Here is a 48,410-nt window from a genome sequence, read left to right as displayed (position 1 = left end):
TACCTCGACGACGTGGCCGCGCTGATGAGCGCGCGCGGCGTCGTGGTGCCGCTGCGCTCGGGGGACTACCGCCTAAAGGCCACGCCGGCCGCGGCGAGCGAGCCGCGGCTGTGGCTACTGGGGTCGTCGATGTACTCCGCGCACCTGGCCGCGGCCAAGGGGCTGCCCTACGTCTTCGCGCATCACTTCTCCGGCCGGGGAACCGAAGAGGCGCTCGAGGTCTATCGCTCCCGCTTCAAGCCCAGCGCGCTGACCCGCGAGCCGCTGACCTTTTTGACGGTCAACGCCGCCGTGGCCGAAACCCGTTACGAGGCAACGGCTTTGATGCTGCCCAACCTGCAGATGATGGCGAAACTGAGGACCGGGCAGCCGCTCGGCCCGGTGCCGCTGGTTGAGGAGGCGGAAGTCGCCGAGGTCACCAAGGAACAGCAGCTCATCATCGACAGTGGACTCAAGCGTGCCGTCCTCGGCACGCCCGCCGAGGCCGCCGAGCAGGTGCGGGCCCTCGCCGAACGGTTCGGCGTCGACGAGGTGATGGTGCACCCGGTCGCGTCGGCCCACCGTGGCACCGATCCCGCCACCGCGCCCGCGCGGGTCGCGACACTCGAGCTGTTGGCCAAAGAGCTGTTCTGACGGTCAGTCGGTCACGCTCGCCTGCTGAGATCGGCTCCCCTCGGAATTGGGCGCATGGGTGGCGATCCAGTCGCGCAGGTCATTCGCCGGCAACGGCGGGCTGTGCACGAAGCCCTGGGTGATGGTGCAGCCATAACGCCGCAGGGCGCGTAGGGTGACCTCGTCTTCGACGCCCTCGGCCACCAGGTCGGCGCCCAGGCTGCGGGCCAGCGCCACCGTGGAGCGCACGATCGCAACCGATCGCGGATCATGGGCCAGCCGCGAGACGAACACTCTGTCGAGTTTCAGTTCGTCGACCGAGACGTCCTGCAGGCGCGCCAGCGATGACCATCCCGTGCCGTAGTCGTCGAGGGAGATGCGAACGCCGAGGCGCTGCAGCGCGGCGACGGTATTGCGGGAGCGCGCCGAGTCGACGAGGGCGCTTTCGGTGATCTCGACGATGAGGGAGTCTGCCGGTAGGCCATGGGTGCGCAGCAACTCCTCGATCGTGCTCACCAGGTCCAGGTCGAGCAGGTTCGTCGTCGAGAGGTTCACGGCGACGGCCAGCGGCATGCCCTGGTCGCGCCAGCGCCGGGCCTGCGCGAGGGCAACGTTGATGGCGCGGTTGGCCACCTGTCGCATCAGCCCGGCGCGTTCGGCGGCGGACAGGAATTCCTCCGGTAGCAGCAAGCCACGGCTGGGATGCCGCCAGCGCAGCAGCGCCTCGACGCTGTGGACGGTGCCGTCGCTCGCGTTGATCTTCGGCTGGTAGTGCACCGTCAGCTGGCCGTCATCCAACAGCGCGACGCGCAGTTGCTCGACGAGGTTGGGGTCGTTGTCGCGGTACAGCTCATAGGCCGAGTCGTACACCGCGATCTTGCTGGTGGCGGATTTCGCGTGCGGGATCGCCGCCTCGGCGCGATTCAACAGCTCCTGCGGACGGTCACAGTGGTCCGGGCACAGCGCGATCGCGATGCGGGCATCGACTTGCACGGTGATCGGATCGAGCGCGAACGGTTCGCTCAGGGCCTCGAGCAACCGGCCCGCCTGGGCGCGCGCGGCGATGAGATCGGACCCCTCGGCCAGAAGGATCGCGAATTCGTCGTCGCCCACCCGCGCAAGCAGATCGTCGCTGCGCACGCAGTGCGCGAGCCTGTTCGCGATGTGGCACAACAGCTCATCGCCGAAGTGCCGGCCGATCGAGTCGTTGATCTCGTCGAATTCATACAGGTGCAGCAGCAGCAGCGCCCGACGCGACGGTGCCCCCGGGACCAACAGGGGCCCCGTCGGCGCCGAGCCGGACAGCCCCGTCAGGGCGGTCGCCAGCGACCGCCGATTGGGCAGGCTGGTCAGCGCGTCGGTCATGGCCTCCTTGTGTCTTTCGGCCAGCATGCTGACGTCGCGGAAGGTCGCCGAGAATCGCGCCGCGACCACGATCAGGCTCAGCGCGGCGAGAGTCGTTGCCAGCCTTGAGTTGTGGCCCACGATCGCGACCGCGAGCGCCACGACGGTGCACGCCACCGGCACCGTGTAGGAGCCGAGTCCGCGTTTCGGTGCGCGCGCCGTCGACGACCCGGCTGACCGGGAAGGCGCCCAGCTGGCCATGGCCACCAGTAACGACGCAGCGGGCCACAGCGCGTCGAGTGTGGTGCCCGCCTGGTAGGTGCCTTCGGCCGTCTGGAAGAGGTACGCGGTGTCCGCGACCGCGAAGCCGATGAAGCCCGCGACGAGAAGGCCCCAGCGGACCTCATTGCGCCAGCCGAGGATTGGCAGCATGCCGGCGGTCACGGCCAACAGGATCAAATCGCCCCACGGGTAGACCAGCCCCACGAGCACGGTCGCGGGCGCGCGGACCGCGGCCGCGTGGATGGGCCCCGCCCGCAGCGCCACGCCCACCGCGGCCGCGGCCAACGCGCACACCAGGGAATCGAGCCGGATCGGAAGCGGCACCCGCTTCAGCCGTGACCGCATGAGCAGCAGGAGCCCGACATAGACGAACGGGTAAAACGCCAGGTATTCCGGGTCGGCCGCCGATGGGGACTGGCCCTCACGCACCCACAGGGCATAGACGATGTCTCCGATTGCCGACACCGCCATGCCGGCCGCGATCAAGGCCCAGGCGAGGCGGTCGGCGGTCACGCGGTAGGCGCGAACGGCGATCAGCGCCGCGGCCGACAGGTTCAGCACGGGGTACAGGAATTTGACGAAGAACGCGCTGCGCGCGGCGTCGGGGTCCACGACGCTGGTCACCGCGAAAGCGGCCACGCCGATCCCCAACGCGGCCAAGGCAATCCGGATTGCCGTCGGGGGCCAGCGAATGCCGTCCGGCGCGTCGTGGGTTCGCTCCCGTCGTGACGTCGCGGCCGCCGCGATCGGCTTGAGCGACCGCGCCAGCTTGGTCTGTCTACCGAAGGTGCCCGCCGGGACCGAGGTGGCAACAAGGTCCTCGCCCGCACGTCTTTCCGTAAAGCCCGACTCTGCCGATTCGGCGAATTGGGGGAATGCGTAGGGGAAGGGCAGATCGGACACGAAGCCCCGAATGCATTGACCGCCTTCGCGTTTGGCGGCATACATGGCCAAGTCGGCGTGCCGGAGCAGCTGGTCGACGGTCGCGTTCGAGGCGGCGGTGGCCACCGTGAAGCCGATGCTCGGCCTGACCTCGATGGGAATACCGTCGATCACGATCGCCGTGCCGAACGCGTCGAGAACCCGATGCGCCGCCGCGCGCGATTCCACGACCGAAGCCTCGATGAGGACGGCGAATTCGTCCCCACCCAGGCGCGCGATGGTGCCCGTTTCGCCCAGCGCCGCGGTGAGCCGACCGGCGACCCGGACGAGCAGCTCGTCACCGGCCGGATGGCCCAGGGCGTCGTTGACCGCTTTGAAGTTGTCGAGGTCGAGGCACAACACCGCGATGGGCACACCGTCGCGACGTTGCCGGGCGATCGCCTGTTCCAGGCGATGGAGGAAGTGGGACCGATTGGCCAGACCGGTCAGGCTGTCGCGAAACGCTTCCCGCGCCACCTCGGAGAGCAGGCCCTGGTTTTCGACCAGCACGATGAACTGCCGGGCGAGCACCGCGGCGACGAGGATTCCCAGCGCGGCGAGCATCGGTCCGTGCTCCATTCGCCCAACCGCCTGGCCCAAGCCGACCGCGGCGGCCAGCATGAGCGGCAGGTAGGGCAGCCACAGCAGGGCGGGCGACAGAACCTCGCTCCGCGACTCCGCCGTGGAGGTGGTCTCATGCACGCTCGTCAGGGCAGACAGCGCCATCAGGGCAAATCCGGCGACTCGCCCCAGGTCGGTCAGATCGCCCAGGTGATAGCTGCCCACGCCGGTCTGGAAAACCATCGCGAGGTCGGCGGCGGCGATCGCCGCGATTCCACCGGCTAACAGGCCCCGGCTCGGCAGGTCGTTGGAGCGAATCCGCGACAGCATCAGGATCGTCGTCGTCAGGAGGACGACATCGGCGAAGACCTCGATGAGCGTCGCCAACCGCGTGCCACTGTTAACGCGCACCTGCTCGTCGAGGACGAAAACCCAGGAGATGACGAACAGCGAGGTCGCCACGATGAGACCGTCCAGCACCAGCCGCCGGGGCCTGTGGCGGGACAGATGGGACAAGAGCGCCAACGACAGCATGGCGCCGATCGGATACACGCTGAATACGGCTTCGGCCGCCGCGGGGTGAGTGGCGTGCTCGATTTCCGGGCGCACGTCATACACCGACCAGAGGACCTCACCTACCGCCCAGCCCAGGAGGCCGATCACGAGCGCCAGCCATCCGCATCTGCGGCGACCGGTCGAGAAACGAGCCGCATAGCCGGCACATACCGCCGCCACAAACAGACACAGCGCGAACACAGCCTCGTCGACCGGGCGCGTGCCGTATCGGCCCTGCCAGCGAAACACCGACGAGGTCACAACCAGCAGCGCCGCGAGACCGTAAACCCCGACGAGGAACCAGCCCATCCGGGCGGGCAGCCCGAACCGCCGCCACGGATTTCCCCTCCAGCGTGTCATAGCCGCTCCAGCCGATCCCGCGCTTTGCGTGAGCGAATAGTAACTTCAACCGCAGGTTACGTGGGATTAAACCGCTGCATTGCTCTCAGGCTCGGGTACCTGCCGGTGGTATGCGGCGGGGGCCCTATTAGCGCGGAGTCAGTACGACGATCGGGATGGGCCGCTGCGTCCGGCTCTGGTAACCGTTATAGCGGTTGCCGTTGTTCTTGTTGACGATGTCCCACAGCCTCGCGTAGTCGGAATCGTCGGGGCCGAGCTGGCGGGCGGTCACCGCAATGCGCTTGGAGCCGACGTTGATCTCGCAGTCGGGACGCTTGCGCAGATTGTGGTACCAGCCGGGGTTGTGCTCGTCGCCGCCCTTGGAGGCGACGACCAGGTAGGACTCGCCGTCCTTCGCGTAGGTCAGGGTCGTGGTGCGCTCTCGACCGGTCTTCGCGCCGGTCGTATGCAGCAGCAGGCTGGGCGGCATTCCCGGTATGCGGTGCCCGATCCTGCCGTCGGTTTTGCGGTAGATCGTGTCGTGAACGCGAAGGACGGCAGGAGCACGAACTGTTCGAGCGGCGTCAGATTGCTCATGCGCTCAGTCTTGCTGACTTGCGTCGATGCGCGCCAGGGCCTCCCGCAGGATCTGCGCGGTGGCCTCCCGGTCGGGGTCGCGGCGCACCAGCATCCCCTTGGCCACCGACAGCTTGTCGCCGTTGCGCCGCGGCAGCACGTGCAGGTGGATGTGGAACACCGTCTGAAAGGCGGCGCGGCCGTCGTTGATCGCGATATTGGTCGCGTCGGCCAGCTCTGTCGCGCGGGCGGCCCGGGCGATCCGCTGCCCGATAACGACCATGTCGGCCAGCGTCTCGGGCGGCGTGTCGGTCAGGTCGACCGTATGGCGTTTGGGGATCACCAACGTGTGGCCCCGCGTGAACGGGCGGGTGTCAAGGATCGCGAGGTAGCCGTCGTCCTCGCAGATCTTCACGGCCGGGGCATCTCCCGCGACGATCGCACAGAACATGCAGGACATCTCGCCCACGGTACTGGGTGCTGCGAACCGCGGGATAGGCTGCCGCAGTGGACGCTCGCGACGTGGCCTTCGCCGGCGCGGCCGCGCAGGCGCGGATGCTGGCCGACGGTGAACTGACCGCGCCGGAGCTGCTCGAAATCTATGTGGAACGGATCGCGCGGCTCGATAGCGAGTTGCGCTGCTACCGCGTGGTGCGCTCGGACAGCGCGCGTTACGAGGCTGCCGTGGCGCAGGACCGCCTCGACGCGGGCGAGCGGCTGCCGCTGCTCGGCGTGCCGATCGCGATCAAGGACGACGTCGACGTCGCCGGCGAGGTGACTACGTACGGCAGTGGCGGGCACCGCCCCGCGGTGACCTCCGACGCGGAGGTGGTCCGCCGGCTGCGCGCCGCCGGCGCGGTGATCATCGGCAAGACCAATGTGCCCGAGCTGATGATGTTTCCCTACACCGAGTCGTTGACGTTCGGCGCCACCCGCAACCCGTGGAACCTCAAGCGCACGCCGGGCGGCAGCAGCGGCGGTAGCGCCGCCGCGGTGGCCGCCGGGCTGGCGCCGCTGGCGCTGGGGTCCGACGGCGGCGGCTCGATTCGCATCCCGGCGACCTGGTGCGGTGTGTTCGGCCTGAAACCGCAACGCGATCGGGTGTCGTTGGAGCCGCACGACAATGCGTGGTACGGGCTGAGCGTCAACGGTCCGCTGGCCCGGTCGGTGCAGGACGCGGCGCTGCTCCTCGACGCGACCTCGACCGTCCCTGGTCCCGAGGGCGAGTTCGTGGCCGCCGCGGCGCGCCACCCCGGACGGCTGCGAATCGCCTTGAGCACCAAGGGCCCGACGCCACTGCCGGTCAGGGTCGGCAAAGCGCAGCTGGCGGCGGTCCACGAGGCCGGCGCGTTGCTTCGCGACCTGGGCCATGACGTCATCATCCGTGACCCCGACTATCCGCCGTCGGCGATCATCACCAATTACCTGCCGCGTTACCTGCGCGGCATCAGCGACGACGCTGACTCCTTGGCCCACCCCGAACGCCTCGAAGGGCGCACCCGGAACCTGGCGCGCGCCGGTGCGCTGTTCTCGGACCGGCGGATGACCGCCCTTCGTGACGGCGAAGCGGCGGTGACCGCCCGGATTCAGTCGATCTTCGACGACGTCGACGTCGTCGTCACGCCGGGCAACGCCACGGGCCCGTCCCGCATCGGCGCCTACCAACGACGCGGCGCGGTGTGGACGCTGCTGGCGGTGGCGCAGCGGGTTCCCTACCAGCAGGTCTGGAATCTGACCGGACAGCCTGCCGCGTCCGTTCCGTGGGACTTCGACGGTGACGGCCTGCCACTCGGGGTGCAGCTCGTCGGCCGGCCGTACGACGAAGCGACACTGCTGTCGCTGTCGGCGCAGATCGAGACCGCCCGGCCCTGGGCCCACCGCCAACCGCCGGTGTCCTAACGGGACGGTGTCGCCCGGCGGCGCCGCGCTCGCGATCGGCGGTGTCTGCCGGCGCCGACCCGCTTCGCCCGGCGGCGCCGCGCTCGCGATCGGCGCCGTTGTACGTTGGCCGAGTGGAGGACGGGGCCGAGGACAACATCGACGATCTGCTCGAGGGACTCGAGGGCGCCGCGCGCACCGAGCGGGCCGAACTCGTCAAATGGTTGCGGGAGCAGGGCGTCACCGCCGACGAGATCCGGACCACCAACCCGCCGCTGCTGCTGGCCACCCGCCACCTCATCGGCGATGACGGCACCTACGTCTCAACCAGGGAGATCAGCGAGACCCACGGTATCGACCTCGCGCTGCTGCAGCGCGTCCAGCGCGCCATCGGCCTGGTCCGGGTGGAGGACCCGGATGCCGTCGTCCACATGCGCGCCGACGGTGAGGCCGCCGCCTACGCTCAGCGGTTTGTCGAGCTGGGCCTGGATCCCGATCAGGTGCTGCTCGTGGTCCGGGTGCTGTCCGAGGGGCTGTCGCACGCCGCCGAGGTGATGAGGTATACCGCGCTCTCGGCGATCATGCGCCCCGGCGCTACCGAAGTGGAAATCGCCAAGGCGTCGAAAGCGCTGGTGAGCCAGATCGCCCCGATCCTTGGCCCGATGATCCAGGACACCCTGTTCATGCACTTGCGGCACATGATGGAGACCGAAGCGGTCAACGCTGCGGAGCGGGCCGCCGGTAAGCCGCTTCCGGGGGCGCGCCAGATCACCGTCGCCTTCGCGGACCTCGTCGGGTTCACCCGGATCGGCGAAGTGGTGTCCGCCGAGGAGCTGGGCCACCTGGCCAACCGGCTGGCCCATCTCGCCCGGGACATGACCGTCCCGCCGGTGCGGTTCATCAAGACGATCGGCGACGCGGTGATGTTCGTGTGTCCCGAGCCGCAGCCCATCCTGGACGTGGTGCTGAAGCTCGTGGAGGCCGTCGACACCGACAACGACTTTCCGCGGTTGCGAGCCGGAGTGGCCTCGGGCATGGCGGTGAGCAGGGCCGGCGACTGGTTCGGCAGTCCGGTCAACGTGGCCAGCCGGGTCACCGGCGTGGCCCGTCCGGGCACCGTCCTGGCCGCCGATTCGGTCTGGGAAGCCCTGGACGAGACGGGGGAGTTCGACGGGTCGTTTGCCGGCGCGCGCCGCCTCAAGGGCATCAAAACCGAGGTGAAGCTTTTTCGGGTCCGCCGCGGGGATGGTCCTTCCGCATAGGCAGGCCCGGGCGACACTAGGGGGCGTCTGACACTTATGTCGTACGCGGCCGGTTTCCTACCCCATCTTCCGGCGCTTCGAATTGGTCGCTTCCGGGCCTGCTTCGCTACCAAAAATACAACTCTGGACGGCAGCGGACAAGCGTCGCCGAGCGTGGGCCCTACCCCCGGCCCCCGCCTTGGCACTCGTCCGTAGGCCCACGGTCGACGGTTCGAACCGTTCGCCCCGGGCGAAAGCATTTCCGTTACACCTGTAACGGTGTAATCATGTAATCATGAAATCTCACCACACACACGGGCGGCGGTACGGTCGCCCCGGGGGCTGGCAACAGGCCCAGCAGCCCGACGCGAGCGGCGCGGCGGAATGGTTCGCCGGACGCCTACCGGAAACCTGGTTCGACGGCGACCCGACGGTCATCGTCGACCGCGAAGAGATCACCGTCATCGGCAAGCTGGCCGATCCGGAGCACTCCGGCGAGGAGAGCGAGGCTCGCGCGGAGGGCCGAATCTCGCGATTCCGCGAGGAGACCCGTTCGGAGCGAATGCGCATCGCCGACGAAGCGCAGGATCGTTACGGCCGCAAGGTTTCCTGGGGCGTGGAATCCAGCGGCGAGCGAATCCTGTTCACCCACATCGCCGTACCGGTGATGACGCGCCTCAAGCAACCCGAGCGCCAGGTGCTCGACACGTTGGTCGACGCCGGCGTCGCCCGGTCCCGCGCCGACGCGCTGGCGTGGACGGTCAAGCTGGTCGGTGAGCACACCGAGGAATGGCTGGCCAAGCTGCGCGACGCCATGTCGGCGGTCGACGATCTGCGCGCCGAGGGGCCCGACCTCCAGTCGTAAGCCGCACGGTCCCTTGGGGATTCGGCGGCTGCGCCCGATTATTCAGCGTCGACCTTGGCGAGGATCTTGTCGACGACCTGCCCGCCCTGATCGCTGATGTGGTAACCGCACGCGTTGACGTCGGCGACCACGTTGTTCGCCGCGCCCATCGCGCGCTGGCACTCCCAGCCGTCGGCGCCTTCCTGGGTCTCCAGCATGGCGATCTTCGGTGGGCTGCCGGTGAGTTGAGCGAACGACCACCGATACGTCTTGTTGTTCTTGTTTGTCACGGTCACCGTCTTGCCGGCGCAGCCCTTCCAGTTGTCCGCCGAACTCTGCACGAACGCCTTGGCCTTGTCGGCGGACGGGAACGCCACGGCGGCCTGGTTGACCCAGTGGTCGTAGTCGTCGCCGGGTTCGGAGGACACCAGCCCGCTCACTCCCGTGTAGCCGGTGCCCGCGTACACGGGATCCTGGCTGGTATAGAGCGCCCCCTGGCAGTTCGGCAACGACAGCGTCACCGAAGTGGCGTCCATCGACGTGAGGGGCTTGCCGGGCGTCATGGCGGAAGAGCCCATGATGGTGTTGACGCCCGACGGATCCAGCAGCAGGGCGCCGAGCCGGCCGGCCGGGATCGGGTCCGGCGGCGGCGCCGGGGAGGGCCGGGTCGCCAGCCAGATCCCCACGCCGCCGGCCGCGAGGACAATCACGGCGGCGACCGCGGCGACGATGGGCCACGGGCTGCGTTTGGGTTTGGGGGGCGGCTGATTCCAGGGAGCCGGGCCGGTGAACTGGGGTGGCGGGCCGCCCCAGTTGCCGCTGCCGCCCTGGTAGGCCTGCGGCCCGGACTGGCCGGCGGTCGGCACGGGGCCACTGTCGGGTGCCCACGGCCGCGGGGTTTGGGCGGCCTGCGGCAGGGGGCCCGAACTGGGTGCCGGCGCGGCCGGGTAGGGCGCCGGCGAACCCTGAACCGGTGCGGGCGGTGGGGTGGTGGCCCGGGATGGCGGCGGGCCCATGGCGCTGGCGGCCAGGGTGGGCCCGCCGCTGTCCGCGGTGGCGGCCTCGGCGGTGGCGGGCAGGGTGGCTTCCTGGCTGCGACGCACGATGCTGGCGGCGTGGTCTTGATCGGGGTCGCTGAGGGCCTCGTGGGCGGCCAGCGCCAGATCGCCGGCGCTGGCGTAGCGGTCTTCGGGTTTCTTGGCCATGCCGCGCGCGATCACCGCGTCGAAGGCCTTGGGGACGCCCGGGCGCACGGCGCTGGGCTTCGGGATCGGGTCCATCAGGTGGGCGGTGACCAGGGTGCTCGCGCTGTCGGCGCGATAGGGCGGCGACCCGGTCAGGGCCTCGTGCAGCACGCAGGCCAGCGCGTAGATGTCGGCGCGGTAGGTGACCTCGTCGTTGGAAAACCGTTCGGGCGCCATGTATTTCCAGGTGCCCACCGCGGTGCCGAGCTGGGTGAGCTTCTCGTCGGTGGTGGCGCTGGCGATGCCGAAGTCGACCAGGTAGGCGAAGTCGTCGCGGGTGACCAGGATGTTGGGCGGCTTGACGTCGCGGTGCATGACCCCGGCGGCGTGGGCGGCGTCGAGCGCCGACGCGATCTGGGTGATGATGGCCACCGCCCGCGGCGGGGTCAGCGGGCCGAACCGTTTGAGCAACGTGTCCAGGTCGGTGCCCTCGATGAGGCGCATCTCCATGTACATCTGGCCGTCGATCTCGCCGTAGTCGTGGATGGGCACCACGTGGGGTTCCTGCAAACGACCGGCGATGCGGGCCTCGCGCTTCATCCGCTCGCGAAACACCGGGTCCTTGCTGAACGTGTCCGACATCAGCTTGAGCGCCACCGTCCACTCCTTGACGGTGTGTTCGGCCTCGTAGACCTCGCCCATCCCACCGCGGCCCAGCAGTCGTTTCAGGTGATAGGGCCCGAACATCGAGCCCACACGTGAGGTTTGCGCGTCGCTCATCCCTGACCCTCCAAACCGACCCCGGACCCGCCGACCATATCAACACCGCCCGACCTGAACGGCCGCCCGCGAGCCCCGACTCAGCAATCAAGACGGTAAGCCCCCGACGGCCCCGCCGCTGGACAATGCGGCATTCCGGGCGGCATCGCTACGCGGGCCGCCGCCACAACAGGAGGTAGCGCCAGAACAGCAGCCGGCGGATGCGGGCGCCCGGCAGGGTCGCGGCGGCGATTTCACGGGCCTGCCGGGTGGTCAGCGGCGGATCGAAAACTTCCGGCATCGCCTCGTTGGTCGGGTCCGGTCCGTACCAGTTGCCGCGGCCGGTCGCCCGCAGTGCGGCGAACGCGGCGCCGAGCATCCGATTCGCCGCCGCCGCAACGATTTCGGCGGGAGCCTCCCGGGGCAGGTCGATCCGCGGTAGTACGACTGCGGCCAGCACGCCGCCCGGTCGCAACGCCGGCGCCAGATGCCGCAGGGCCTCGCAGAGCGGCACGTGATGCAACGCGGTGATCGACACGATCGCGTCGTAATCCTCTGCGGGCAAAGGCGTTTCCAGCACGTCGGCGAGGGTGCAGGTGACGTTGGCCGGCGTGCGCCGCCGGGCCGCCTCGATCATCGCCGCCGACTTGTCGATCGCATCAACATGATCGGCGCGCTCGGCCAGTCGCGCCGCGAATCCCCCCGCGCCACAACCGACGTCGAGCACCCGTCCGCATCGCCGCGGCAGTTGCCGCAACAGCGTCCGCTGGTAGTGGGCGTTGTGATCCCAGTGCACCGTCATCGGTGGTTACGAGTGGGAAGCCCACCACTTGTACAGCTGGTCCATGTTCGGCCCCTGCGGATTTCCGCTGACGACCGCGAACACCAAGGTCTGCTGGTTCGTCCACAGGACCTGCGGCTCGTCACCGTTGTAGGTCCCGCATGCGATCTGACCGAGGATGGTGTTCGGATCCTTGTTGTGCCACCAGGTGCCCGGTGATGCCTTGTCCCCGGGGCACTTAACGATCGTGTCGCTTCCGGTGAAGCCGCTGAACGCGTCCTGCAGACCCTGCAGATCCGGGTATAGCCCATAGGCCGAGACCGCGGGACCGTTGGGATCGGTGTTCTGACCGCACATGACCGAGACGATCGCGCCGGGCATTTGGCCCTGTTGTTTGCACGTGCCGGGCGGATAGCCGGTCGGCAGCAGGCCCAGCAGCCGGTTCGCGGCGCCCGGGGGCGGGGTGGATGGCGGTTTCGGGGTCGTGTTGGTGGTCGTCGTCGTGGGGGTGGTGCTGGCCGCGGAGGGGGTCTCGCTGTCGTCGTGTCCGACGGCGATCGCGACGCCGACCGCGGCGACGACGAGGACGACCACGACGGCGGCGGCTGCGGCGACGATGGCCCAGGGGTTGCGTTTGCGCGGTGGCGCCGGGGGGTGCCCGGGTCCCCAGGGCAAGGGGGCGGCGAACTGCGGTGGCGGGCCGCCGAAGGGTGCTTGGTAGCGCGGAGGGTTCGGTGCGGGAGGCCCCGCGCCGTGCATCGGTTGCGGTATCCGCCCGGGACCGGCCCGGTCACCTGCGGGCGCGGGCGGGTGCGGGACGGGACCACCGGCGCCGTTCATCCCGGACGGGGCGGATTGCGCACTGTGGCGCAGGATGTTGACGGCCTGGGTCTGCTCCGGATCGGTGAGTGCGTCATGGGCGGCGCGCGCCAGGTCACCGGCGCTGGCGTAGCGGTCGTGCGGCTTCTTGGCCATGCCGCGGGCGATCACCGCGTCGAAAGCCCTGGGGATCCCCGACCGTTTGGCGCTGGGCCGGGGGATGGGGTTCATGAGGTGGGCGCTGACCAGCACCCCGGCGCTGTCGGACGCGTATGGCGGGGACCCGGTCAAGCATTCGTAGAGCACGCACGCCAAGGAATAGATGTCGGCGCGGTAGGTGACCTCGTCGTTGGAAAACCGTTCGGGCGCCATGTATTTCCAGGTGCCCACGGCGGTGCCGAGCTGGGTGAGCTTCTCGTCGGTGGTGGCGCTGGCGATGCCGAAGTCGACCAGGTAGGCGAAGTCGTCGCGGGTGACCAGGATGTTGGGCGGCTTGACGTCGCGGTGCGTCACCCCGGCGGCGTGGGCGGCGTCGAGCGCCGACGCGATCTGGGTGATGATGGCCACCGCGCGTGCCGGGCTCAGCGGCCCGAATCGCTTGAGCAACGTGTCCAGGTCGGTGCCCTCGATGAGGCGCATCTCCAGATACATCTGCCCATCGATTTCGCCGTAGTCGTGGATGGGCACCACGTGGGGTTCCTGCAGGCGACCTGTGATGCGGGCTTCGCGCCTCATCCGCTCGCGGAACACCGGATCGCTGCTGACGGATTCCGACATCAGCTTGAGCGCCACCGTCCAGCCCTTGCCGGTGTGTTCGGCTTCGTAGACCTCGCCCATCCCGCCGTGACCCAGGGCCCGTTTGAGCTCATAGGGTCCGAACATCGACCCCGAACGCGAGCCCGGCGCCCCGCTCATCGTTCCTCCCAACCAACCCAGACTCGCCGACCATATCAACACCTTCGCCGGGCAATAGGCCAACGCTTCAGGCGGTGACGACCCTTGGCGTCGGCCGGCTTGGTGTAGATCGTGCCGGGCGTCCTAGGCTTCGGTCTGGTTTCCCGCGGCGATCTCGAACGTGAACTCGTGCTCGCCGATGCGCACGTGATCGCCGTCGTGCAGCGGGGTCGCCCTGCGGATGCGCTCGCGCTGCACGTGCACGCCGTTCGACGAGCGCAGGTCGTTGATGACGAAGCTGCTGCCGGTGTCGACGATGACGGCGTGGTAGCGGCTGACTTTCGGGGTGGCCAGGACGATGTCGTTGTCGCTGAGACGCCCGATGCGGGTCGCGGCCTCTTGCAGCGCATAGCTCTCGCCCGAATCTTCGCGCAGGTACGCGACGGCATCCCGCTCGGACACCATGCTGTGGTGGTCCATCACCGTGAGCGTCACGGTGGCGGTGGTCACGGCGGTCTTCTTGACGTCCAACGGTTCCTGGCGCAGGATCCGGTCGTTGAGGTCGCGCAGGTTCGGGCCCGGGTCGATCCCGAGGTCATCGGCGAGTGTTTCTTTCACGCGCCGGTAGGCCGCCAACGCGTCGGATTGGCGGTCGGTGAGGTAGTAAGCCGTGATCAGCTGCGCCCACAGCGGCTCGCGGTAAGGATGCTCCGCGGTCAGAGCTTCGAGTTCGGTGATCACGGCAGCGGCGCGCCCGCAAGCGATTTCGGCCTCCGCCTTTGCGGTGTGGACGAGGATCTTCTCCTCGACCAGGGCGGTGGCAAAGGTGTCGACGAACCCGAAGTCGCGCAGGTCCTCGAGCACCCGCCCGCGCCATTCCGCCAGGGCCGCGGACAGGTGCCGGCCGGCCAGTTCGAACCGGCCGGCGGCGGCCGCCTGCGCGCCCGCGGTCTTCTCGGCGATGAATCGCCCGATGTCGCAAGCATTGTCGGGGATGCCGAGGCGATAGCCCGGCGGCGCCGCGGCCAACACCACACGCGAGTCGACCCCGAAACTGGCGAGGAGCTTTCGCAGGTTGGACACGTAGGAGTGGATGCTGGCCCTCGCCCCCGACGGCGGCGAGTCGCCCCAGAGGGCGGTCGTGAGCCTATCGACGCCAACCGGGCTGTTGCGGTTCATCAGCAGCATCGCCAGCACCGCCCGCTGCTTGGGGGTGCCCAGCGGCACCAAGTCGCCGTCAACGCTCATTTGCAGCGGTCCCAGCAGGCCGAACTCGAGACGTGTGTCCACCATCGCGCTCAGCAGCCTCCCTGTCTTTCGCGCCTCGCGTGCCAATGAGCTGCCCTGTCATTGTGATACGAACCGGCGAAATTAGGTAACAACCCGCGAAACTCGCCGCGTCGCAGCAAATGCACGCGCGAATCAGTTTAGGGCTCAGAGAATTCGGCCGTCGGCTCAGAGCGTGACGACCATCAGCTCGTTGCTCGTCTCCCACGCCTGAACGAAGGCGGCTACGCCCGGGTCATCGCGTAGTAGGCGCCCCGCCCGGCCAGCAGCTCGGGGTGGTTGCCTTGTTCGACGATGCGGCCGGCCTGCACGACCAGGATCCGGTCGGCGTCCCGGATCGTCGAAAGGCGATGCGCGATAATGAAACTCGTTCGGTCCCGGCGAAGCTCGCGCATGGCGCGCTGCACGAGGGCCTCGGTGCGGGTGTCGACCGAGCTGGTGGCCTCGTCCAGGATCAGCAGCTGCGGGCGGGCCAGGAATGCGCGGGCGATGGTGATGAGTTGTTTCTCGCCGGCGCTGATGTTGGCGCCGTCCCCGCTGACGCGGGTCTGGTAGCCCGCCGGGAGCGTGTGCACGAACCGGTCGACGTGGGCCGCCCTGGCGGCCGCGACCACCTCGTCGTCGGTGGCCCCCGGCCGCCCATAGGCGATGTTCTCCGCGATCGTCCCGTCGAACAGCCAGGTGTCCTGCAGCACCATGCCGATTCGCGATCGCAGCGACTGCCTGCTCACGGTGCTGATGTCCACCCCGTCGACCAGGATTTGCCCGGAATCGACGTCGTAGAAGCGCATCAGCAGGTTGACCATGGTGGTCTTGCCCGCGCCGGTCGGGCCGACGATCGCCACCGTGCTGCCCGGCTCGGCCACCAGCGACAGGTCCTGGATCACCGGCGTGCCCGGCCGGTACGCGAAGTTCACGCCCCGGAACTCGACGCGTCCGCCGTCGGACGGTGGCAGTGCCCGCCCTGGCGCGGGTGGCTCCTCCGGCTCGTCGAGCAGGTCGAACACCCGCTCGGCGCTGGCCACCCCCGATTGCAGGGTGTTGTACATCCCGGCGACCTGGCTGACCGGCGCGTTGAACTGCCGGACGTATTGGATGAAGGCCTGGATGCTGCCGAGGGTGATCTGCCCGGTGGCCACCTGCAGGCCCCCCACGACGGCGACCGCGACGTAGCCGATGTTGCCGACGAACGCCGTCGCCGGTGCCACCAGTCCGGAGAAGAACTGGGCGCCGAAACTGGCCTCGTAGACGTCGTCGTTGCAGCGGCGGAACTGCTCGCGCGCCGCGGCCTGGTGCCCGAACGTCTTGACGACAGTGAACCCGCTGTAGGTCTCCTCGATGTGGGCGTTGAGGCGTCCGGTGCTCTTCCACTGGGCCACGAACAGGCGCTGCGAACGCCGCGCGATCGCGCGCGTAGCCAGCAGCGAGATCGGCACCGCCAGCAGGGTGATCAGGGCCAGCAGCGGCGAGATGGACACCATCATCGCCAGCACGGCCACCACCGTCAGCATCGCCGTCACCAGCTGGCTGATCGTCATCGACAGCGACGATTGGAGGTTGTCGACGTCGTTGGTGACCCGGCTCAACAGCTCACCCCGTTGGCGCCCGTCGAAGTAGGACAACGGCAGCCGGTGAACCTTGTCCTCGACGTCGCAACGCAGCGCGACCATGGTCCGCTGCACCGTGAGGTTGAGCAGCCGGGCCTGCACCCAGATCAGCAGCGCGGCAACGATATACAGGGCCAACGCCAACATCAGGGTCCGGCCCACCGCGCCGAAGTCCACGCCCCGGCCGGGAACCACGTCCATCCCGGACAGCAGGTCTGCGAAGGCCTTGTCGCCCCGGGCCCGGGCCGTGGCGACGGCCTGTGCCTTGGTGATTCCGGCGGGGAGCCGGCGCCCGATGACGCCGTTGAACAGCAGGTCGGTGGCGTGGCCGAGGATCCGGGGAACGACGACCCCGATCACCGTACCGGTGATGCCCAGTGCGATCACGGCGATGCTCAGCCCCCGTTGCGGCGCAAGCCGTTTCACCAGCCGGGCCGCCGAGCCCCAGAAGTCGCGGGATCGCCCGGTCGGGACCGGCGGCGCGGCGCCGGCGGTCGCCACGGTCATGGCGTCCCTCCGACACCGGCGCCGACCGACTGCGAGTCGGCGAATTCGGCGTAGGTGGGGCAGTCGGCCAGCAGCGATTCATGCGTGCCCGCGCCCATCAGCTTCCCGCCGTCGACGACGATCACCTGGTCGGCCTGGGCGGCGGTCGAAACACGTTGCGTCACAACGATGATCGTGGCCTCGCCGGACGTCTGCGCCAGCGACGCGCGCACCCGCGCGTCGGTGTGCACGTCGAGCGCGGCGAACGAGTCGTCGAACAGGTAGATGGCCGGCCGGCGGATGACCGCACGCGCGATCGCCAGCCGTTGCCGTTGCCCACCCGAAAAGTTGATTCCGCCCTGGGCCACCCGCATGTGCAGCCCGTCGTCGTGGGCCCGCACGAACCCGTCGGCGTCGGCCACCCGCAACGCTTCCCACATCTCGTCGTCGGTCACCACCTGCCCGGGGGCCGCGCCGTAGCGGAGGTTGTCCGCCACCGTGCCGGTGAAGAGGTAGCCGCGCTGGGGCACCAGCCCGATCGCCGACCACAGCCGCTCGGTGTGGTAATCGCGGACGTCGACGTCGTCGACCAGAACGGCGCCGGCGGTCACGTCGTAGAGCCGGCAGATCAGGGATACCAGCGTCGACTTGCCCGAACCGGTGCTGCCGACGATGGCCGTGGTCGTGCCGGGCCGAGCGGTCAGCGAAATATCTTGCAGCACTGGGCGATCGGCGCCCGGATAGCTGAAGGTCGCGCCGTCCAGTCGCACGACGCCCGTGATCCCGCCGCGCGGGAACCGGGGATTCGGCGGGCTCTGCACCGCGGCGCGGGTCGAGAGCACCTCGGTGATCCGTTCGGCGCACACCGACGCGCGCGGCAGCACCACCAGCGTCATGGTCGCCATCAACACCGCCATCAGGATCTGGGTGAAATAGGCCAGGAAGGCGGTCAGGGAGCCGACCTGCATCTGGCCGCGATCGATGCGCAGCCCGCCGAACCAGATCAGCGCCACGCTGGACACGTTGATGGTCAGGGTGGTCACCGGCAGCATCAGGGCCTGCAGGTTGCCGGTGGTCAGCGCCGTGTCCGACAGCGCGGCGTTGGCGCGCGCGAACCGGTCGCGCTCGAAGTCCTCACGCGCAAAGGCTCGGACCACCCGGACGCCCGACAGCTGGTCGCGCAGCACCCGGTTGATGCCGTCGATCAGGCCCTGCATGCGGCGCAGCCGGGGCAGCATGCGCGACATGATCAAGTAGTTGGCCACCGCCATGATCGGCACGCTGACCAGCAGCAGCCAGGTCAACGCGGCCTCCTGATGGATGGCCATGACGATGCCGCCGGCGCACATGATCGGCGCGGTGATCAGGACGGTGGCCGTGATCTGGACCAGGTATTGGATCTGCCGGACGTCGTTGGTGCTGCGCGTCAACAGCGTTGGCGCGCCGAACCGGGCGGTCTCGGGCTCGGAGAAGCTGGTGACGTGTTCGAAGATCGCCCGCCGCAGGTCGCGGCCGAAGCCCATGCCGGTCCGCGAGCCGAAGTAGACGGCCCCGACCGCGCACAACGCCTGCAAACCGGTGACCGCGAGCATCACCATGCCGAGCCTGACGATGGTGGCCGCGTCGCCCTTGGCCACGCCCTCGTCGATGATCGCGGCGTTGACCGTGGGCAGGTACAGCGACGCCAGGGTGCTCGTCAGCTGGAGCGCCGTCAGCACCGCGACCAGCCGGCGGTACGGCCGGATGTACTGGCGCAGCAGTGCCAGGAGCATTTCGTAACTGTCGCACACGGCGCGCGCCGCGGTCGCCGACACCGCCGCGCGTCGACCGAGGGGCTGAATTGCCTGCTCAGGCGCGTCATCGGCGGCTGACCCCTGGGCTGCCGCTACAGTGCATCGTGTGACCAGCAGTAGGCGAGGCGCTCGGGCGCTGGCTCTGGCGGCGTCGGCTCTGACGATCTTGATCCCGACGATTGCGGGCTGCTCGGGTTCCGGCGACAACAAGCCGGGAGCGACGGCATCGTCGACGCCCGGCGGCGGGGATGGTCACCACGGGCCGATGTTCCCGCAATGCGGGGGCATCAGCGATCAGACGGTGTCGGACCTGACCAAGGTGACCGGGCTGGTGAACACCGCCCGCAACTCCGTGGGATGCCAGTGGCTGGCGGGCGGCGGCATTCTCGGCCCGCACTTTTCCTTTTCCTGGTATCGCGGCAGCCCGATCGGGCGTGAACGCAAGACCGAGGAGCTGTCGCGCGCCAGCGTCGACGACATCAACATCAACGGCCACGGCGGCTTCATCGCCGTCGGCAACGAGCCGAACCTGGGCGACTCGCTCTGCGAAGTGGGCATCCAGTTCCAGGACGACTTCATCGAGTGGTCGGTGAGCTTCAGCCAGAAGCCGTTCCCGCCGCCCTGCGACATCGCCAAGGAACTGGCCCGTCAATCGATTGCGAACTCCAAATGACCCGAAGAACCGTCCGGGCCGGCGCGGCCGTGCTGCTCGCCACGGTGCTCGTGCTGACGGGCTGCTCGAGGTCTGTCGGGGGCAACGCCGTGAAGGCCGGCGGCAACGTCCCGCGCAACAACAACTCCCAGCAGCAGTATCCGAACCTGCTCAAGGAATGTGAGGTGTTGACCAGCGACATCCTGGCCAAGACCGTGGGCGCCGACCCGCTCGACATCCAAAGCACCTTCGTCGGCGCCATCTGCCGCTGGCAGGCCGCCAACCCGGCCGGCCTGATCGACATCACGCGGTTCTGGTTCGAGCAGGGCAGCCTGGGCAACGAGCGCAAGGTGGCCGACTTCCTGAAGTACAAGGTGGAGAACCGTGCGATCGCGGGCATCGAGTCGATCGTGATGCGCCCGGACGACCCGAACGGCGCCTGCGGTGTGGCCAGCAATGCGGCGGGGGTGGTCGGCTGGTGGGTGAACCCCCAGGCGCCCGGCATCGACGCGTGCGGGCAGGCCATCAAGCTCATGGAGCTGACGCTGGCCACTAACTCGTAGAGCGGTCTAGCGCGGGACTGCGAAACCCGTCAGCGCGGCCCGGCCCGGCTCCAGTCCCTGCCACGCGCAGGTCAGCGTCAGCACCGCGATCGCCGACGTCGGGAATTTCGTTGAAATGCGTTCCACGACAGCGTCGTCCGTCCCGTCGTCGTCGGCCAGGATGAGCGCCAGCGCCGACGTCGTCGGCTCGTGACCGACGACCAGCAGGGTGCCGACGTCGTCGGTCGTCCGGTTGATCTCCTCGATCACCGTCCCAGGGGTGGCGCCGTACAGCCGCTCGCTGTAGCGCGCCGGGGCGCCGACACGGGTGTTTTCCAGGGTCTGCCGCGCGCGTGTCGCGGTGGAGCACAGCACCGCGTCGATCGATGGCACGTTGGCGCGCAGCCAATTCCCGGCCAGCCCGGCCTCGCGGATGCCGCGCGGCGCCAACGGCCGGTCGTGGTCGGCGACCCCGGCCGGGTAGTCCGATTTCGCATGCCGCATCAGCAGCAGAGTGCGCCGACCATTCATCGCAGTCACACCGGCAGCACGGTCCCGGTGGCCGGGCCCAGGGTGATCTGCTGGCCACCGGGGGGTACGTACCCGCCGGTGGTCCCGTAGAGGCCGTAGAGCGGGCTGAGCGGGCCGTGCCCGGCGTAGATGTCGTTGATCCAGCCCGTGGACAGGGTGTACACGGCCGCGGTGTTGCCGCCCGGGGAGAAGGAGGTGAACAGCTGCGCGACGAAGTCGATGACGGGCTTGTTGCCCAGCAGCGAGTCGACATGCGAGCCGTTGACCAGCTCGACCCCGGTGAACTGCCCCGGGTACAGACTGACCAGTTCATTCGTGGTGGCACCGAACGCGTTCCACGGCTGCGGCGGCGAGGCCACCACATAGTCGGGGATGTTCAACGTCTTCAGGTTGGCGATCGCCGCCGCGAAGGCCGAGGAGTCACTTGCGACCCCGTCGAACATCACGACACCGAGAAGGTGGTTGTTGGCGGTGTTCGTCCCGAGGTCCGCGATGTAATCGCCGGCGGCGAGCGTGGCGAGGCCCCCGCCCGCGGAATGTCCGGTGATCATGAAACTTTGGGGCAGCGTGCCGTGGTAACCGGCCTGGCTGGCGCTGAGGTTCAGCGCCGTCTCGTTGCCCAGGAACAACGAGCCCACCGCCTGCTGCATCTGCGTGCCGCCCAGCCAGGCGCCCATCGGCAACGGAATCGACGACACGGTGGGGACGACCACGATGCTGTCGGTGCCGTACGCCAGGGCGATGGCCAGACTGCCGTACCAGCCGCCCGTTCCCAGGAAACCGTGCTGCAGATAGATGACACCGCGGGCATTCACCGAACCGTCTGCCTGCGTCGGGAAGTACCAGCGCGCCGGGGCGTCATAGCCGTGGGGACCAACGGGAATCTCCAGGTAAGACATCCCCTCCCGGACCCCGGTCACCGGGCCGGGGGTCCCCGTCCCCTGAAACACGCCGCCGCTCTGACTTCCGAGAGTCCCGTTGAGAAAGCCGGTGATCAGCCTGCCGGCCAGGCCGGGCCCGGTGGTCCCGGTGACAGCGGGCCCGACGGCACCCTGACCGAACAGCGGTTGCCCGGTCAGGTAGGTGAACGGGGAAAAGAACCCCACGTCGAAGAACTGTTGCTCCACCCCCTTCACCAGCAGCGACACGTTCGTGAGCTCGCCGGCGACGTAGGTGGCTCCGGCGGCGCTCAACGTCCCCACGAACTGGGAGTGAAACAGCGTCGTCTGCGCGGTCAGCGTGTGAAACTCTTCGGCGAAGTCGCCGAAGAGACTCGCGACAGCCGCCGACACCTCGTCGGCGCCCGCCGCGGCGATGCCCGTCGTCGAGGGAGCCGCCGCGGCGGAGGCCGCCTTGATGGCCTCCTCGATCCCGGTCAGATCCGCCGACGCCGCGGCGAGCGCCTCGGGTGCTGCGATCACTAACGACGGCATCTGCGGCTCCCATCCTCGGTGGCGCGGCAACATCAGGACAGCTGAAAAATGCTAAACGAGGTCAGACCTTGCGTGGTTCGTAATGCGAGATTCGGAATGAGAGCAGTTCCGGTCGCCCGCGCGCGTGCCGTTGCACAGCACACCCGCGGACCTGCCGGGCGACGTCCCGCGTCTTGTCGGTGCCCGGACCTAGACTTCGCGGTGCCCTGATAGCCGTGATCCCGAAAGGAGTGGCCGCCATGCGATTCCTGCACACCGCCGACTGGCAGCTCGGCATGACGCGGCACTTCCTCGCCGGCGAGGCCCAGCCGCGGTATTCGGCCGCCCGCCGCGACGCGGTGGCCGGTCTCGGCGCGCTGGCGGCGGAGGTGGGCGCCGAATTCGTCGTGGTGGCCGGTGATGTCTTCGAGCACAACCAGCTCTCCCCACAGGTCATCGGGCAGTCGCTGGAAGCCATGCGCGCCATCGGGATTCGCGTCTACCTGCTCCCGGGCAACCACGATCCCCTCGACGCGTCGTCGGTGTACACCAGCCCGCTGTTCACCGCCGAACGCCCCGACAACGTGGTGGTGCTCGATAGGCCCGGCGTTCATCAGGTCCGGCCGGGAGTGGAGATCGTCGCCGCGCCGTGGCGGTCCAAGTCGCCGACCACCGACCTGACCGCCGAGGTCATCGAAGGTCTCACGCGGGAACCGGTCACCCGGATTCTCGTCGCCCACGGCGGCGTTGACGTCCTCGACCCCGACCGCGAGAAACCCTCGCTGATCCGGCTCGCGAAGCTCGAGGACGCCGTCAACCGCGGCCTGCTGCACTATGTGGCGCTGGGGGACAAGCATTCACGCACGCAGGTCGGCGACAGCGGCCGGATCTGGTACTCGGGCTCACCGGAAGTCACCAACTTCGACGACGTCGAATCCGACCCCGGTCACGTGCTCGTCGTCGACGTCGACGAAGACGCCGTCGCCGTGCAGTCCCGGCATGTCGGTCGCTGGCGGTTCGCCACGATGCGACGCCAGGTGGACACCAGCCGCGACATCGCCGACCTCGACATGAATCTCGACCTGATGACCGAAAAGGACCGGACCGTCGTGCGGTTGGCGCTGACCGGTTCGCTGACGGTCACCGACCGCGCCGCGCTGGACGCGTGCCTGGACAGGTACGCGCGGCTCTTCGCGTGGCTGGGCCTGTGGGAACGCCACACGGAACTGGCCGTGGTACCCGCCGACGGCGAGTTCACCGATCTCGGCATCGGCGGGTTCGCCGCCGCGGCCGTCGAGGAGCTGGTGGCAACGGCGCGCGAGGACTCCGAGGCGGCCGTCGACGCGCAGGCCGCGCTGGCGCTGCTGCTGCGCCTGACGGATCGGGGGGCCGCGTGAAGCTGCACCGGCTGACGCTGACGAACTACCGCGGCATCGCACACCGCGACATCCAGTTCCCCGACCACGGGGTGGTCGTCGTGTGCGGCGCCAACGAGGTCGGCAAGTCGTCCATGGTCGAGGCGTTGGACCTGCTGATCGAATCGAAGGACCGCTCGACGAAGAAAGAAGTCAAGCAGGTCAAGCCGACCCACAGCGACGTCGGCTCCGAGGTCGGTGCCGAAATCAGCTGCGGCCCTTACCGATTCGTGTACCGGAAGCGGTTCCACAAGAGATGCGAGACGGAGCTGACGGTGCTGACACCGCGCCGCGAGCAGCTGACCGGCGACGAGGCCCACGAACGGGTCCGGGCGATGCTGGCCGAGACGGTGGACAACGATCTCTGGCACGCCCAACGGGTGCTGCAGGCCACGTCGACCGCCGCAGTCGATCTGTCCGGCTGCGACGCGCTGTCCCGCGCGCTCGACGTGGCCGCCGGTACGCAATCAGGCACCGACGCGGCGGCATCGCTGACCGAGCCGCTGCTGATCGAGCGGATCGACGCCGAGTACGGCCGCTACTTCACCCCGACCGGTCGTCCCACCGGCGAGTGGTCGGCCGCGATGTCCCGGCTGGCCGACGCCGAGGCCGCGGTCGCGAAGTGCGCCGCGGCGGTGGCCGAGGTCGATGACCGGGTGCGTCGCCACGCCGGGCTGACCGAGCAGGTCGCCGAGTTGCAACAACAGCGGGCCGCCGCCGGCCCCGGGCTGGTCGCCGCGCGGGCCGCCGCCGACCGGATCGCCGAACTGACCAACCACGCGCGCGAGGCCAAGCTGGTCGCCGGCGCCGCGGCTGCGACCAGCGCAGCCGCAGCCGCCGCCCATGCCGGGCGCTTGCGGCTACTCGAAGAAATCCGGAGTCGCACCGCTACCGTCGCCGCGGCCGAGGCCGAAGCGCGGGCGGCCGCCGATGCGCGGGCGACGGCGGCAACCGACGCCGACGCCTCGGCCGCCGCCGTCGAGGAAGCCGTGCAGCTCCTGACGGAACTGCAACGCCGCGCCGAATCCGCCCGCCGCGCCGTCGATCAACTCGCCGCCCGCGAGGAGGCCGACCGGTTGAACGCCCGGTTGGCCCGAATCGCGGCCATCCAGGGCGACCGCGACCGGGTCTGCGCGGAGCTCGCAGAGCCGCCGTTGATCGCCATCAACGAGGAATCGCTGCGGCGCATCGAGAACGCCGCCGCCGCCGTCGACCGCATCGGCGGCCAGTTGGCGTTGACGTCTGCCGCGGTGGAATTCACCGCCGTCACCGACATCGAGCTGGACACCGGCGACCGGCGGGTGTCGCTGCGGGCGGGCCAAAGCTGGTCGATCACGGCGACCGGCCCCACCACGGTCCAGGTGCCCGGCGTGCTGACGGCCCGGGTCACGCCCGGCGCGACCACGCTCGACGTCCAAGCGAGATACGCTGCAGCACAACAAGAGCTGACGAACGCCTTGGCGGCCGCGAACGTCGCCGACGTTGCGTCCGCGCGAGCCGCCGACCGGCGCCGCCGCGAGCTCCAGAGCAGCCGCGACCAGTTGACCGCCACCTTGGCCGGGTTGTGCGGCGATGGGGACATCGACCAACTGCGCGCCCGGCTGGCGCAGTTGCGAACCGGCCAACCGGACGAGCCCGCCATCGACGTCGCCACCGCCCGCGCCGAGCTCGACGCGGCCGAGGCGGATCGCGCCACCGCGGCCGCCGCAAGCGAGACGCGCCGGGCGGCAGCGGCCGCCGCCACCGGTCGACTCGCCGAATCATCGTCCGCCGCAGCCATTTCGCAGCACAAATTGGAGACCCAACGGAGCGAGCTGAACTCCGCGATCGCGCGCCTGGCCCAAGAGCGGGCGTCGGTCGGTGACCAGGACGTGGCCTCAGCCGCGGAGTCCCGGCAGCTGGAGGCGCGGCGCGCCGAGCGGCGGGTCACCGAGCTGGCCGATGAGCTGGCGGCCGCGGCGCCGGAGGCGGTGGCCGCCGAACTGGCCGCCGCCGAAGAAGCGGCCGAGTCGCTGCGCGACCGCTACGAAGCCGCCGCAGGCGCGTTGCGCGAGATCGATATCGAACTCTCGCTCTTTGGCCGCGAGGGGCGGCAAGGCAAGCTCGACGCGGCGCAGGCCGAGCGCGAGCAGGCGGCCAGTGAGCATTCGCGGGTCGATGCCCGGGCCCGGGCCGCGCAGCTGCTGCGCTCGGTGATGGCGCGCCACCGTGACACCACCCGGTTGCGCTACGTCGAGCCCTACCGTGCCGAGCTGCAGCGGTTGGGCCGTCCGGTGTTCGGGCCGAGTTTCGAGGTCGACGTCGACAGCGACCTGTGCATCCGCAGCCGAACCCTCAACGGCGTCACGGTGCCCTACGAATCCCTCTCGGGCGGGGCCAAGGAGCAACTCGGCATCCTGGCGCGGCTGGCCGGCGCCGCCCTGGTCGCCAAGGAGGACACCGTCCCCGTGGTGGTCGACGACGCGCTCGGGTTCACCGACCCCGACCGGCTGGCCAGGATGGGGGAGGTGTTCGACACCATGGGCGCTCACGGACAGGTGATCGTGCTGACCTGCAGCCCGGACCGGTATGACGGGGTCAAGGGTGCCCACCGCATCGATCTGACCGCTTAGCCGCTCGGGGCCGATCGCGCGCGTTTAGACTCTTTCTTCGGAACGAGAGGACCATGGACGTTCAGTGCGACTACGTCGTTGTGGGCACCGGTTCGGCGGGTGCCGTCGTGGCGAATCGGCTCAGCGCCGATCCGGCCGCGGCGGTGGTCGCGCTGGAGGCCGGGCCGCGTGACAAGAACCGGTTCATCGGAATTCCGGCGGCCTTCTCCAAGCTCTTCCGTAGCGAGGTCGACTGGGATTACCTGACCGAGCCGCAACCCGGGCTCGCCGGTCGCGAGATCTATTGGCCCCGGGGCAAGGTGCTGGGCGGGTCGTCGTCGATGAACGCCATGATGTGGGTGCGCGGATTCGCGGCCGACTACGACGAGTGGGCGGCGCGAGCGGGGCCCCAGTGGTCCGCCGCGGAGGTGCTTGGATACTTCCGTCGCATCGAGAACGTCACCGACGCCTGGCATTTCGTGAGCGGGGAGGACAGCGGCGTGACGGGCCCCGTGCGCATCTCCCGTCAACGCAGCCCGAGGCCCGCGACGGCGGCGTGGCTGGCCGCGGTGCGCGAGTGCGGTTTCCTTCCCGCGCCACCCAATTCCCCACGGCCCGAAGGCTTTTGCGAGACCGTCGTCACCCAGCGGCGCGGCTCCCGATACAGCACGGCCGACGCCTATCTGCGCCCGGCGCTGCGCCGCAAGAACCTCACCGTCCTCACCGGGGCCACTACCACCCGGGTGATCGTCGACGGGAGTCGCGCGGTCGGCGTGGAATACCGGCGCGAGGGCCAGCAACGCGTCGCTTACGCGCGCCGCGCGGTGGTGCTCTGCGGCGGCGCGATCAACACCCCGCAGCTGCTGATGCTTTCGGGCATCGGCGATCGCGAACACCTTGCCGATCACGGCATCGACACCGTCCACCACTCACCCGAGGTGGGGCGGAATCTGCTCGATCACCTGGTCACACCGATGGGGTTCGACGTGGACGGCGACAGCCTGGCCGCCGCCGAAAAACCCAGACAGTTGATCAGCTACCTGTTGGCACGCCGGGGAATGCTCACCTCCAACGTCGCCGAGGCGTACGGGTTTCTCCGCAGCCGGCCCGAGCTCGACCTGCCGGACCTCGAGCTGATCTTCGCTCCCGCCCCGTTTTATGACGAGGGCCTGCTGGCCAAGGCGCCGGGGCACGGGGTGGTGTTCGGGCCCATCCTCGTCGCCCCGGAAAGCCGCGGGCAGATCACGCTGCGCTCCGCCGACCCCCACGCCAAGCCGGTCATCGACCCGCGTTACCTCTCCGACCCCGGCGGCCTGGACCGTGCCGCGATGATGGAAGGGCTGCGGATATGCGCCCGGATCGCCGAGGCTCCCGCGCTGAAGGGCCTGCTCGGCCCCATCGCGCGACCGCTTGGCTGCACCGAACTCAACGAGGCCACGCTCGAGTTGGCGCTGAGCACCTGCTCGCACACCCTGTATCACCCCCTGGGCACCTGCCGCATGGGCAGCGACGAGGCCAGCGTGGTGGATCCCGAGCTCCGGGTCCGGGGCGTCGACGGTCTGCGGGTCGCCGACGCCTCGGTGATGCCCGGCACCGTTCGCGGGCACACCCACGCGCCGTCGGTGCTGATCGGGGAAAAAGCCGCCGATCTGATCCGCGGGTGAACCCCGCCGGCGCTTGCCCCGGGCATCAGCCGGGTACCCCTGGCACCATGGCGGGGCGATACCTATGACGATGACCGCGAAACGGCGCCGCGCACAAGAGAAGCTGGCCGCCCTGCCGGGTGTCCGCTGCGTGCGAAGGCCGGTGTCGCCGCACAGCTCTCAACGGTTCGATCTCTACTACGTGCGCACCGGCCGCAAGTCCGCCCATCCGCTGGTGATCATCCCGGGCGGTCCGGGGGTGGCGTCGGTGCAGATGTACAGGGGGCTGCGGCGCCGCGCCGCCGCCGCCGGCCTCGACGTCATCATGGTCGAGCATCGCGGCGTGGGAATGTCGCGCCACGACGACGACGGCGCCGACCTCCCGCCGCACGCGCTCACCGTGAATCAGGTCGTCGACGACGTGGCGGCCGTGCTCGACGACGCCAGGGTGGACTCCGCCGTCATCTACGGGACGTCGTACGGCAGCTACATCGCGGCCGGGGTCGGCGTGCGCCACCCCGTGCGGGTGCACGCGATGGTCCTCGACTCGCCGCTGCTCTCCCGCCACGACATCGTGATCGTGCGCCGCGCGATCCGCCGGCTCCTGCTCAAGGGCGACACCCCCGAAACCGCCCTACTGGCACCCAAAATCCGCAAGCTCGTCGATGCCGGTGTGATGACCGCCGCGGCAACGCAGGTCGTCGCAACGATCTACGGCTACGGCGGCCCGGCCCTGCTGAACCGGCAGCTCGACCTGCTGCTCGACGGACGAAAGTTACTGTGGTCGGCCATCTCTCAGTTCGCCATCCTCTCCAACCTGCCATACCGCTACGAGGAGGACCTGGTGAGCCGCATCGCGTTCCGCGAACTCGACTACGCCGCCGAACCCGACGGCCTGCCGCTCGACCCGGCCGTGGCCGAACGCGAAACGCGCACTCAGCGGGTCACTTTCGAGGACGAGCCGTATGACCTGCCCGCCGAAATGCCAAAATTCAACTGGCCTACGGCGGTGATTTCCGGCGGCCGCGATCTCATCACCCCGCCGCCGATCGCCCAGCGGGTGGCGTCGCTGATTCCCGGCGCGACGCTGTTGACTCTTCCCACGATGGCGCACAGCGCACTGGACTTTCGCGAGCCGGCGGCGCTGGCCATCGCCGGCGCGGTGTGCCGGGGCGAGCTCGACGGGCTGGCCGCCCAGGCGCCGGCGCTGGATGCGCTCCCGCCGCGGCCCGGAATTCGCTTGCTGTGGAAGGCGATCGAGGTGGCCGCCATCGCCGAGGGCGCCCTGCCGGCCTTGCCCACCGTGCCGGGCGTCAGGCTGCTGCGGCGCCGGTTCAGCTCCGCATGAACCCGATCGCGGTGTAGTTCAGGTCGGCGAGACCGACCGCGCCGAAGTTGGCCAGTGTGCTGCGCACCGCGACATCGCCGGGGGATTGGGTCAGCGGCAGGCTGAATCCCTCGGCCCAGATGAGCTTGTCGACGTCGTTGGCCAACGCCCGCGCCTTGCCCGGATCGAGCTCTTCGAGTGTGCGCTCGATCGCGGCGTCGATCTCCGGGCTGCCGATCTTGCCGAAGTTGCTTGCGCCGTCGGACTGGTAGATCTGAGTCAGCGACGAGAGCGGGAACGCGTCGCCGAGCCAGCCGAACTGCGCGATATCGAAGGCCCCGACATTGATGTAGTTGGTGAAGAAGCCGCTGCCGGACCTCGCGACGAGCTCGAGCTTGACCCCGATCTGGGCGAGGCTGTGCTGCGCGATCTGCGCGAAGACCCGGCTGCCTTGCGCGTCGTAGAACAAATCGCGGATGACGAGCTGGCGACCGTCCTTCTCGCGGAACTGGCCGTTGAGCCTCCACCCCAACCCGTCCAGTTCCCGGCTCGCCTCGGCCGGGTCGTAGGGGACGATGGCGCTGTTGTCCTGGTAGCCCTCCTGCCCCGCGACGTAGATGTGGTTGTTCAGCGCCACCGGGTTGCTGGTGAGCCCGTACTGGACGACCCTGGCGATGGTCTGCCGGTCGATGCCCTTGGATACTGCGACCCGCAGCGCCTTGTCCTCCAGGATCGCCCCGTGGGCACCGTTGAACGTGAAGTGCGACCAGCTGGGCGCGGGCGCGCGGCGGATCGAAATGCCCTTGGTGCGTTGGGCGATCGTCAGCTGGTCCACCGTGCCGATCCCGGTGGCGTCGATCGTGTTGTTCTGCAGCGCCGGCAGCCGGGCGGCGTCATCGAGCACGAGATAGGTGATGCTGTCCAGGCGCGGCCTTGCGCCCCACCATTTCGGGTTGCGGGTCAACACGATTCGCTGCGTGGTCCGGTCCAACGAGGATACGACGAACGCACCGGCCGACGGGCCGGGCCCGTCGAGCTGGCCCTTGTTGAAAGCCTCGGGCGTGGAGGTCATGCTGGCCGGCAGCAGCATGCCGTTGCCGGCGAACATGCCGCGCCACTCGGCGTACGGCTTGGCGAAAGTCATGACGGCCTGCCGGTCGTCCACCCCCCGGGTGACCGACGCGACCCGGTCCGCGCCGCCGGGTCCGGCGATCTCGAAGGTCTTGTCGGCGCCGCTGAGAGCGTGGATCTGGCTGTCGATGTCGCGCCAGGTGATCGGCGTGCCGTCGGACCACACGGCTTTCGGGTTGATGGTGTAGGTGACCACCTGCGGGTTGGTCCCGGTGAGCTCGACGCTGGTGAAGTAGTCGGTGTCGACGGTCGTCGAGCCGTCCGGCCCGATGACGAACGCGCGCGGCAGGGTCGCCTTCACCAACCCGGCGACCTCGGCCGAGTTGCCGTCGATGCTCAGGATGTTGAAGTTCGGCGGAAAGTCGCTGAGCGCCAACCGCAGGTCGCCGCCGTCTCGCAGCGTGGCGGGGTCCCGCGGATTGACGTCGCTGGTGGTGCCGATCGACGCGTTGTTGCCCGCCGAGGGCGCCAAGTCGATGGCCGGCGAGCACCCGGTGAGCGCCAAGGCGGCGACCACCGCCAGGCTCAAAACCTTGCGCCCGCTAGACATACTTCCCCGGATCCGGTTGCGGCACCGCGCCCAGCAGCTGCCGCGTGTAATCGTGCCGCGGATTGCGGAACAGCTCCTCGCTGTCGCCCTGCTCCACGATGGTGCCGGCGTGCATCACCGCCACCCGGTGGGCCAGGTGTTTGACCACCGAAAGGTCATGGGAAACAAACAGATACGACAGGCCGAACCGCTCTTGCAGGTCGAGCAGCAGGTTGATGATGCCGGCCTGGATCGAGACATCGAGCGCGGACACCGGTTCGTCGAGGGCCAGGATCCTGGGCTGCAGCGCAAGCGCCCGCGCGATGCCGATGCGCTGCTTCTGGCCGCCGGAGAACTCAGCGGGGTAGCGGGTCGCGTCCGCGCGCCGCAAGCCCACGATGTCGAGCAGCTCGGCCACCCGCGCGAAGGTGGCGCTCTTGCTGAAGCCGTTGGCGCGCAACGGTTCGGCGATCAGCTCGAAGACGGGCAGCCGCGGGTCCAGGGACGCCACCGGGTCCTGGAACACGACCTGGATGTCGCGGCGCAGCGCTCGCCGGCCCGCCGCGGTCAACGACGCCACATCGCTGCCCAGCACCTCGATCGACCCCGACTGCGGCGCAACCAGTTCCAGGATCTCGTGCAGCGTGGTCGACTTGCCCGAGCCGGACTCACCGACGATGCCCAGGGTGCGGCCCTGCCGCAGCTCGAAGCTGATGCCGTCGACGGCGCGGACCTCGCCGACGGTCCGGCGCAACACCACGCCCTTCGTCAGCTTGTAGGTCTTGACCAGGTCGCGCACCCGCACGACGACGGGTGTGTCGCCGGCCGGCGCCGCGTGGGCCGAGGTGTTGACCCCGTAGATGTCCGCGGCGCTGCGCTCGCCGACCTGGTCGGTGCGGATGCACGCCGCCCGGTGGTCCACGCCGACCTCGATCAATTCCGGCTCCGCGGCGCGGCATTCGTCGATCACCAGCGGGCAGCGCGGCGCGAACGGGCAGCCCGGCTCGAGCCCGACCAACGACGGCGGCGCGCCGGGAATGGGCACCAGCCGGGTGCCCTGGGCGGCGTCCAACCGGGGAACGGACCCCAACAGCCCCACGGTGTAGGGCATCTGGCGGCCGCGGTAAAGCTCGGCCACGCCGGCGAATTCGACGACGCGGCCAGCGTACATCACCAGCGCCCGGTCGGCGAACTCGGCGACCACGCCGAGGTCGTGGGTGATGATGAGCACCCCGGCGCCGGTGACATCGCGGGCGGTCCTGAGCACCTCGAGGATTTGGGCCTGCACCGTGACGTCCAGGGCGGTCGTCGGTTCGTCGCAGATCAACAGGTCGGGGTCGTTGGCGATCGCGATCGCGATGACGACCCGCTGCCGTTCGCCGCCGGACAGCTCATGCGGAAAGGCGCGGGCTCGGCGCTCCGGCTGCGAGATGCCCACCAGCTCAAGCAGTTCCTCCGCGCGGCGGCGCGCCGCTTGGCGGCCCACGCGCGGCTGGTGGACCTCGATGGCCTCGGCGATCTGGTCACCGACGGTGTAGACCGGCGTCAGCGCCGACATCGGGTCCTGGAACACCATGCCGACCGCCTTGCCGCGGAACCGCGACATCGCTTCGTCGCCGAGCCCCAGCAGCTCGGTGCCGTGCAACCGGACCGAGCCGCGCACCTGCGCGTATTCCGGCAGCAGTCCCACCACCGCCATCGCCGAGACCGACTTGCCCGAACCCGACTCGCCGACCATGGCCACCACCTCGCCGGGGTCGATGCGGTAGCTGATGCCCCGCACCGCGGTCACCGGCTGGCCGTCGGTCGGAAAGTAGACCGCGAGGTCGGTCACTTCGAGCAGCGGGCTCATCGGGCGCCGCCCCGCGCCATCCCGCTGCCCGGGTCGAGCGCGTCGCGCAGCCCGTCGCCGGTCAGGTTGGCGCACACCAGGATCAGCACCAGGACCCCGGCCGGAAACAGGAACACCCACGGGAAGGTGGTCGCGGACTGGGTGCCGTTGGCGATCAGCGTGCCCAGCGACACGTCGGGCGGTTGAATGCCGAAACCCAGGAAGCTCAGTCCGGTTTCGGCCAGGATGGCCGACGCGACGTTGAGCGCGGCGTCGATGATCAGGATGGACGCGACGTTGGGCACCACGTGGCCGACGATGATCCGGCGGCTGGACACCCCCATATAGCGTGCGGCGCGGATGAATTCGCGCTCGCGCAGGCTCATGGTCATGCCGCGAACCATGCGCGAGCTGATCATCCAGCCGAAGGCGGCCAGCAGCAGCACGAGCAGCAGGACGCTGGACGACTTCTTGACCCGCGGCGTGAGGATGGCGATCAGGATGAAGCTGGGCACCACCAACAGCAGGTCGACCACCCACATCAGCACCCGGTCCCGCCAGCCGCCGAAATAGCCGGCGATGGACCCGACGGTGGCGGCGATGCCGGTGGAGATGAACGCCACGCAGACACCGATCAGCATCGACTTCTGCATGCCCCGCAGGATCTGCGCCAGCAGGTCCTGGCCCAGCGCGTTGGTGCCCAGCCAGTGCCGGGTGTTGGGCGGCTGCAGCAGCGCGTTGAAGTCGAGGTCGTCGTAGGAGTAGGGCAACAGCGACGGCAGCGCGTAGCAACCGACGAACAGCAGCGCCAGCAGTGTCAGCGACGCCACCGCGAGGCGGTTGCGGGCAAACCTGCGCAGCACCAGGCTGCGCCGCGAGGCGAACTCCACCACATCGGCACTCGGAACCCCATGCGCCGCAGACACTTCAGGGCTCAACTGCGTCGCTCTCCCCCTCGCCGCTTCGCGGCTGGGAGTTGCCCCCACCTCATCGCTTCGTCCCCCTCGCCGCTGCGCGGCCGGGGGTGCCCCCACTGCATCGTCGCCGGCGCGCGTCATGACACCCGGACCCTCGGGTCGAGCGCCGCGTAGAAGATATCGGAGAGCAAGCCCGCCAGCAGCACCACCGCGCCGGAGAACAGGGTGATCGCGGCGATGATGTTGGTGTCCTGGGTGGAAATGCCCTGCACCAGCCATTCGCCCATGCCGTGCCAGCCGAAGATCTTCTCGACGAACACCGCGCCGGTGACCAGCCCGGCCACCCCGTAGGCGAACAGCGTCGCCAGCGGTATCAGCGCGGTGCGCAGCCCGTGTTTGAGCAGCGCGCGCCGACGGGTGAGGCCCTTGGCGCGGGCGGTGCGGATGAAATCCTGGCCGAGGACGTCGAGCATGGCGTTGCGCTGATAGCGGCTGTATCCGGCGGCGGCCATCAGCGCCAGCGTCAGCGTGGGCAGGATCAAATGCCGCAACCGGTCGAGCAACTCGTGCCCGGCACCCACCACGCCCGGCGACGTCTCGCCGGTGTAGTCGAACAGTTGAATGCCGAGGGCCCAGTTCACCCGCAGCGCGCCGAGGATCAACAGGTTGGCGATGACGAACGACGGGGTGCTGAGCACGAGCAGCGCGAGCATGGTGACGATGCGGTCACTGAGCCGGTACTGGCGGATCGCGCCCCACGCCCCCGCCACGATGCCCAGCACGGTGCCCACCACGGAGCCAACGACCAGCAGCCGCAGGGTCACCCCGACGCGGCGCCACAGCGTGGCGCCGACGGGTTGGCCGGTGATGGTGGTGCCGAAGTCGCCGCGGACCACGTGCGAGGCCCAGTGCGCGTAGCGGATCGGGATCGGTTGGTCCAAGCCCAGCGCGTGGGCCTTGGCGTCGATGACGGCCTGCGGCGGGCGTGGATTGCGCTGCAACAGGCTGTCCAGCGGCGAAAAGGCCATCGAGGTCAGGCAATAGGTCAGAAACGATGCCAGCGCCAGCAGCACGACATAGTTGAGCAGCCGGCGCGCCAGAAACCGGATCATGCCCGACCGAGCCGCCCGTTCCGCATTGGGACAGGTTAACGAGCGGACGACGGCCCGGCAGGTTCGCGTCGGGTTGTGTCCGCCCGCCGGGGGTGCCGGTGCCCGTCGCGCTTGTTCGCCCTGCACCGACCTGGCCGCCCCACAGCGCGGATTGTCGTAGGTGGACAAACGAACACACCCAACCCAGCCGTTACCCGAGTGACAGGTGGGACATCGGGGGACCCGAAATGCATCCCTGATTTTTACCCGTGAACTCCCGCTGGCCGGTTGTTAGGATCCACCGCGCACCGACCGATCCAGGAGGCTTGCGTGACCGTTACCGACGAATACCTGGCCCACAACGCTCAATACGCGAGCGGCTTCAAGGGGCCGCTGCCGATGCCGCCGAGCAAACACGTCGCGGTGGTCGCGTGCATGGACGCCCGGCTCGACGTCTACCGCCTCCTCGGCCTCAACGAGGGGGAGGCCCACGTCATCCGCAACGCCGGCGGCGTGGTCACCGACGACGTCATCCGCTCGCTCGCCATCAGCCAGCGGCTGCTGGGGACCCGGGAGATCATCCTGATCCACCATTCGGACTGCGGGATGCTCACGTTCACCGACGACGACTTCAAGCGCGCCATCCAGGAGGAGACCGGGGTGAAACCGCCGTGGGCGGCCGAGGCCTTCCCCGACCCGGACGAGGACGTCCGGCAGTCGCTGCGCCGCATCGAGAACAGCCCGTTCGTGACCAAGCATGTGTCACTGCGCGGCTTCGTCTTCGACGTCGCCACCGGCAAGCTCGACGAGGTCACCCTCTAACCCACCTTGTAGGTCGCCAGGGCCTTGGCGACCAGCGTGCCCGCCGGGTCGATGATCTCGGCCTCGCAGTTGACCAGCGACCGGCCCCGCCGCAGCACCCGGCCCACCCTTCTTGGCGCGATGCGCCGGATCCCTGTCACCCGCGCCAAAACATTGACACCGGCGGTGCCGGCTGGTTGCATAGACGGCAATGACCGTAAAGATGGTCAATTCGATCGGATTTATCAAGTAAACGCTCGAGGTAGCCGATGACCAGCGCTGTGAACGCGGCCCCCGCCGCCGGCCAGTACGAGTTGAGCCACCTTCGCTCGCTGGAGGCCGAGGCGATCCACATCATCCGGGAGGTGGCGGCCGAGTTCGAGCGGCCGGTGCTGTTGTTCTCCGGCGGCAAGGACTCCATCGTCATGCTGCACTTGGCGCTCAAGGCGTTCCGCCCCGGGCGGCTGCCGTTCCCGGTGATGCACGTCGACACCGGCCACAATTTCGACGAGGTGATAGCCGCCCGCGACGAACTGGTCGCCGAGTCGGGGGTGCGGCTGGTGGTGGCGTCGGTGCAGGAGGACATCGACGCGGGCCGCGTTGTCGAGACGATCCCGTCGCGCAACCCGATCCAGACCGTGACGCTGCTGCGCGCCATCCGGGAGAACAAGTTCGACGCCGCGTTCGGCGGGGCGCGCCGTGACGAGGAGAAGGCGCGCGCCAAGGAGCGGGTGTTCAGCTTCCGCGACGAGTTCGGCCAGTGGGACCCCAAGGCGCAGCGGCCCGAGCTGTGGAATCTTTACAACGGCCGGCACCACAAGGGCGAGCACATCCGGGTCTTCCCGCTGTCTAACTGGACCGAGTTCGACATCTGGTCCTACATCGGCGCCGAGAAGGTCAAGCTGCCGTCGATCTATTTCGCGCACCGCCGCAAGGTGTTCAGCCGCGACGGCATGCTGCTGGCGGTGCACCGGCACCTGCAGCCTCGCGCCGACGAGCCGGTGTTCGAGGCGACGGTGCGCTTTCGCACCGTCGGCGACGTCACCTGCACCGGATGCGTGGAATCGGAGGCCGCCACCGTGTCGGAGGTCATCGCCGAGACGGCGGTGTCCCGGCTGACCGAGCGCGGGGCGACCAGGGCCGACGACCGCATCTCGGAGGCCGGGATGGAAGACCGCAAACGGCAGGGCTACTTCTGATGACGACGTTATTGAGGCTGGCCACCGCAGGCTCCGTCGACGACGGCAAGTCCACCCTGATCGGGCGCCTGCTCTACGACTCCAAGGCCGTGATGGAGGACCAGTGGGCGTCGGTGGAACGGGCGTCGGAGGAGCGCGGTCACGACTACACCGACCTGGCGCTGGTCACCGACGGCCTGCGGGCCGAGCGCGAACAGGGCATCACCATCGACGTCGCCTACCGCTATTTCGCCACTCCCAAGCGGAAATTCATCATCGCCGACACGCCGGGCCACATCCAGTACACCCGCAACATGGTGACCGGCGCGTCGACCGCTCAACTGGTGATCGTGCTCGTCGACGCCCGCCACGGCCTGCTGGAGCAGTCCCGCCGGCACGCGTTCCTGGCCTCGCTGCTGGGTATCCAGCACATCGTGCTCGCGGTCAACAAGATGGACCTGATCGACTGGGACAAAGAGAGATTCGAGTGGATCCGCGACGAGTTCTACGCCTTCGCGGCGCGGCTGGATGTCCAGGACGTGGCCACCATCCCGATCTCCGCGCTCAACGGCGACAACGTGGTGACCAAGTCGGACAACGCGCCGTGGTACGAGGGGCCGGCGCTGCTGTCGCACCTCGAGGAGGTCTACATCGCCGGTGACCGCAACCTGGTCGACGTGCGGTTCCCGGTGCAATACGTCATCCGGCCGCATACCCACGAGCACCAGGACCACCGCAGCTACGCCGGCACCGTGGCCAGCGGGGTGATGCGTCCCGGCGACGAGGTGGTCGTGCTGCCCATCGGCAAGACCACCCGGATCACGGCGATCGAGGGCGCAGGCGGCCCTGTGCAGGAAGCATTTCCGCCGATGGCGGTCTCGGTGAGCCTCGCCGACGACATCGACATCTCGCGTGGCGACATGATCGCGCGCGCCCACAACCAGCCCAGGGTCGCGCAGGAGTTCGACGCGACCGTGTGCTGGATGGCCGACAATTCGGCGCTGGAGCCCGGCCGCGACTACCTCATCAAGCACACCACCCGAACCACGCGCGCGCGGGTGACCGCGCTGGAGTACCGGCTCGACGTCAACACCCTGCATCGTGACAAGGCCGCAACGGCGTTGCAGCTCAACGAACTTGGCCGCATTTCGCTGCGCACCCAGGTTCCGCTGCTGCTGGACGAGTACACCCGCAACTCCAGCACCGGCTCGTTCATCCTCATCGACCCGAACACCAACGGCACGGTGGCGGCGGGCATGGTGTTGCGTGACGTCTCGACGCAGGCGGCGAGCCCGAATACCGTGCGGCACAAGTCCCTCGTCGGCGCCGGCTCCCGGCCACGGGGCAGGACGATCTGGTTCACCGGCCTGTCGGGCTCCGGGAAATCGACGGTGGCCATGCAGGTCGAACGGCAGCTGCTCGAAAGTGGTTCTCCCGCTTACGTTCTCGACGGTGACAACCTGCGCCACGGCCTGAACGCCGACCTCGGCTTTTCCATGGCCGACCGCGCGGAGAACCTGCGCCGGCTGGCGCACGTGGCGGCGCTGCTGGCCGACTCCGGCCAAACCGTGCTGGTGCCGGCGATCAGCCCGCTGGCCGAGCATCGCGAACTGGCGCGCAAGGTCCACGCCGAAGCCGGCCTGGAGTTCTTCGAGGTCTTCTGCGACACCCCGCTCGATGACTGCGAGAAGCGCGATCCCAAGGGGCTATACGCCAAAGCGCGCGCCGGCGAGATCGCGAACTTCACCGGCATCGACAGCCCGTATCAGCAACCCGAGCATCCGGACCTGCGGCTCACGCCGGATCGCGGGGTCGACGAGCAGGCGCAGCTGGTGATCGACCTGCTCGAGTTGCGCCCCTAAGCCGCGCAGGCGGCCGGTGGCACAATCCTCACATGCGGATGTCGGCCAAGGCGGAGTACGCGGTGCGCGCGATGGTCCAGCTCGCGACGGTCGACGCCGGCACGCTGGTGACGACCGACGAATTGGCCCAGGCCCAGGGCATACCGCCGCAATTCCTCGTCGACATCCTCACCAACCTGCGCACCGACCGCCTGGTGCGAAGCCATCGCGGTCGCGAGGGCGGCTACGAACTGGCCCGTCCCGGAAGCGAGATCAGCATCGCCGATGTGCTGCGCTGCATCGACGGCCCGCTGGCCAGCGTCCGCGACATCGGGCTCGGTGACCTGCCGTACTCCGGGCCCACCGCGCCGTTGGCCGACGTCTGGCGTGCGCTGCGGGCAAGCATGCGCTCGGTCCTGGAAGAAACGACCCTGGCCGACGTCGCGGCCGGCACCCTGCCCAAGCACGTCGCACAAATGGCCGATGACTATCGGGACCAAGAACATGTGCGGCACGGCTCACCGCGCGCCGGCGATTAGCCGTCCGAGCCGTAGGGCCGGGTCAGGATCTCCATGGCATGGCCGGAGGGATCCGGGAAATACACCCCGCGGCCGCCGTCCCGGTGGTTGATCTCGCCGGGCCTTTGGGCACCCGGGTCCGCCCAGTGCTGCAGGCCACGCGATTGGATCTTGCCGTAGATGGCGTCGAAGTCCTCTTCGGAGACCAGAAACGCGTAGTGCTGGCGCCGGATTTCCTCGCCCTCGGGGATATCGGCGAAATCGAGACTGGCATCGTGATCGAGTGCGACGACCATGAAGCGACCGAACGGTTTCGGGCTGGGCAGGCCGAACAGCCCGGCGAGGAATTCGGCGGACTCTCGCTTGTCGCGTGAGGCGACGATGGTGTGGTTGAAACTGATGGTCATAGTTCCTCTTTACCCCTCCCAACGCCTCTCGCGAGCGCGCATGTTTGTACGGCGACACGCCGTACAGGCTGACATTCTGCGCACCCTCGCGAACGGCCGCGCCGCTACTTCGGCGCCGTGAGCTCCAGCGCGATGTTGTCCGGGTCGCGAAACTCCAGGATGTACGACGGCCCAATGTCTTTGATGGGCTCGTGCCCGACGCCGACTTCGTCGAGATGGGCCGCCGCGGCGTCCAATTCGGCCTTGCTGCCGACCCGGAAAGCGATGTGGTCGAGGCCGACGCGATCCTCGTCGAAGCGGTCGGTCGCGACCGGCCGCAGCCCCAGCAACGTGCCGCCGAGGTCGTAGACGACGCCGCCGAAGAGGAAGCCGAACTGGTTGCGAGTGGCTTCGTCGGCGTTCTCGGGGACCTCCAGCAGCACCGGCCAACCGAAGACGCTCTCGTAGAACTGCCGGGACCGCTCGATATCGGTGACGGTCAGCCGGACGTGCGCGATGGAGGTGCTGGTGAAACCCATCTGCTTCATGCTGCCAGAATCGCGTCTGTGCAGATAGCGATGACGATGCCGGTAATGGAACCGGACCTGGACGCGGCGGTGCTCGAAAACTGGGCCCGCGCGATCGACGAGGGTCCGTTCTCGTCGCTGTGCTGGGGCGAGCGGATCGCGTTCGACAACCCGGACAACCTGACGCTGCTCGGCGCGCTGGCCGCCTGGACCAACCGGGTGCGGCTGCTGACGACCGTGATCGTGCCCCAACTGCACGACCCGGTGATGCTGGCCAAGGCGCTGGCCACCGGCGACATGCTGTGCGGCGGGCGGCTGGCGGTGGGCATCGGCGTGGGTGGCAGGCACGAGGACTATCACGCCGTGGGCGCCGACCCGGCGACGCAGACGATGCGCGGCATGGCCGAACGTGTGGCGGTGATGAAACGGGTGTGGGCCGGCGAAAAGCTCACCGAGTCGGTGCTGCCCGTCGGGCCGGCCCCGGTCCAGGCCGGCGGTCCGCCGCTGTTCGTCGGCAGCATCGGGCCGAAGACGATCCGCAGCGCCGCGGCGTGGGCCGACGGGCTGGCCGGCACCACGCTGGACCTCGACGTCGCCAAGCAGAACGAGCTGTTCGATGTGGCGCGCGAGGCGTGGGCGCAGGCCGGCCGGCCCCAGCCCCATCTCGTGACGTCGTTCTGGTTCGCGTTCGGCCCGCCCGAGCGGGCCCGCGCCCAGGTGCATCGCCACCTGCGGCGCTACATGAACTGGATACCGGCCAAGTACGTCGACGCGATGGCGCCCATGACCGGCTGGGCCGGCGGCGAAGACGAGCTGCTGGCGGTGCTGCGCAAGTTCGAGGGCATCGGCGCCGACGAGGTTCAGCTCATCCCGACGAGTCCGGACCTCGGCCAGCTGCGTCGCGCGGCCGACGTGGCGGGGCAGATTTAGGCGAGAAGGCGCTCACCGCCGACCTCCGTTGCTGAGGCTGCCCCTTGCGCAGCGTCGCCAGCTTCCAGCGTGATCGCTGGCTGGGGCGGCCACCCGACGTCCTAAGCGTCTTGCGGCGGATTGTCGGCTGCCAGCCAAACAAAGACCGAGCGCCTCGCACGATTCTTCCTCATAGTGATAATTTACGGTCTCGTAAATCGGTCGAAACCCTACCAAATAGATCCGGGTCGGTCATGCTTATGCCCGACAGTCAAGAAGCGGCTGAATGGGAGTACAGATGTCGTATGTGATTGCAGCGCCGGAGACGTTGGTCGCGGCGGCGTCGGATGTGGCGGGCATCGGCTCGTCGATCAGCACGGCCACCGCGGCTGCGGCGGGCTCGACCACCGGGGTGGCGGCTGCCGCCGGTGATGAGGTCTCGGCGGCGATCGCGTCGCTGTTTTCCAGCTACGGTCAGGCTTATCAGGCGCTGAGTGCGCAGGCGGCGACGTTTCATGCCGAGTTCGTGCAAGCGTTGGGTGGCGCGGGCGGCTTCTATGCGGCCGCTGAGGCGGCGAATGGCTCCCCGCTGCAGGCCGCGGCGGCAGAGTTGCAGGGCCTGGCTGCCCTGGGGGGCGCGAACACCAACGGCCTCGGCAACAACGGCAGCTCCAACCTGGGCGGCGGAAACTTCGGCAACACCAACGTGGGCACCGGAAACATCGGCTCCTCCAACGTGGGAAGCGGGAACTTTGGCTCCTCCAACGTGGGAAGCGGGAACGTTGGCGGCAACAACGTCGGCTTTGGGAACACCGGCAGCAACAACACGGGCTTGGGGAACCTCGGCAACGGAAACCTCGGCTTTGGGAACAACGGCAGCAACGACATCGGCTTCGGGCTCACCGGCAACAACATGACGGGTGTCGGCCAGCTGAATTCCGGCACCGGAAATATCGGCTTCGGGAACTCGGGTAACAACAACATCGGGTTCTTCAACTCGGGTAATAACAACGTGGGCTTTTTCAACTCGGGCACTGGTAACTTCGGCTTCTCGAACTCGGGCAACACCAACACGGGGTTCTGGAACTCGTACGACATCAACACCGGCTTCGGAAACTCGGGTGGCGGCAACATGGGCTTTGCAAACTCGGGTGGCGCCAACATGGGCTTCGGGAACACCGGCAACTTCAACATGGGCTTCGGGAACGCGGGCGTCGACAACACGGGAAGCTTCAATTCGGGCGACTTCAACACGGGGTGGGGAAACTCGGGCGACACCAACACGGGCTTCTTCAACTCGGGCAACCTCAACACGGGTTTCGACAGCTCGGCCACTCAAACTGGTCCGAACTCGGGCTTCGGAAACACGGGCGTCGGGAACTCGGGCTTCTACAACCAGGGCCTCTATAACTCGGGCTTCTGGAACTCGAACACGGGCATCGGCTGCCACAAGACGGGCTTCTTCAACTCCGGCAGCGGCATGTGGGACACCGGCGTCGGGAACTCGGGCAGCGGCAACATCAACACGGGCTTCTTCAACTCGGGCAGTGGCGGCTGGAACTCGGGCTTCTTCAACTCGGGCAGTGACGGCTGGAACTCGGGCTTCTTCAACTCGGGTGATAACCAGTCGGGTTTCTTCGGGCTCTTCGACGCTGCACCGGAGGCTTAGTTCATGTCGCGGTTTCAGTTGCTTTCTGATGCGGGGTAACCGCCGCCCCAGCCCGCGCCGGCCTCGGCAACTCGCGAGGTCTGGGGCCGGTTACGGCTGGGCATCAGCGATTCGCGTTTAGGCTGCGGTGTCGGACGGTCGGGGATGGTCGGCGGGTGCGGGATCGCCGACCTTTTTTCCTTCCAAAGCGCAGCGCCGCATACGACGTATCGCCAGGCGCGTCAGATCGTATATGTCCGCTGACTGCTTTTGCGACTTGGTGCTCCATTGGCGCCTCGCATTGTTGAAGTCGTGGAGCGTAAAGTACCCGGCTCAGCCGGCGGCAAACTACTTGAGGCAACGGGTTTCACAGGGCGCCTAGCCCGCGCCGGCCCCGGCAACCCGTTTGCGTCACTAGTAAGCGAAGCTGGTCGATGGGTCCAGAGACTTGTCGGCGCTGTGTCCACTGCCGCCAGTGCCACCGCCGGAACCACGGCTGCGTTCAACCCAACACGCCAAACCTAAACCAGCCGGCGTTTGCGACGGGCAAGCCAAAAATAGTCACCGCGCATCCGCCCAGCAATGGAGTAGTCAACTACTCTGGGCGGCCATCTCCGCCGCGCCGCAGACTGTCGAGGTTCCGCCCAATAGAGGAGGCAGCGGTGTTTAGGCAGAATTATGATGTTGACCGCGAATACCAGCTAATGATGAGAAGCCTGTATCTATTCACGGCCACGTTCACCTTGATTCTCGTCGTGATGCTAGTCGTAGGTTGGCCGGCGGTCCCGTAATTTTTACTCGCCGGTTCAGGAGCGAGTGGGACTCATAGCAAAGCCGCGTCGTCGCCGGCGACCGAATGCACAATCCGCGACGTTCTTAAACGGCTGGCCGGATATTCGCCTTTGGCCCAAGCTGAAGGTCGTTCAGCGGATGTTGGGGGAACGCTCGGATCTTTTCGACGACGACCTCACCGCAGTTGCCGAGAAGTTAGACGAAAGTGCGGGCAAAACACGAACTGGACACCGGCCGGCAGCGAGGACGGGCTGCTGGCGGTGCTGCGCAAGTTCGAGGGCATCGGCACCGACGAGGTTCAGCTTACGAGTGCAGAACTCGACCAGCTGCGGCGCGCCGCCGACGTGGCGGAACAGCTTTAGGCGAGAAGGCGCTCACCGCCGACCTCGGGCTGCTGGGGAGGCTGGCCCTTGCGCAGCGTCGCCAGCAGCTCGCGGTACGGGCCGACGAGGTAGACGGTGTCGCCGGCACACAGTCGCGCGTCGCGTCGCGGGTGCAGCTGGACCGGTGCGTCCTCCCGGGTGATCGCGATGACGCGGGTGTGGGTGGACAGTTCGAACATCCGGAGGCCGTCGAGTTCGCTGTGGGCCGCCACGTGCATTCCGCCCACCATGAACGAGCGCTGCCCGACCCAGAACGTGCCGAGCACCTGCAGGCCCATGGCGGCGCCGATGAACCACGGTGCGGCCAGTTCGACGGTCGAGCGAACGTGTTCGAAGCCGAACCGCTGTGCCACGCCGGCGCCCAGGGCACGGTCGAATATGCGCAGCACGAGCGGCACATCGTGACGGACGACTTCGGGCATCACCCGGGGCCCCAACATCTCTCGCAGCACGATGCCGGTCTCGATATTGACCATGTCGTCCTGGGTCAGCACGGCGACCGCGCGGGCGTGCTCCGCGCGGGCCGACTCCAGGGTCTGGCGCAGCGTGGCGTCCCCGAAGACCACGGGCACCTCGAGGTCGGCTGCCGTCGACAGGAAGCGGTTGTTCTCGTCCCGCTCGATGACCGCGACGTCGTATCCGGCCGCGACCAGATCCGCGACGACGCGGCTGCCGAACGAACCCAGCCCGACCACGACGATGTGGTTGCGCAGGTGGCGCGCCTGCCGGCGCCCGGCCGAGTAGGCGAAGCGGCGTGACAGCAGCAGGTCGGCGATGAACGCGACCAGAAGCGCGGTCGTGATCACCCCGGCGAACATCAACATGATGCTGAACAGCCGCAGCCAGGTGGGCTGGTGCAGGAAGCTGAAGTCGCCGTAGCCGACGGTCGCGATCGTCTCGGTGCTGAAGTACAGCGCATCGACCCACGTCATCCCCGGATGGGGCTGGTAGCTGAACCGCAGCACGATCGTCGAGCCGATCAACAAGCCCACCGCGGCGGCCAGCGCGCGGAAGAACATCGGGTTGACGTCGTTGCGCAGGGTCCGGACCGCGTCGAACGCCCGCCTTAGCTGGGGCGGGCGGGTGCGCACGCGGGTCGGCCGGGGGATCTTGATGCCCAGGTCGGCCAGCTCGGCGGGGGTGCCGATCATCGCGGTCCAGTCACCGGCGTGCACCTGCAGGTCACGGCCCGGACATGCCACCAGCTCGCCGGGGGTGGGGGAGTTCGGGCCGCCGATCACCGCCACCGGCGCCAGATCGCCGTAGATCTCGCGCAGGGTGCCGTCCCGGGGTGCTTCGGCGTCGGAGACGACGAACTTGATGCCGGCCGCCTCGAACGGGTGCGTGCTGTAGGCCAGGCACGCCTCGACCACCGACGGCGCGGCGAGGTCGGCGACGTCGAGAATCGCCCCGGGGCCGTTGTCGTCGGCCACCGCTTCGCGGAGGACGTCATTGGCCAGCCGTGCGACCACGCGCACCCTTGGGTTGGCTTTCCTTGCCAGCAAGGCGATTTCGAGGTTTATCGCATCGTCGTCGCCGGCGCAGACGACTGCGACCGCGCGATCGGCCTCGACGTGGGCGAGCTCGGCGGGGCTATTGAGCTTGACGACGCTGACGCCGGCGTTGTTCAGCTCCTCGATGATCGTCGTGGCGAGCGCGTCGTCACCGCTGACGATGATGTGTCGTCGCATGCTAGCGCGGCGGATCGCTGTCTTGAGGTGTCACCGATGCATTATCGCCGCCGGCGCGCGAAGATACGAGTTCGCGCCGCTTTGCTTACCTCGCCGAAACATCGGCTTGCCGCGCCGGCGCACGGGAGATTCGCCGAGAGTGCCAGCTGAGCCGTTGCGCCGCAACAGAAGTCGCGGGTATGACATACTCGGGCCATGCCAACAGCGCGGCGCGGCCACGCCAGCATCAACATCGCCGCAGCCCCGGATGCCGTGTACGACCTGATCGCCGACGTCACCCGGATGGGTGAGTGGAGCCCGGAGTGTTACCGCTGCGAATGGCTGGACGGGGCAACCGCCGCGGCCCCGGGCGTGCGGTTTCGCGGGTACAACCGGCTCGGTCGCATGCGCTGGGCGCGAACGGCGGTGGTCAACACGGCCGACCGTGGCCGCGAATTCGGCTTCACCACCGTCAACGACGGTGCCGGCCGCGAGGAAACGCGTTGGCGCTACACCATGGAGCCGTCGGCGTCGGGGACGTTGCTCACCGAGTCGTTTGATTTCCTTTGGTGCTCGGTTGCCAACCGGCTCGCCGAGGCGCTTGTCCCACGCGGACGTCAGGTCAGCCGCGGCATCGAGGAGACCTTGCGGCGCATCAGGCGCGCCGCCGAGGCCTGACTAGAGGACCTTGACGTCGGAAGGGGACCAGAACGCCCGCATCGAGGTGATCCTGGCGTCCTCGTCGAACACCATGTGCGAGATGGGCGAGATCCGGGTGCGGCTTCCGCCCGCGTCGAGCGTGAGGTGCCACAGGAACGCGGCCTCGCTGCCGCCGACCCGCAATTCGGCCAGTTCGGTTTCCTTCTTGGCGTCCTGGAACCCCGCATAGAACTCATGGATGGAGTCGTGGCCGCGCCGGATGTCCGATCCGATCGGATCCTCGACGGTGGCGTCGGCCGCGTAAAGGGTGAGGATCTCGTCCGCGGTGCCGTCGGCAACGAGCTCGAGGTAGCGATTGACGGTGTGCGCGATGGCTTCCTGAGAGGGCATGGCTTCGGACGCTACTCCTGGCCTTGATACTGGCGGTGTGCCTTTCATCGAACGCGTGGCGTCCCGCGAGATCTACCGGAACCGCTGGCTGGTGATCCGAGAGGACGACATCCGTCGTCCCGACGGCAGTCTCGGGATCTACGCCGTGGTGGACAAGCCGACGTACGCGCTGGTGATGCCGTACGACGGCAACCGCTTCCAGCTCGTGGAGCAGTTCCGCTATCCTCTCGGCGCACGGCGCTGGGAATTCCCGCAGGGCAGCGCTCCGGATCTTCTCGACGCCGAGCCGTCCCAGTTGGCCGAACGGGAGTTGCGCGAGGAAACCGGGCTGCGCGCGACCTCGTTCGAGGCGCTGGGCCTGGTGGATGTTGCCGCCGGTATGACGAGTCAGCGCGGGTGGGTGTTCCTGGCCACCGGCATTGTCGAGGGCGAAGCGGATCGCGAACACGAGGAACAGGACATGCGCAGCGCGTGGTTCTCGCGCGAAGACGTCGAGCAGATGATCCGTAGCGGGGTGATCGCCGACGCGCAGTCGATCGCCGCCTACGGCCTGTTCCTGCTGCGGGAGCGATGACCTGACGAAGCGTCACCTCGACTGAGCGGTAAGACCGGCCGCGGCCCTGATCTCCCGGCGCGCCGCGGTGCGGTCGGCGTCGGGAAATGTGTAGTGGCTCAGCGCCGTTCGCGCGATGGCGCCGGCGAGGTCACGTGGGTCCACCGATGTGGCAAAGGCGCCCTCGCGGGCGCAGCGCTGCAAAACCGCCACCAACCCGTCGGCGAGCATCGGCAACGCTTGGGCCATCTGTTCGTGCGCGAACGTCGGCTCGAGGTCGAGCAGCCACCCGGGCGGCTGGGCCTCGACGAAGGTCGCGATGACGTCGACCGCGGCCTCTAATCGCGCGACCCCGACGACGCCGGACATCGCGTCGTCCATCGCGGCGTTGAAGCGCCGGCGCTCGCGTTTTCCCAGCGCGTCGATGAGCTCTTCTTTGGACGCGAAGTAGCGGTAGATGGTGGGCCGGGAAACCCCGGCCCGCGCCGCCACGTCCGAAAGCGACAACTTGCGGGCCCCCGTCCGGAACACGAGCCGCTGGGCCGCGTCGAGGATCCGGTCGGCCAGATCCACCACAGCACCCCCTACAGCTTGCCGAGATCGCGCAGCCAGGAGATCAGCAGTCGCAGGCCGTCGTCGAAGGACATGGGCGCATAACCGAGGCGCCGGGTCGTCAGGTTGTCGGTTGCCCTGGGTTTGCGGTGGCTCTTCGCCGCGGCCTCGGCGATGGCCATCAGGGTGGGCCCGAACTCGGCGGTCAACGCCTCGGGATCGTCGCGGTAGTCGAGATCCTCGACGCGATGGTCGATTCCGGCGATCTCACACGCGCGATTGATGCCACCGGCCGTGCTGAAGGTCTCCTCGGGGCGACCGACCAACAGGTAGCGCTCACCGGCCACCCCCTTGTCCAACGCTGCGATCGAGCCCTTCGCGACGTCGGCCCCCGCCACCCACGTCACTGGAAAAGCCAGATAGCGCTTGATCTTTCCGCGCATCCCGGCCAGCAACACCCGGTTGAAGCTGGTGCGATGCAAGGCGCGCTCGACGACCACGCCGGGCCCGAAGATCGCGCCCGGATGACACGTCAGCACGTCGTCGCCCGCGGCGGCGCGCTCGTGTGCGTCCACAAACGCGGCCAGCTTGGTGACGGTATACGGGTCACCCGGTGGGTGCCGCAGCACGGGCGCCTCTTCGAAGTCGGCGCCGGTGCTCAGATCGAGGAACGTGGCGGTGCTCAGGGCGACCACCCGGCGCATGCCGTGCGCTTTGGCCGCGTCCAGGACGTTCTTGGTGCCGACCGTGTTGACAGCCTTGAAGTCGTCCAGGTCCTGACTCGCGCCGCCCAGCAGCGCGGCGCAGTGAATGGCCGCCTCGGCGCCCTTGGACGCGCGAAGCACGTCGTCGGCGTCCCTGATGTCGCCCTTGACCAGTTCCACACCGATTTCGGCGAGCGCAGCGGCCTCGTCGGGATTGCGCACCAGGGCGCGCACGCGGTCGCCCCGCTCGATCAACTGCCGGCACACGTTGCCGCCGGTCTGCCCGGTCGCGCCGGTGACGAAGATCGCGCTGGTCATGGCGGCCTCCCGGCTGATTACATAAGAAACATATTTAGTAAAGACTGTAAACCGTGAAGTGGCGTTGTTCTATATTCGGCTCCATGACACTCGATCCGGCCAGCGTTCTTCTGACCGACCGTGTCGCGGTGGTCACCGGCGGTGGCGCGGGCATCGGTCGCGGCATCGCGGCAGGGCTGAAGGCCTTCGGCGCGCGCGTCGCGAT

Annotated in this window: 39 protein-coding genes and 3 pseudogenes; 20 read left to right on the top strand and 22 right to left on the bottom strand. The window is 68.6% G+C overall.

Going from position 1 to position 48,410, the window contains the following annotated elements; genetic code table 11:
- A partial coding sequence (locus VMD50_RS18095; protein WP_325429243.1) for an LLM class flavin-dependent oxidoreductase occupies positions 1-633 on the top strand: 633 nt, incomplete at its 5' end.
- A 3-nt stretch (positions 634-636) separates the two neighbouring features.
- Here the strand turns inward: VMD50_RS18095 and VMD50_RS18090 are convergent.
- The 3 genes from VMD50_RS18090 to VMD50_RS18080 form a co-directional block, all read right to left on the bottom strand.
- Positions 637-4,635 (bottom strand): diguanylate cyclase domain-containing protein, encoded by a 3,999-nt coding sequence (locus VMD50_RS18090; protein ID WP_414686107.1) that lies wholly within the window; start codon positions 4,633-4,635, stop codon positions 637-639.
- Positions 4,636-4,762: 127 nt separating this feature from the next.
- A complete protein-coding gene (locus VMD50_RS18085) occupies positions 4,763-5,149 on the bottom strand; it encodes a nitroreductase family deazaflavin-dependent oxidoreductase (protein ID WP_325429251.1) in 387 nt (128 codons plus the stop codon).
- Positions 5,150-5,215: 66 nt separating this feature from the next.
- Positions 5,216-5,650 carry an HIT family protein gene (locus VMD50_RS18080; protein WP_325429241.1) on the bottom strand — a complete coding sequence of 145 codons (435 nt, stop codon included), beginning with the start codon at positions 5,648-5,650 and terminating at the stop codon, positions 5,216-5,218.
- 47 nt (positions 5,651-5,697) lie between these two features.
- Here VMD50_RS18080 and VMD50_RS18075 point away from each other — a divergent pair, with 47 nt between their 5' ends.
- The 3 genes from VMD50_RS18075 (at position 5,698) to VMD50_RS18065 (ending at position 9,174) form a co-directional block, all read left to right on the top strand.
- Complete coding sequence (locus VMD50_RS18075) at positions 5,698-7,089, top strand: amidase (RefSeq protein WP_325429239.1); 1,392 nt, start codon at positions 5,698-5,700, stop codon at positions 7,087-7,089.
- A gap of 113 nt (positions 7,090-7,202) precedes the next feature.
- A complete protein-coding gene (locus tag VMD50_RS18070; RefSeq protein ID WP_325429237.1) occupies positions 7,203-8,330 on the top strand; it encodes an adenylate/guanylate cyclase domain-containing protein in 1,128 nt (375 codons plus the stop codon).
- Positions 8,331-8,604: 274 nt separating this feature from the next.
- Positions 8,605-9,174 (top strand): hypothetical protein, encoded by a 570-nt coding sequence (locus VMD50_RS18065; RefSeq protein ID WP_325429235.1) that lies wholly within the window; start codon positions 8,605-8,607, stop codon positions 9,172-9,174.
- Positions 9,175-9,212: 38 nt separating this feature from the next.
- Here the strand turns inward: VMD50_RS18065 and VMD50_RS18060 are convergent, their stop codons facing one another.
- From VMD50_RS18060 to VMD50_RS18035, 6 genes are all read right to left on the bottom strand, one after another.
- Positions 9,213-11,117: a serine/threonine-protein kinase PknH/PknJ gene (locus VMD50_RS18060; protein WP_325429233.1), complete on the bottom strand. Its 1,905-nt coding sequence runs from the start codon at positions 11,115-11,117 to the stop codon at positions 9,213-9,215.
- Positions 11,118-11,265: 148 nt separating this feature from the next.
- Positions 11,266-11,898: a class I SAM-dependent methyltransferase gene (locus VMD50_RS18055; RefSeq protein WP_325429231.1), complete on the bottom strand. Its 633-nt coding sequence runs from the start codon at positions 11,896-11,898 to the stop codon at positions 11,266-11,268.
- A 6-nt stretch (positions 11,899-11,904) separates the two neighbouring features.
- Positions 11,905-13,611, bottom strand: coding sequence for a serine/threonine-protein kinase (locus tag VMD50_RS18050; RefSeq protein WP_325429229.1), 1,707 nt, complete (start codon positions 13,609-13,611; stop codon positions 11,905-11,907).
- A gap of 123 nt (positions 13,612-13,734) precedes the next feature.
- The gene (locus VMD50_RS18045) at positions 13,735-14,883 is read right to left on the bottom strand and encodes a BTAD domain-containing putative transcriptional regulator (RefSeq protein WP_325429227.1); all 1,149 of its coding nucleotides are present in this window, start codon (positions 14,881-14,883) and stop codon (positions 13,735-13,737) included.
- A gap of 218 nt (positions 14,884-15,101) precedes the next feature.
- Entirely contained in the window at positions 15,102-16,991 is a 1,890-nt protein-coding gene (locus VMD50_RS18040) for an ABC transporter ATP-binding protein (protein ID WP_325429226.1), read from the bottom strand.
- Complete coding sequence (locus tag VMD50_RS18035; RefSeq protein WP_325429224.1) at positions 16,988-18,742, bottom strand: ABC transporter ATP-binding protein; 1,755 nt, start codon at positions 18,740-18,742, stop codon at positions 16,988-16,990. The genes VMD50_RS18040 and VMD50_RS18035 overlap by 4 nt, the downstream gene beginning before the upstream one ends.
- Before the next feature lie 127 nt (positions 18,743-18,869).
- On the opposite strand from VMD50_RS18035, the gene VMD50_RS18030 reads away from it, so the two are divergent.
- On the top strand, positions 18,870-19,436 hold the full coding sequence (locus VMD50_RS18030; RefSeq protein WP_325429222.1) for a DUF3558 domain-containing protein: 567 nt from the start codon (positions 18,870-18,872) through the stop codon (positions 19,434-19,436).
- Entirely contained in the window at positions 19,433-19,978 is a 546-nt protein-coding gene (locus VMD50_RS18025; RefSeq protein ID WP_325429220.1) for a DUF3558 domain-containing protein, read from the top strand. The genes VMD50_RS18030 and VMD50_RS18025 overlap by 4 nt, the downstream gene beginning before the upstream one ends.
- Positions 19,979-19,984: 6 nt before the next feature.
- Here the strand turns inward: VMD50_RS18025 and VMD50_RS18020 are convergent, their stop codons facing one another.
- Positions 19,985-20,488 carry a SixA phosphatase family protein gene (locus VMD50_RS18020; RefSeq protein ID WP_325429249.1) on the bottom strand — a complete coding sequence of 168 codons (504 nt, stop codon included), beginning with the start codon at positions 20,486-20,488 and terminating at the stop codon, positions 19,985-19,987.
- Positions 20,489-20,493: 5 nt separating this feature from the next.
- Entirely contained in the window at positions 20,494-21,921 is a 1,428-nt protein-coding gene (locus VMD50_RS18015) for a PE domain-containing protein (protein WP_325429218.1), read from the bottom strand.
- Between the two features lie 239 nt (positions 21,922-22,160).
- On the opposite strand from VMD50_RS18015, the gene VMD50_RS18010 reads away from it, so the two are divergent.
- From VMD50_RS18010 to VMD50_RS17995, 4 genes are all read left to right on the top strand, one after another.
- The gene (locus VMD50_RS18010; protein WP_325429216.1) at positions 22,161-23,297 is read left to right on the top strand and encodes a metallophosphoesterase family protein; all 1,137 of its coding nucleotides are present in this window, start codon (positions 22,161-22,163) and stop codon (positions 23,295-23,297) included.
- Positions 23,294-25,927 (top strand): AAA family ATPase, encoded by a 2,634-nt coding sequence (locus VMD50_RS18005; RefSeq protein WP_325429214.1) that lies wholly within the window; start codon positions 23,294-23,296, stop codon positions 25,925-25,927. Before VMD50_RS18010 ends, VMD50_RS18005 begins: the two co-directional genes overlap by 4 nt.
- 53 nt (positions 25,928-25,980) lie before the next feature.
- Complete coding sequence (locus tag VMD50_RS18000) at positions 25,981-27,570, top strand: GMC family oxidoreductase (RefSeq protein WP_325429212.1); 1,590 nt, start codon at positions 25,981-25,983, stop codon at positions 27,568-27,570.
- Between the two features lie 64 nt (positions 27,571-27,634).
- Positions 27,635-28,897, top strand: coding sequence for an alpha/beta fold hydrolase (locus tag VMD50_RS17995; protein ID WP_325429210.1), 1,263 nt, complete (start codon positions 27,635-27,637; stop codon positions 28,895-28,897).
- Here the strand turns inward: VMD50_RS17995 and VMD50_RS17990 are convergent.
- The 4 genes from VMD50_RS17990 to VMD50_RS17975 all read right to left on the bottom strand — a co-directional run bounded on the left by VMD50_RS17990 (position 28,884) and on the right by VMD50_RS17975 (position 34,396).
- A complete protein-coding gene (locus tag VMD50_RS17990) occupies positions 28,884-30,557 on the bottom strand; it encodes an ABC transporter family substrate-binding protein (protein ID WP_325429208.1) in 1,674 nt (557 codons plus the stop codon). The two genes, VMD50_RS17995 and VMD50_RS17990, sit on opposite strands and share 14 nt — an antisense overlap.
- Positions 30,550-32,388 carry an ABC transporter ATP-binding protein gene (locus VMD50_RS17985; protein WP_325429206.1) on the bottom strand — a complete coding sequence of 613 codons (1,839 nt, stop codon included), beginning with the start codon at positions 32,386-32,388 and terminating at the stop codon, positions 30,550-30,552. The genes VMD50_RS17990 and VMD50_RS17985 overlap by 8 nt, the downstream gene beginning before the upstream one ends.
- On the bottom strand, positions 32,385-33,260 hold the full coding sequence (locus tag VMD50_RS17980) for an ABC transporter permease (protein WP_325429247.1): 876 nt from the start codon (positions 33,258-33,260) through the stop codon (positions 32,385-32,387). Before VMD50_RS17980 ends, VMD50_RS17985 begins: the two co-directional genes overlap by 4 nt.
- Positions 33,261-33,421: 161 nt before the next feature.
- Complete coding sequence (locus VMD50_RS17975) at positions 33,422-34,396, bottom strand: ABC transporter permease (protein WP_325429205.1); 975 nt, start codon at positions 34,394-34,396, stop codon at positions 33,422-33,424.
- A 309-nt stretch (positions 34,397-34,705) separates the two neighbouring features.
- Between VMD50_RS17975 and VMD50_RS17970 the strand changes: the two genes are divergently transcribed.
- Positions 34,706-35,197, top strand: coding sequence for a beta-class carbonic anhydrase (locus VMD50_RS17970; RefSeq protein WP_325429203.1), 492 nt, complete (start codon positions 34,706-34,708; stop codon positions 35,195-35,197).
- Here VMD50_RS17970 and VMD50_RS17965 read toward each other — a convergent pair.
- Positions 35,194-35,304 (bottom strand): annotated as a pseudogene (locus VMD50_RS17965) (PaaI family thioesterase); the annotation flags it as partial. The gene VMD50_RS17970 and the pseudogene VMD50_RS17965 sit on opposite strands and share 4 nt — an antisense overlap.
- A 141-nt stretch (positions 35,305-35,445) precedes the next feature.
- On the opposite strand from VMD50_RS17965, the gene cysD reads away from it, so the two are divergent.
- Genes cysD through VMD50_RS17950 form a run of 3 tightly spaced genes read left to right on the top strand, consistent with a single transcriptional unit; the run spans position 35,446 to position 38,734 of the window.
- Positions 35,446-36,375, top strand: a complete 930-nt coding sequence (cysD, locus tag VMD50_RS17960; protein WP_414686106.1) for a sulfate adenylyltransferase subunit CysD — start codon at positions 35,446-35,448, stop codon at positions 36,373-36,375.
- A complete protein-coding gene (cysC, locus tag VMD50_RS17955; RefSeq protein WP_325429201.1) occupies positions 36,375-38,216 on the top strand; it encodes an adenylyl-sulfate kinase in 1,842 nt (613 codons plus the stop codon). Before cysD ends, cysC begins: the two co-directional genes overlap by 1 nt.
- Before the next feature lie 32 nt (positions 38,217-38,248).
- Positions 38,249-38,734 (top strand): Rrf2 family transcriptional regulator, encoded by a 486-nt coding sequence (locus VMD50_RS17950; protein WP_325429199.1) that lies wholly within the window; start codon positions 38,249-38,251, stop codon positions 38,732-38,734.
- Here VMD50_RS17950 and VMD50_RS17945 read toward each other — a convergent pair.
- On the bottom strand, positions 38,731-39,120 hold the full coding sequence (locus tag VMD50_RS17945) for a VOC family protein (RefSeq protein ID WP_325429196.1): 390 nt from the start codon (positions 39,118-39,120) through the stop codon (positions 38,731-38,733). The two genes, VMD50_RS17950 and VMD50_RS17945, sit on opposite strands and share 4 nt — an antisense overlap.
- 104 nt (positions 39,121-39,224) lie before the next feature.
- Positions 39,225-39,638: a VOC family protein gene (locus VMD50_RS17940; protein WP_325429245.1), complete on the bottom strand. Its 414-nt coding sequence runs from the start codon at positions 39,636-39,638 to the stop codon at positions 39,225-39,227.
- 39 nt (positions 39,639-39,677) lie between these two features.
- Between VMD50_RS17940 and VMD50_RS17935 the strand changes: the two genes are divergently transcribed.
- The 3 genes and pseudogenes from VMD50_RS17935 to VMD50_RS17925 form a co-directional block, all read left to right on the top strand.
- Positions 39,678-40,556, top strand: a complete 879-nt coding sequence (locus tag VMD50_RS17935; protein WP_325429194.1) for an LLM class flavin-dependent oxidoreductase — start codon at positions 39,678-39,680, stop codon at positions 40,554-40,556.
- A 277-nt stretch (positions 40,557-40,833) separates the two neighbouring features.
- Positions 40,834-42,204: a PE domain-containing protein gene (locus VMD50_RS17930; RefSeq protein ID WP_475447779.1), complete on the top strand. Its 1,371-nt coding sequence runs from the start codon at positions 40,834-40,836 to the stop codon at positions 42,202-42,204.
- 1,004 nt (positions 42,205-43,208) lie between these two features.
- Positions 43,209-43,337: pseudogene (locus VMD50_RS17925) on the top strand (LLM class flavin-dependent oxidoreductase); the annotation flags it as partial.
- Here the strand turns inward: VMD50_RS17925 and VMD50_RS17920 are convergent.
- Positions 43,334-45,049 carry an NAD-binding protein gene (locus VMD50_RS17920; RefSeq protein WP_325429190.1) on the bottom strand — a complete coding sequence of 572 codons (1,716 nt, stop codon included), beginning with the start codon at positions 45,047-45,049 and terminating at the stop codon, positions 43,334-43,336. The pseudogene VMD50_RS17925 and the gene VMD50_RS17920 sit on opposite strands and share 4 nt — an antisense overlap.
- Before the next feature lie 195 nt (positions 45,050-45,244).
- On the opposite strand from VMD50_RS17920, the gene VMD50_RS17915 reads away from it, so the two are divergent.
- Complete coding sequence (locus tag VMD50_RS17915; protein ID WP_325429188.1) at positions 45,245-45,706, top strand: SRPBCC family protein; 462 nt, start codon at positions 45,245-45,247, stop codon at positions 45,704-45,706.
- Here VMD50_RS17915 and VMD50_RS17910 read toward each other — a convergent pair whose 3' ends face one another.
- A complete protein-coding gene (locus VMD50_RS17910) occupies positions 45,707-46,078 on the bottom strand; it encodes a nuclear transport factor 2 family protein (RefSeq protein WP_325429186.1) in 372 nt (123 codons plus the stop codon).
- Between VMD50_RS17910 and VMD50_RS17905 the strand changes: the two genes are divergently transcribed.
- Positions 46,077-46,652, top strand: coding sequence for an NUDIX hydrolase (locus VMD50_RS17905; RefSeq protein ID WP_325429184.1), 576 nt, complete (start codon positions 46,077-46,079; stop codon positions 46,650-46,652). The two genes, VMD50_RS17910 and VMD50_RS17905, sit on opposite strands and share 2 nt — an antisense overlap.
- Positions 46,653-46,664: 12 nt before the next feature.
- On the opposite strand, the gene VMD50_RS17900 is transcribed toward VMD50_RS17905, so the two are convergent.
- Both VMD50_RS17900 and VMD50_RS17895 read right to left on the bottom strand, forming a co-directional pair.
- A complete protein-coding gene (locus VMD50_RS17900; protein WP_325429182.1) occupies positions 46,665-47,204 on the bottom strand; it encodes a TetR/AcrR family transcriptional regulator in 540 nt (179 codons plus the stop codon).
- Between the two features lie 11 nt (positions 47,205-47,215).
- Complete coding sequence (locus VMD50_RS17895; protein WP_325429180.1) at positions 47,216-48,205, bottom strand: NAD-dependent epimerase/dehydratase family protein; 990 nt, start codon at positions 48,203-48,205, stop codon at positions 47,216-47,218.
- An 83-nt stretch (positions 48,206-48,288) separates the two neighbouring features.
- Here VMD50_RS17895 and VMD50_RS17890 point away from each other — a divergent pair.
- Positions 48,289-48,410, top strand: a pseudogene (locus VMD50_RS17890) (oxidoreductase); the annotation flags it as partial.

Origin of the sequence: Mycobacterium sp. (genome assembly GCF_035506235.1) — a bacterium.
GTDB lineage: Bacteria > Actinomycetota > Actinomycetes > Mycobacteriales > Mycobacteriaceae > Mycobacterium.
This window is presented reverse-complemented; position numbering and strand designations above follow the sequence as displayed.

What these genes read in the sequence shown, in the direction of transcription:
- VMD50_RS18090 (WP_414686107.1), bottom strand. Translation starts at nt 4,635, where the DNA reads ATGACACGCTGGAGGGGAAATCCGTGGCGGCGGTTCGGGCTGCCCGCC.
- VMD50_RS18080 (WP_325429241.1), bottom strand. Translation starts at nt 5,650, where the DNA reads ATGTCCTGCATGTTCTGTGCGATCGTCGCGGGAGATGCCCCGGCCGTG.
- VMD50_RS18065 (WP_325429235.1), top strand. Translation starts at nt 8,605, where the DNA reads ATGAAATCTCACCACACACACGGGCGGCGGTACGGTCGCCCCGGGGGC.
- VMD50_RS18060 (WP_325429233.1), bottom strand. Translation starts at nt 11,117, where the DNA reads ATGAGCGACGCGCAAACCTCACGTGTGGGCTCGATGTTCGGGCCCTAT.
- VMD50_RS18055 (WP_325429231.1), bottom strand. Translation starts at nt 11,898, where the DNA reads ATGACGGTGCACTGGGATCACAACGCCCACTACCAGCGGACGCTGTTG.
- VMD50_RS18050 (WP_325429229.1), bottom strand. Translation starts at nt 13,611, where the DNA reads ATGAGCGGGGCGCCGGGCTCGCGTTCGGGGTCGATGTTCGGACCCTAT.
- VMD50_RS18045 (WP_325429227.1), bottom strand. Translation starts at nt 14,883, where the DNA reads ATGGTGGACACACGTCTCGAGTTCGGCCTGCTGGGACCGCTGCAAATG.
- VMD50_RS18040 (WP_325429226.1), bottom strand. Translation starts at nt 16,991, where the DNA reads ATGACCGTGGCGACCGCCGGCGCCGCGCCGCCGGTCCCGACCGGGCGA.
- VMD50_RS18035 (WP_325429224.1), bottom strand. Translation starts at nt 18,742, where the DNA reads ATGCTCCTGGCACTGCTGCGCCAGTACATCCGGCCGTACCGCCGGCTG.
- VMD50_RS18025 (WP_325429220.1), top strand. Translation starts at nt 19,433, where the DNA reads ATGACCCGAAGAACCGTCCGGGCCGGCGCGGCCGTGCTGCTCGCCACG.
- VMD50_RS18020 (WP_325429249.1), bottom strand. Translation starts at nt 20,488, where the DNA reads ATGAATGGTCGGCGCACTCTGCTGCTGATGCGGCATGCGAAATCGGAC.
- VMD50_RS18015 (WP_325429218.1), bottom strand. Translation starts at nt 21,921, where the DNA reads ATGCCGTCGTTAGTGATCGCAGCACCCGAGGCGCTCGCCGCGGCGTCG.
- VMD50_RS18010 (WP_325429216.1), top strand. Translation starts at nt 22,161, where the DNA reads ATGCGATTCCTGCACACCGCCGACTGGCAGCTCGGCATGACGCGGCAC.
- VMD50_RS18000 (WP_325429212.1), top strand. Translation starts at nt 25,981, where the DNA reads ATGGACGTTCAGTGCGACTACGTCGTTGTGGGCACCGGTTCGGCGGGT.
- VMD50_RS17995 (WP_325429210.1), top strand. Translation starts at nt 27,635, where the DNA reads ATGACGATGACCGCGAAACGGCGCCGCGCACAAGAGAAGCTGGCCGCC.
- VMD50_RS17990 (WP_325429208.1), bottom strand. Translation starts at nt 30,557, where the DNA reads ATGTCTAGCGGGCGCAAGGTTTTGAGCCTGGCGGTGGTCGCCGCCTTG.
- VMD50_RS17985 (WP_325429206.1), bottom strand. Translation starts at nt 32,388, where the DNA reads ATGAGCCCGCTGCTCGAAGTGACCGACCTCGCGGTCTACTTTCCGACC.
- VMD50_RS17975 (WP_325429205.1), bottom strand. Translation starts at nt 34,396, where the DNA reads ATGATCCGGTTTCTGGCGCGCCGGCTGCTCAACTATGTCGTGCTGCTG.
- cysD (WP_414686106.1), top strand. Translation starts at nt 35,446, where the DNA reads ATGACCAGCGCTGTGAACGCGGCCCCCGCCGCCGGCCAGTACGAGTTG.
- cysC (WP_325429201.1), top strand. Translation starts at nt 36,375, where the DNA reads ATGACGACGTTATTGAGGCTGGCCACCGCAGGCTCCGTCGACGACGGC.
- VMD50_RS17950 (WP_325429199.1), top strand. Translation starts at nt 38,249, where the DNA reads ATGCGGATGTCGGCCAAGGCGGAGTACGCGGTGCGCGCGATGGTCCAG.
- VMD50_RS17945 (WP_325429196.1), bottom strand. Translation starts at nt 39,120, where the DNA reads ATGACCATCAGTTTCAACCACACCATCGTCGCCTCACGCGACAAGCGA.
- VMD50_RS17940 (WP_325429245.1), bottom strand. Translation starts at nt 39,638, where the DNA reads ATGGGTTTCACCAGCACCTCCATCGCGCACGTCCGGCTGACCGTCACC.
- VMD50_RS17935 (WP_325429194.1), top strand. Translation starts at nt 39,678, where the DNA reads ATGACGATGCCGGTAATGGAACCGGACCTGGACGCGGCGGTGCTCGAA.
- VMD50_RS17930 (WP_475447779.1), top strand. Translation starts at nt 40,834, where the DNA reads ATGTCGTATGTGATTGCAGCGCCGGAGACGTTGGTCGCGGCGGCGTCG.
- VMD50_RS17920 (WP_325429190.1), bottom strand. Translation starts at nt 45,049, where the DNA reads ATGCGACGACACATCATCGTCAGCGGTGACGACGCGCTCGCCACGACG.
- VMD50_RS17915 (WP_325429188.1), top strand. Translation starts at nt 45,245, where the DNA reads ATGCCAACAGCGCGGCGCGGCCACGCCAGCATCAACATCGCCGCAGCC.
- VMD50_RS17905 (WP_325429184.1), top strand. Translation starts at nt 46,077, where the DNA reads ATGGCTTCGGACGCTACTCCTGGCCTTGATACTGGCGGTGTGCCTTTC.
- VMD50_RS17910 (WP_325429186.1), bottom strand. Translation starts at nt 46,078, where the DNA reads ATGCCCTCTCAGGAAGCCATCGCGCACACCGTCAATCGCTACCTCGAG.
- VMD50_RS17895 (WP_325429180.1), bottom strand. Translation starts at nt 48,205, where the DNA reads ATGACCAGCGCGATCTTCGTCACCGGCGCGACCGGGCAGACCGGCGGC.